51 protein-coding genes (2 of these 51 cut by a window edge) are annotated in these 57,671 nt (G+C 59.2%); 22 read left to right on the top strand and 29 right to left on the bottom strand.

The genetic code is table 11. From position 1 onward, the window contains the following. From CLM72_RS04770 to mreB, 6 genes are all read right to left on the bottom strand, one after another. On the bottom strand, positions 1-185 hold the beginning of the coding sequence (locus CLM72_RS04770) for a YhdP family protein (protein ID WP_105225780.1). Its footprint begins 3,631 nt before the window's first position; 185 of the gene's 3,816 nt are visible here — the first part of the coding sequence; its start codon is at positions 183-185; its stop codon lies off the left edge, out of view. Between the two features lie 78 nt (positions 186-263). After that, entirely contained in the window at positions 264-1,721 is a 1,458-nt protein-coding gene (gene rng, locus CLM72_RS04765; protein WP_003188562.1) for a ribonuclease G, read from the bottom strand. Positions 1,722-1,791: 70 nt separating this feature from the next. Further along, positions 1,792-2,388 carry a nucleoside triphosphate pyrophosphatase gene (locus tag CLM72_RS04760; RefSeq protein ID WP_054897022.1) on the bottom strand — a complete coding sequence of 199 codons (597 nt, stop codon included), beginning with the start codon at positions 2,386-2,388 and terminating at the stop codon, positions 1,792-1,794. A 51-nt stretch (positions 2,389-2,439) separates the two neighbouring features. Next, complete coding sequence (gene mreD / locus CLM72_RS04755; RefSeq protein WP_003188558.1) at positions 2,440-2,928, bottom strand: rod shape-determining protein MreD; 489 nt, start codon at positions 2,926-2,928, stop codon at positions 2,440-2,442. Beyond that, on the bottom strand, positions 2,928-3,995 hold the full coding sequence (mreC, locus tag CLM72_RS04750; RefSeq protein ID WP_105225779.1) for a rod shape-determining protein MreC: 1,068 nt from the start codon (positions 3,993-3,995) through the stop codon (positions 2,928-2,930). The genes mreD and mreC overlap by 1 nt, the downstream gene beginning before the upstream one ends. A 139-nt stretch (positions 3,996-4,134) precedes the next feature. Continuing rightward, positions 4,135-5,172: a rod shape-determining protein MreB gene (gene mreB, locus CLM72_RS04745; RefSeq protein ID WP_002555108.1), complete on the bottom strand. Its 1,038-nt coding sequence runs from the start codon at positions 5,170-5,172 to the stop codon at positions 4,135-4,137. Between the two features lie 210 nt (positions 5,173-5,382). On the opposite strand from mreB, the gene gatC reads away from it, so the two are divergent. From gatC to CLM72_RS04715, 6 genes are all read left to right on the top strand, one after another. Beyond that, a complete protein-coding gene (gene gatC, locus CLM72_RS04740) occupies positions 5,383-5,670 on the top strand; it encodes an Asp-tRNA(Asn)/Glu-tRNA(Gln) amidotransferase subunit GatC (RefSeq protein ID WP_003188556.1) in 288 nt (95 codons plus the stop codon). Between the two features lie 16 nt (positions 5,671-5,686). After that, positions 5,687-7,138, top strand: a complete 1,452-nt coding sequence (gatA, locus tag CLM72_RS04735) for an Asp-tRNA(Asn)/Glu-tRNA(Gln) amidotransferase subunit GatA (RefSeq protein WP_105225778.1) — start codon at positions 5,687-5,689, stop codon at positions 7,136-7,138. 10 nt (positions 7,139-7,148) lie between these two features. Then, entirely contained in the window at positions 7,149-8,594 is a 1,446-nt protein-coding gene (gene gatB, locus CLM72_RS04730) for an Asp-tRNA(Asn)/Glu-tRNA(Gln) amidotransferase subunit GatB (RefSeq protein ID WP_105225777.1), read from the top strand. A gap of 157 nt (positions 8,595-8,751) precedes the next feature. After that, positions 8,752-9,123, top strand: a complete 372-nt coding sequence (locus tag CLM72_RS04725; protein WP_054897024.1) for a septal ring lytic transglycosylase RlpA family protein — start codon at positions 8,752-8,754, stop codon at positions 9,121-9,123. A gap of 26 nt (positions 9,124-9,149) precedes the next feature. Beyond that, on the top strand, positions 9,150-10,229 hold the full coding sequence (locus tag CLM72_RS04720) for a calcium/sodium antiporter (protein ID WP_105225776.1): 1,080 nt from the start codon (positions 9,150-9,152) through the stop codon (positions 10,227-10,229). After that, entirely contained in the window at positions 10,226-10,609 is a 384-nt protein-coding gene (locus tag CLM72_RS04715; protein ID WP_105225775.1) for a carboxymuconolactone decarboxylase family protein, read from the top strand. Before CLM72_RS04720 ends, CLM72_RS04715 begins: the two co-directional genes overlap by 4 nt. Before the next feature lie 124 nt (positions 10,610-10,733). Here CLM72_RS04715 and CLM72_RS04710 read toward each other — a convergent pair whose 3' ends face one another. From CLM72_RS04710 to kdgD, 5 genes are all read right to left on the bottom strand, one after another. After that, positions 10,734-11,675 (bottom strand): AEC family transporter, encoded by a 942-nt coding sequence (locus CLM72_RS04710; RefSeq protein ID WP_034126295.1) that lies wholly within the window; start codon positions 11,673-11,675, stop codon positions 10,734-10,736. Positions 11,676-11,862: 187 nt separating this feature from the next. Beyond that, complete coding sequence (gene garD, locus CLM72_RS04705) at positions 11,863-13,416, bottom strand: galactarate dehydratase (RefSeq protein WP_105225774.1); 1,554 nt, start codon at positions 13,414-13,416, stop codon at positions 11,863-11,865. A gap of 10 nt (positions 13,417-13,426) precedes the next feature. Beyond that, on the bottom strand, positions 13,427-14,791 hold the full coding sequence (locus tag CLM72_RS04700) for an MFS transporter (RefSeq protein WP_014716915.1): 1,365 nt from the start codon (positions 14,789-14,791) through the stop codon (positions 13,427-13,429). Positions 14,792-14,975: 184 nt separating this feature from the next. Next, positions 14,976-16,421 (bottom strand): aldehyde dehydrogenase family protein, encoded by a 1,446-nt coding sequence (locus CLM72_RS04690; protein WP_047712588.1) that lies wholly within the window; start codon positions 16,419-16,421, stop codon positions 14,976-14,978. A gap of 54 nt (positions 16,422-16,475) precedes the next feature. Next, positions 16,476-17,387 carry a 5-dehydro-4-deoxyglucarate dehydratase gene (gene kdgD / locus CLM72_RS04685; RefSeq protein ID WP_003188537.1) on the bottom strand — a complete coding sequence of 304 codons (912 nt, stop codon included), beginning with the start codon at positions 17,385-17,387 and terminating at the stop codon, positions 16,476-16,478. Positions 17,388-17,620: 233 nt separating this feature from the next. On the opposite strand from kdgD, the gene CLM72_RS04680 reads away from it, so the two are divergent. Then, positions 17,621-18,778, top strand: a complete 1,158-nt coding sequence (locus CLM72_RS04680) for a phospholipase (protein ID WP_105225772.1) — start codon at positions 17,621-17,623, stop codon at positions 18,776-18,778. A gap of 138 nt (positions 18,779-18,916) precedes the next feature. Here the strand turns inward: CLM72_RS04680 and CLM72_RS04675 are convergent, their stop codons facing one another. The 8 genes from CLM72_RS04675 to rplM form a co-directional block, all read right to left on the bottom strand. After that, positions 18,917-19,666, bottom strand: coding sequence for a FadR/GntR family transcriptional regulator (locus CLM72_RS04675; RefSeq protein ID WP_034126291.1), 750 nt, complete (start codon positions 19,664-19,666; stop codon positions 18,917-18,919). A 159-nt stretch (positions 19,667-19,825) separates the two neighbouring features. Continuing rightward, positions 19,826-20,245: a ClpXP protease specificity-enhancing factor gene (locus tag CLM72_RS04670; protein WP_105225771.1), complete on the bottom strand. Its 420-nt coding sequence runs from the start codon at positions 20,243-20,245 to the stop codon at positions 19,826-19,828. Positions 20,246-20,262: 17 nt separating this feature from the next. Further along, the gene (locus CLM72_RS04665; RefSeq protein ID WP_003188529.1) at positions 20,263-20,880 is read right to left on the bottom strand and encodes a glutathione S-transferase N-terminal domain-containing protein; all 618 of its coding nucleotides are present in this window, start codon (positions 20,878-20,880) and stop codon (positions 20,263-20,265) included. 148 nt (positions 20,881-21,028) lie between these two features. After that, on the bottom strand, positions 21,029-21,808 hold the full coding sequence (locus CLM72_RS04660; RefSeq protein WP_014716911.1) for a cytochrome c1: 780 nt from the start codon (positions 21,806-21,808) through the stop codon (positions 21,029-21,031). Next, positions 21,808-23,019, bottom strand: coding sequence for a cytochrome bc complex cytochrome b subunit (locus CLM72_RS04655; protein ID WP_003188526.1), 1,212 nt, complete (start codon positions 23,017-23,019; stop codon positions 21,808-21,810). The genes CLM72_RS04660 and CLM72_RS04655 overlap by 1 nt, the downstream gene beginning before the upstream one ends. Beyond that, positions 23,019-23,612 carry a ubiquinol-cytochrome c reductase iron-sulfur subunit gene (gene petA / locus CLM72_RS04650; protein WP_003188524.1) on the bottom strand — a complete coding sequence of 198 codons (594 nt, stop codon included), beginning with the start codon at positions 23,610-23,612 and terminating at the stop codon, positions 23,019-23,021. The genes CLM72_RS04655 and petA overlap by 1 nt, the downstream gene beginning before the upstream one ends. A 266-nt stretch (positions 23,613-23,878) precedes the next feature. After that, a complete protein-coding gene (gene rpsI, locus CLM72_RS04645) occupies positions 23,879-24,271 on the bottom strand; it encodes a 30S ribosomal protein S9 (RefSeq protein WP_002555064.1) in 393 nt (130 codons plus the stop codon). A gap of 14 nt (positions 24,272-24,285) precedes the next feature. After that, positions 24,286-24,714, bottom strand: a complete 429-nt coding sequence (gene rplM, locus CLM72_RS04640) for a 50S ribosomal protein L13 (RefSeq protein WP_003188508.1) — start codon at positions 24,712-24,714, stop codon at positions 24,286-24,288. A gap of 250 nt (positions 24,715-24,964) precedes the next feature. On the opposite strand from rplM, the gene CLM72_RS04635 reads away from it, so the two are divergent. Beyond that, positions 24,965-26,005 (top strand): NADP(H)-dependent aldo-keto reductase, encoded by a 1,041-nt coding sequence (locus CLM72_RS04635; protein WP_105225770.1) that lies wholly within the window; start codon positions 24,965-24,967, stop codon positions 26,003-26,005. Positions 26,006-26,118: 113 nt separating this feature from the next. On the opposite strand, the gene CLM72_RS04630 is transcribed toward CLM72_RS04635, so the two are convergent. Beyond that, positions 26,119-27,255, bottom strand: coding sequence for an acyl-CoA dehydrogenase family protein (locus CLM72_RS04630; RefSeq protein ID WP_105225769.1), 1,137 nt, complete (start codon positions 27,253-27,255; stop codon positions 26,119-26,121). A 220-nt stretch (positions 27,256-27,475) separates the two neighbouring features. On the opposite strand from CLM72_RS04630, the gene CLM72_RS04625 reads away from it, so the two are divergent. After that, positions 27,476-28,396 (top strand): GlxA family transcriptional regulator, encoded by a 921-nt coding sequence (locus CLM72_RS04625; protein WP_177430947.1) that lies wholly within the window; start codon positions 27,476-27,478, stop codon positions 28,394-28,396. Between the two features lie 138 nt (positions 28,397-28,534). Here the strand turns inward: CLM72_RS04625 and zapE are convergent, their stop codons facing one another. The 3 genes from zapE to CLM72_RS04610 all read right to left on the bottom strand — a co-directional run bounded on the left by zapE (position 28,535) and on the right by CLM72_RS04610 (position 31,710). Further along, positions 28,535-29,629 carry a cell division protein ZapE gene (gene zapE, locus CLM72_RS04620; protein WP_003188500.1) on the bottom strand — a complete coding sequence of 365 codons (1,095 nt, stop codon included), beginning with the start codon at positions 29,627-29,629 and terminating at the stop codon, positions 28,535-28,537. A 79-nt stretch (positions 29,630-29,708) separates the two neighbouring features. Further along, on the bottom strand, positions 29,709-31,064 hold the full coding sequence (locus tag CLM72_RS04615) for a tryptophan--tRNA ligase (RefSeq protein ID WP_105225767.1): 1,356 nt from the start codon (positions 31,062-31,064) through the stop codon (positions 29,709-29,711). A gap of 16 nt (positions 31,065-31,080) precedes the next feature. Beyond that, positions 31,081-31,710, bottom strand: a complete 630-nt coding sequence (locus tag CLM72_RS04610; protein WP_073843252.1) for an alpha/beta hydrolase — start codon at positions 31,708-31,710, stop codon at positions 31,081-31,083. A gap of 146 nt (positions 31,711-31,856) precedes the next feature. Between CLM72_RS04610 and CLM72_RS04605 the strand changes: the two genes are divergently transcribed. Continuing rightward, positions 31,857-32,294, top strand: a complete 438-nt coding sequence (locus CLM72_RS04605) for a YhcB family protein (RefSeq protein ID WP_003171734.1) — start codon at positions 31,857-31,859, stop codon at positions 32,292-32,294. 196 nt (positions 32,295-32,490) lie between these two features. Here the strand turns inward: CLM72_RS04605 and CLM72_RS04595 are convergent, their stop codons facing one another. The 3 genes from CLM72_RS04595 to CLM72_RS04585 all read right to left on the bottom strand — a co-directional run bounded on the left by CLM72_RS04595 (position 32,491) and on the right by CLM72_RS04585 (position 36,130). After that, a complete protein-coding gene (locus CLM72_RS04595) occupies positions 32,491-34,215 on the bottom strand; it encodes an ABC transporter ATP-binding protein/permease (protein ID WP_105225765.1) in 1,725 nt (574 codons plus the stop codon). 99 nt (positions 34,216-34,314) lie between these two features. Continuing rightward, positions 34,315-34,875, bottom strand: coding sequence for a response regulator transcription factor (locus tag CLM72_RS04590; protein ID WP_003171731.1), 561 nt, complete (start codon positions 34,873-34,875; stop codon positions 34,315-34,317). After that, positions 34,868-36,130 carry an ATP-binding protein gene (locus tag CLM72_RS04585; protein ID WP_003188495.1) on the bottom strand — a complete coding sequence of 421 codons (1,263 nt, stop codon included), beginning with the start codon at positions 36,128-36,130 and terminating at the stop codon, positions 34,868-34,870. Before CLM72_RS04585 ends, CLM72_RS04590 begins: the two co-directional genes overlap by 8 nt. A gap of 214 nt (positions 36,131-36,344) precedes the next feature. Here CLM72_RS04585 and CLM72_RS04580 point away from each other — a divergent pair, with 214 nt between their 5' ends. The 12 genes from CLM72_RS04580 (at position 36,345) to CLM72_RS04525 (ending at position 55,859) form a co-directional block, all read left to right on the top strand. Continuing rightward, on the top strand, positions 36,345-38,792 hold the full coding sequence (locus CLM72_RS04580) for a dermonecrotic toxin domain-containing protein (RefSeq protein ID WP_146120429.1): 2,448 nt from the start codon (positions 36,345-36,347) through the stop codon (positions 38,790-38,792). A gap of 125 nt (positions 38,793-38,917) precedes the next feature. Next, positions 38,918-39,631 carry an SIMPL domain-containing protein gene (locus CLM72_RS04575; RefSeq protein ID WP_034126285.1) on the top strand — a complete coding sequence of 238 codons (714 nt, stop codon included), beginning with the start codon at positions 38,918-38,920 and terminating at the stop codon, positions 39,629-39,631. A 184-nt stretch (positions 39,632-39,815) separates the two neighbouring features. Continuing rightward, a complete protein-coding gene (locus CLM72_RS04570) occupies positions 39,816-43,160 on the top strand; it encodes a dermonecrotic toxin domain-containing protein (protein ID WP_105225763.1) in 3,345 nt (1,114 codons plus the stop codon). 97 nt (positions 43,161-43,257) lie between these two features. After that, a complete protein-coding gene (locus CLM72_RS04565; RefSeq protein WP_105225762.1) occupies positions 43,258-44,859 on the top strand; it encodes an ABC transporter substrate-binding protein in 1,602 nt (533 codons plus the stop codon). Between the two features lie 258 nt (positions 44,860-45,117). Beyond that, positions 45,118-46,746, top strand: a complete 1,629-nt coding sequence (locus CLM72_RS04560; RefSeq protein WP_034126282.1) for an ABC transporter substrate-binding protein — start codon at positions 45,118-45,120, stop codon at positions 46,744-46,746. 356 nt (positions 46,747-47,102) lie between these two features. Then, complete coding sequence (locus tag CLM72_RS04555; protein WP_371920470.1) at positions 47,103-48,656, top strand: ABC transporter substrate-binding protein; 1,554 nt, start codon at positions 47,103-47,105, stop codon at positions 48,654-48,656. 171 nt (positions 48,657-48,827) lie between these two features. Continuing rightward, the gene (locus tag CLM72_RS04550) at positions 48,828-50,222 is read left to right on the top strand and encodes an OprD family outer membrane porin (protein WP_089041380.1); all 1,395 of its coding nucleotides are present in this window, start codon (positions 48,828-48,830) and stop codon (positions 50,220-50,222) included. A gap of 80 nt (positions 50,223-50,302) precedes the next feature. Next, positions 50,303-51,901, top strand: a complete 1,599-nt coding sequence (locus CLM72_RS04545) for an ABC transporter substrate-binding protein (protein WP_105225761.1) — start codon at positions 50,303-50,305, stop codon at positions 51,899-51,901. A 75-nt stretch (positions 51,902-51,976) separates the two neighbouring features. Next, positions 51,977-52,987 (top strand): ABC transporter permease subunit, encoded by a 1,011-nt coding sequence (locus CLM72_RS04540; RefSeq protein WP_003171721.1) that lies wholly within the window; start codon positions 51,977-51,979, stop codon positions 52,985-52,987. A 10-nt stretch (positions 52,988-52,997) separates the two neighbouring features. Further along, complete coding sequence (locus CLM72_RS04535) at positions 52,998-53,909, top strand: ABC transporter permease subunit (RefSeq protein WP_003188486.1); 912 nt, start codon at positions 52,998-53,000, stop codon at positions 53,907-53,909. Between the two features lie 10 nt (positions 53,910-53,919). Further along, the gene (locus tag CLM72_RS04530) at positions 53,920-54,888 is read left to right on the top strand and encodes an ABC transporter ATP-binding protein (protein ID WP_105225760.1); all 969 of its coding nucleotides are present in this window, start codon (positions 53,920-53,922) and stop codon (positions 54,886-54,888) included. Continuing rightward, positions 54,888-55,859, top strand: a complete 972-nt coding sequence (locus tag CLM72_RS04525) for a peptide ABC transporter ATP-binding protein (protein ID WP_003188483.1) — start codon at positions 54,888-54,890, stop codon at positions 55,857-55,859. Before CLM72_RS04530 ends, CLM72_RS04525 begins: the two co-directional genes overlap by 1 nt. A gap of 141 nt (positions 55,860-56,000) precedes the next feature. Here CLM72_RS04525 and CLM72_RS04520 read toward each other — a convergent pair whose 3' ends face one another. From CLM72_RS04520 to CLM72_RS04510, 3 genes are all read right to left on the bottom strand, one after another. Continuing rightward, entirely contained in the window at positions 56,001-56,246 is a 246-nt protein-coding gene (locus CLM72_RS04520; RefSeq protein WP_105225759.1) for a hypothetical protein, read from the bottom strand. Between the two features lie 198 nt (positions 56,247-56,444). Next, on the bottom strand, positions 56,445-56,864 hold the full coding sequence (locus CLM72_RS04515) for a hypothetical protein (protein ID WP_105225758.1): 420 nt from the start codon (positions 56,862-56,864) through the stop codon (positions 56,445-56,447). Between the two features lie 276 nt (positions 56,865-57,140). Beyond that, on the bottom strand, positions 57,141-57,671 hold the 3' portion of the coding sequence (locus CLM72_RS04510) for a peptide chain release factor 3 (protein ID WP_034126275.1). Its footprint extends 1,053 nt past the window's final position; only the last 531 of its 1,584 coding nucleotides appear in the window; the start codon falls outside the window, past its right edge; its stop codon occupies positions 57,141-57,143.

The following is a 57,671-nucleotide window of genomic DNA, read 5'->3' as shown; positions in this document are numbered from 1 at the left end:
CCGATATGCAGCGGCGTATCCAGCGCAGCCTGGGCCTTGGCCTCGACTTCGGCGCGGTATTCGGCCACCAGCGGGGTGAGTTCGCGCCCCAGGCTCACGTACACCGCCGCCAATACCAGCAGCAACGCACACAGGCCCAGGCCCCAACGGGTCAAAGCGGCAAAAAAGCGTATCAGACGCTCCATGTCAGGCGACCCTCAAAAAACAGTTAGCGGACCGCAGATCAAGGTCTGCCGGTCTCGAAGAAAGTGCACAGTTGGGGATCAGAGCAACACCACGTCGTATTGTTCCTGGGAATACATGGTTTCGACCTGGAAGCGAATGGTGCGACCGATAAAACTTTCCAGTTCGGCGACGTTACCGGACTCTTCATCCAGCAGGCGATCCACCACCTTCTGATTGGCAAGCACTCTATAACCTTCGGCCTGATAGGCGCGTGCCTCGCGCAGGATCTCGCGGAAAATCTCGTAGCAAACCGTTTCCGGGGTCTTCAGCTTGCCGCGCCCCTGGCAACTGCTGCACGGCTCGCACAGTACCTGTTCCAGGCTTTCACGGGTGCGCTTGCGGGTCATCTGCACCAGGCCCAACTCGGTGATGCCGATGATGTTGGTCTTGGCGTGATCGCGCTCCAGTTGTTTTTCAAGCGTACGCAGCACCTGGCGCTGGTGCTCTTCATCTTCCATGTCGATGAAGTCGATGATGATGATGCCGCCCAGGTTACGCAGGCGCAGTTGACGAGCGATGGCCGTGGCCGCTTCGAGGTTGGTCTTGAAGATCGTCTCTTCAAGGTTGCGATGGCCCACGAAGGCACCGGTGTTGACGTCGATGGTGGTCATGGCTTCTGCCGGGTCCACCACCAGGTAGCCGCCGGACTTGAGTGGCACCTTGCGCTCCAGGGCTTTCTGGATTTCGTCTTCGACGCCATACAGGTCGAATATCGGCCGCTCGCCGGGGTAGTGTTCCAGGCGATCGGCGATTTCTGGCATCAACTCAGCGACAAATTGCGTGGTGCGCTGAAAGGTTTCCCGCGAGTCGATGCGAATTTTCTCGATCTTCGGGCTGACCAGATCGCGCAGCGTGCGCAGCGCCAGGCCAAGGTCTTCATAAATGACGCTGGGCGCGCCGATGGTCTTGATCTGCGCGTCGATCTGATCCCACAGGCGCCGCAGGTAGCGAATATCCATGAGGATCTCGTCAGCGCCAGCGCCTTCTGCGGCGGTGCGCAGGATAAACCCGCCCGCTTCCTTGATGCCCTCGGCGGCGACGCAGTCGCTGACCACCTTCTTCAGGCGCTCGCGCTCGGCTTCATCTTCAATCTTCAGGGAAATGCCCACATGGGCAGTGCGCGGCATGTACACCAGGTAGCGCGACGGAATCGACAACTGGGTGGTCAAGCGGGCGCCCTTGGAACCAATGGGGTCCTTGGTGACTTGCACCACCAGGCTCTGGCCCTCGTGCACCAGAGCGCTGATGCTTTCCACCGCAGGGCCCTCGCGCAGGGAAATTTCCGAGGCATGGATAAACGCTGCACGGTCCAGGCCGATGTCGACGAAGGCCGCCTGCATGCCCGGCAATACGCGCACCACCTTGCCTTTGTAGATATTGCCGACGATCCCGCGCTTCTGGGTGCGTTCGACATGCACTTCTTGCAGAACACCGTTCTCTACCACCGCCACGCGCGATTCCATCGGCGTGATATTGATCAGAATCTCTTCACTCATGGCTGGGTCTCGTTCAGGCGTTTTCACAATAGTGACCGGTCGCTTAAGGCTTGGCGCTGGAATATGGCGTTCAGCACACGGTAAGGTTTTGCCAACAGGGTATGCCGAATTGGGCGAGCAGTTGCGCGGTTTCGCAGACTGGCAGGCCAACCACGGCGGAATAGCTGCCATTAAGCCCGGCCACAAACACCGAACCCAGCCCTTGGATAGCATAGCCGCCGGCCTTGTCCTGCGGTTCGCCACTGTGCCAGTAGGTGGTAGCCTCCCGCACAGAAACCTCGCGGAAACGTACACGGCTGCTGACACATCGGGTTTCACATTGCTGGCCGTCGGTCAGGGCGATGGCGGTGAGTACTTCATGCTCGCGGCCGGAAAGAGCCATCAGCATGGCCAGTGCATCAGCCTGGTCCACCGGCTTGCCCAGGATCCGCCCGTCGACAATCACCGCCGTGTCGGCTCCCAATACGCAGGTGCCCGAGGTATGACCAAGCGCGACAAAACCTGCCGTCGCCTTGCCCCGCGCAAGGCGCTCGACATAGGCAACGGCAGGTTCGTCGTTCAGGGGAGTTTCATCAATAGCGGCGCTGACCAGGGTGAAGGGCACACCGATCTGGGCCAGCAGTTCACGTCGCCGCGGGGAGCCAGAGGCCAGATAAAGCGAATTCATTGCAGACTCTCCCTGTGGGGTTCGATAACCAGGCAGAGCCTCGCAATCCATTCAATTGATTTTATAGCGACGACGCAGCCCACGCAGGCCAAAACTGATCCAGGGCCATAACAAGGCGCTGACCAGCGCCGGCAAGACCAGCGCCAGGGTCGGCTGGCGGTTGCCGGTCAACGCGCTGAGCCACAGTTGCACTAACTGCGCCAGGCCGAAGATCACCAGGATCACCAAACACTGCTGCCACATCGGGAACATGCGCAAGCGCTGTTGCAACGACAGCACCAGGAAGGTAATCAGGGTCAGGATCAACGCGTTCTGGCCCAGCAAGGTGCCATACAGCACATCTTCGGCCAAGCCCAGGCACATGGCCGTGACCATGCCCACCTTGTGCGGCAGGTTCAATGACCAGAACGCCAGCAACAAGGCCAGCCAGAGCGGGCGCAGGATTTCCATGAACTGCGGCAGCGGCGAAACACTGAGCAGCAAGCCGATGGCGAAGGTCAGCCAGACGATCCAGCCATTGCGTGAATGAGTACCCGCCATTAGTCCCCCCTCTGCGGTGTGGTGGCCGGAGCGGCGGTTGGTTTAGCCGGGCGCTGCGCTGCAGGTTTGGCCGGTGTCGCCACAGGTGCTGCCGTTGCCGGTGCAGGTGACGTGGCTGGCGCGGGTGCAGGTGGGCCAACAAAAGCAGGTTTTGGCACCGTGGCCGGCACGATAGGCGCGGTGCCATTCTGCTGGTCCTCCGCTTCCTGGGCTTGGGCAGCGTCGTTAGCGCGCTCTTCCGGGGTGCGGTTGTCGCTGAACACCAGCAGCAGGTACCGGCTGCGGTTCAGCGCGGCAGTCGGTACCGCCCGAACGATAGCGAACGGCTGGCCGGAATCGTGGATCACCTCTTTGACCGTCGCCACCGGATAACCCGCCGGGAAGCGCTGGCCCAGGCCAGAGCTGACCAACAGGTCGCCTTCCTTGATGTCAGCGGTGTCCGCCACATGGCGCAGCTCCAGGCGTTCCGGGTTACCGGTGCCGCTGGCAATTGCGCGCAAGCCGTTACGGTTGACCTGTACCGGAATACTGTGGGTCGTATCCGTCAGCAACAGCACCCGCGAGGTGTAGGGCATCAACTCCACCACCTGGCCCATCAGGCCACGGGCATCGAGCACCGGCTGGCCAAGCACCACACCGTCGCGCTCACCCTTGTTGATGATGATGCGGTGGGTAAAGGGGTTGGGGTCCATGCCGATCAGCTCGGCCACTTCGACCTTTTCGTTGACCAGCGCGGAAGAATTGAGCAACTCGCGCAGCCGAACGTTCTGCTCGGTGAGGGCCGCCAGCTTTTGCATGCGCCCCTGCAACAGCAGGTTTTCAGTCTTGAGTTTTTCGTTCTCGGCGACCAGTTCGGTGCGGCTGCCAAATTGGCTGGACACGCCCTGGAAGAGACGTTGCGGCAGGTCGGTGATCCAGTAGGTCTGCATCAACACCAGCGACATCTGGCTGCGCACCGGCTTGAGCAGTGCAAAGCGGGCATCGACCACCATCAGCGCGACCGAAAGCACGGTCAGCACCAATAAGCGCACACCCAATGAGGGGCCTTTGGCGAAAAGCGGTTTAATAAGCCGCTCCTCCCAGGCAAATGTTCTCTTTATTCATACGGCATCAAACCGGCCTGGATGCAGATTGAAGAAGATAAACGCCAACAGGCAGCACTGCAAAGTGCTGCCTGCCGACGAAGCATGAACCATCCAGGCAATCTTATTCGCTGGAGAGCAGGTCCATGGTGTGTTTATCCATCATTTCCAGCGCACGACCACCGCCACGGGCAACGCAGGTCAGCGGGTCTTCGGCGACGATCACTGGCAGACCGGTTTCCTGGGCCAACAACTTGTCGAGGTCGCGCAGCAAGGCGCCACCACCGGTCAGTACCAGGCCACGCTCGGCAATATCGGAAGCCAGCTCCGGCGGCGATTGCTCCAGGGCACTTTTCACCGCCTGAACGATGGTGGCCAGGGACTCTTGCAGAGCCTCCAGCACTTCATTGGAGTTCAGGGTGAAGGCACGTGGAACGCCTTCGGCCAGGTTGCGACCGCGCACATCGACTTCGCGCACTTCACCGCCTGGGTAAGCGGTGCCGATTTCCTGCTTGATGCGCTCGGCGGTGGATTCGCCGATCAGGCTGCCGTAGTTACGACGCACATAAGTGATGATCGCTTCGTCGAAGCGGTCGCCGCCCACGCGCACGGATTCGGCATACACCACACCGTTCAGGGAAATCAGGGCGATTTCGGTAGTACCACCACCGATATCCACCACCATCGAACCGCGCGCTTCTTCCACCGGCAGGCCGGCACCGATCGCAGCCGCCATTGGCTCTTCGATCAGGAATACTTCACGGGCACCGGCGCCAAGGGCCGATTCACGGATGGCGCGACGCTCCACCTGGGTGGACTTGCACGGAACGCAGATCAGCACGCGAGGGCTGGGCTGCAGGAAACTGTTTTCGTGAACTTTGTTGATGAAGTACTGCAGCATCTTTTCGCAGACGCTGAAATCGGCGATCACGCCATCCTTCATCGGACGAATGGCAGCAATATTGCCTGGTGTACGGCCGAGCATGCGCTTGGCCTCGGTGCCAACGGCAACGACACTTTTCTGATTACCATGGGTCCGAATGGCCACAACCGATGGCTCATTCAGAACGATACCGCGCTCGCGCACGTAAATAAGGGTGTTGGCAGTGCCCAGGTCAATAGAGAGATCGCTGGAAAACATGCCACGCAGTTTCTTGAACATGGGGAAAGGACCCTAGGCAACGCGTGGGTAAAAAAGTGCGGCAAACTCTAACAACGACAGGGATTTTGGGCAAGGCGCCAATGTGCTAAATTGGCCGACTTTCTGTGCACCAACCCCCACAATCGCGGCCTTATGACCGTAGAAATGCGGTAGTGTTCCGACAATCTAACACACGGACGCCCTCCGTTCTGTTTTCCACTGGAGAATCCCATGGCGCTTGAACGCTCCGACGTGGAAAAAATCGCACATTTGGCCTCGCTTGGCCTTAATGATGCCGATCTTCCACAGACCACCGCAGCCCTGAACAGCATTCTCGGGCTGGTCGACCAAATGCAGGCCGTGAATACCGACGGCATCGAGCCCCTGGCTCACCCACTGGAAGCCAGCCAGCGCCTGCGCGCAGACGTCGTGACCGAACGCAATAATCGCGAGGCCTACCAGTCCATCGCGCCAGCGGTCGAAAACGGCCTGTACCTGGTTCCGAAAGTCATCGACTAAAGGGAAAGAGCCTTTCATGCATCACATGACTCTGGCCGAGATCGCCCGCGGTCTCGCCGACAAATCGTTTTCTTCCGAAGAGCTGACCCAGGCCTTGCTGGCGCGTATCGCCGCGCTCGATCCGAAGGTCAACAGCTTCATCAGCCTCACCGAGGAGCTGGCCCTGAGCCAGGCCAAGGCCGCCGACGCCCGTCGCGCCAACGGTGAGAACGGTGCGCTGCTCGGCGCACCGATCGCCCACAAGGACCTGTTCTGCACCCAGGGCATTCGCACCAGCTGCGGCTCGAAGATGCTCGACAACTTCAAGGCACCCTACGACGCCACTGTGGTCGCCAAGCTGGCCGCCGCCGGCGCCGTGACCCTTGGCAAGACCAACATGGACGAATTCGCCATGGGTTCGGCCAACGAGTCCAGCTACTACGGCGCGGTGAAAAACCCGTGGAACCTGGAACACGTCCCGGGTGGTTCGTCCGGTGGTTCGGCTGCGGCCGTGGCCGCACGCTTCCTGCCGGCCGCTACCGCCACCGATACCGGCGGTTCGATCCGCCAACCAGCCGCCTTCACCAACCTCACCGGCCTGAAGCCGACCTACGGTCGCGTTTCCCGTTGGGGCATGATCGCCTACGCCTCAAGTCTTGATCAGGGCGGCCCTCTGGCACGCACGGCTGAAGACTGCGCAATATTGTTACAAGGCATGGCAGGTTTCGATAAACAGGACTCCACCAGCATCGACGAGCCAGTGCCGGACTACAGCGCCAGCCTGAACACCTCGATCAAGGGCCTGCGCATCGGCGTGCCGAAGGAATACTTCAGCGCCGGCCTCGACCCGCGTATCGCCGAACGGGTGCAAAACAGCATCAAAGAGCTGGAAAAGCTTGGCGCCGTGATCAAGGAAATCAGCCTGCCGAACAACCAGCACGCGATTCCCGCCTACTACGTGATCGCGCCAGCGGAGGCCTCTTCCAACCTGTCGCGTTTCGACGGCGTGCGCTTCGGCTACCGCTGCGAGAACCCGAAAGACCTCACCGACCTGTACAAACGCTCCCGCGGTGAAGGCTTCGGCAGTGAAGTGCAGCGTCGGATCATGGTCGGGGCCTACGCCCTGTCGGCCGGCTACTACGACGCGTACTACCTCAAGGCGCAAAAAATCCGTCGCCTGATCAAGAACGACTTCATGGCCGCCTTTGAAGAAGTCGATGTGATCCTCGGCCCGACCGCGCCAAACCTGGCGTGGAAGATCGGCGCCAAGACCGGCGACCCGATCGCCGAATACCTGGAAGACCTCTACACCATCACCGCCAACCTCGCGGGCTTGCCGGGCTTGTCCATGCCCGCAGGTTTCGTCGATGGCCTGCCGGTGGGCGTGCAATTGCTCGCCCCATATTTCCAGGAAGGCCGCCTGCTCAATGTGGCGCACCAGTACCAGTTGAATACCGACTGGCACACCCGCACCCCTACCGGCTTCTGAGGAGAACACTATGCAATGGGAAGTTGTTATCGGGCTGGAGATTCATACCCAGCTCGCCACCCAATCGAAGATTTTCTCCGGTAGCGCCACCACGTTCGGCGCAGAACCCAATACCCAGGCCAGCCTGGTAGACCTGGGCATGCCCGGCGTTCTACCGGTGCTGAACCAGGAAGCGGTGCGCATGGCGGTGATGTTCGGCCTGGCGATTGACGCCGAAATCGGCCAGCACAACGTGTTTGCGCGCAAGAACTACTTCTACCCGGACCTGCCCAAGGGCTACCAGATCAGCCAGATGGAACTGCCGATTGTCGGCAAGGGCCACCTGGACATTCCCCTGGAAGACGGCACCATCAAGCGCGTCGGCGTCACCCGTGCACACCTGGAGGAAGACGCCGGCAAAAGTCTGCACGAAGAATTCCCGGGCGCTACCGGTATCGACCTGAACCGTGCCGGCACGCCGCTGCTGGAGATCGTGTCCGAGCCGGACATGCGCAGCGCCAAGGAAGCCGTGGCCTACGTCAAGACCATCCACGCGCTGGTGCGCTACCTGGGCATCTGCGACGGCAACATGGCCGAAGGCTCGCTGCGTTGCGACTGCAACGTGTCGATCCGCCCCAAGGGCCAGGTCGAGTTCGGCACCCGCTGCGAGATCAAGAACGTCAACTCGTTCCGCTTCATCGAGAAAGCGATCAACAGCGAAGTACGTCGCCAGATCGAGCTGATCGAAGACGGCGGCAAGGTGATCCAGCAAACGCGCCTGTACGACCCGAACAAAGACGAAACCCGCGCCATGCGCAGTAAAGAGGAAGCCAACGACTACCGTTACTTCCCCGACCCGGACCTGTTGCCGGTGGTGCTGGAGGATTCCTTCCTCAATGATATCCGCGCCACCCTGCCGGAACTGCCGCAGCAAAAACGCGAGCGCTTCCAGGAGCAGTTCGGCCTGTCGGTCTACGATGCCAGCGTCCTGGCCTCCAGCCGTGAACAAGCCAACTACTTCGAAAAAGTCGTGAGCATTGCCGGCGACGCCAAGCTGGCGGCCAACTGGGTGATGGTCGAGCTGGGCAGCCTGTTGAACAAACAGGGCCTGGAAATCGACGAAGCGCCGGTCACCGCCGAACAACTGGGTGGCATGCTGCTGCGCATCAAGGACAACACCATCTCCGGCAAAATTGCCAAGACCGTGTTCGAAGCGATGGCCGCCGGTGAAGGCAATGCCGACGAGATCATCGAGAAGCGTGGCCTCAAGCAAGTCACCGACAGCGGCGCGATCTCGGCCGTCCTCGATGAAATGCTCGCGGCCAATGCCGAACAGGTCGAGCAATACCGCGCCGCAGACGAAGCCAAGCGCGGCAAGATGTTCGGCTTCTTTGTCGGCCAGGCGATGAAAGCCTCCAAGGGCAAAGCCAACCCGCAACAGGTGAACGAACTGCTCAAAAGCAAGCTCGAAGGCTGATTGCGGTGAAATGGTTGGAGTGGAGTTTCACCTACACCCCGACCTTTTGTGGGAGCTGGCTTGCCTGCGATTCAGACACCTCGGTGTTTCAGTTACACCAAGCCGATGCTATCGCAGGCAAGCCAGCTCCCACATTTACATCTGGGACTTCCTGACAATGAAGCGTCTACTCGGCCTCCTGGCCCTGTCCTCCCTGCTGGCCGGTTGCGCCAGCGGCCTCATCGACCCCAACGGCTACGACGAAACCGGCACCGCGTCCTATTACGGCGCCAAGCACCATGGCAAGAAAACCGCCAGCGGTGAACCTTTCAACCAGAACGCCTTGACCGCCGCCCATCGGCGCCTGCCCTTCGGCACGCAGGTCAAGGTGACCAACCTCGACAACAACCGTTCTGTCGTGGTGCGTATCAATGATCGCGGCCCGCATACCCGTGGCCGCCTGATCGACCTTTCACGCAAGGCTGCCGAGCAACTGCGCATGCTGCGCAGCGGTACCGCCCGGGTACGCGTGCAAGCCCTGAACAACTGATCGAGGCAGCCTTGAGCATTTTCGGATTGAACGCCCTCTCACCCTGGAGCCTGCTCGAACTGGTGGGTGGCCTGATCTTGCTGATCATCGGCGCTGAAATCCTGGTACGCGCCGCGGTACGCCTGGCAGCGAGCCTCAAGGTGCGGCCATTGATCATCGGCTTGAGCATTGTCGCCTTCGGCAGCAGTGCGCCGCAGATGACCGTCAGCCTTCAGGCCACTCTGGCCGGCAACACGGATATCGCCGTGGGCAGTGTCATCGGCAGCAGTATCTTCAATATCCTCGTGACCCTGGGCTTGTCCGCACTGATCATTCCGTTGCGGGTCTCGCGGCAACTGGTGCGCGTGGATATCCCGGTGATGATCGTCGCCGGCCTGCTGGTATTTATCCTGGCGGCTAACGAAATGCTGACGCCCCTCGATGGCGCCGTGCTGCTGGTGGCGCTGGTGGCCTACCTTGGCGTATTGCATTACCAGACGCGTCATTCCCGCCGCCCGCGCACTCTGGACACCGTGGCGAAGGCGCCATGGCTGAGCAGTGTGCTGCTGATGCTCGGCGGTTTGCTGGTGCTGGTGCTGGCCGGGCATTTGTTGCTCGGCGCAGCGGTGGATGTAGCGGGCGATCTCGGATTGTCGGAGCGCGTCATCGGCCTCACGTTGATCGGCGTCGGCACCTCGCTGCCGTGCCTTGCCACGTCGCTGATCGCCGCGTTGCGTGGCGAACGGGAGATCGCGGTGGGCAACGTGATCGGCAGCAACCTGTTCAACCTGCTCGGCGTGCTGGGTTTTACCGCACTGGTGGCGCCGACGCCGCTGTCGGTCTCGCCCAACGCCCTGGACTTCGATTTACCGGTGATGCTCGGCGCCATCATCCTGTGCCTGCCGGTGTTCTATACCGGCTATCGGGTAACACGTATCGAAGGGCTGGTGCTGCTGGGGCTGTACCTGGCGTACGGTCTGCATGTCATGGCCTTCACCACTGGCATGCCGCTGGCCAACAAGCTTGAACAATTGATGCTGTATTACGTCCTGCCGGCGTTAGGGGCTCTGCTGTTGTTCACCTCACTGCGCGCCTGGCACCGCCAACACAAGAGGGAATCGCAATGACCGATCAGAAAAAAGCCGGGGTTGAAGTACGTCGCCAGGTCATGGGCGATGCGTTCGTCGACCGCGCCCTGGGGAATGCCACGGCGTTCACCCAGCCGCTGCAGGACTTCGTCAATGAGCACGCGTGGGGCAGCGTCTGGAACCGCGAAGGGTTACCGTTCAAGACCCGCAGCCTGATCACCCTCGCCGCCCTCACCGCCCTCAAGTGCCCGCAGGAACTCAAGGGCCATGTGCGCGGTGCGCTGAATAATGGCTGTACGGTGGAGGAGATTCGCGAAGCGCTGCTGCATTGCGCGGTGTATGCAGGGGTGCCGGCAGCGATTGATGCGTTTCGGGCGGCGCAGGAAGTGATTGAGGCGTATCAGGCCGATCAGCAGTGACTGTCCTGTAGCTATCGCAGGCAAGCCGGCCCCCACACTTGAGGGTATTCACACGTCCACATGTGGGAGCTGGCTTGTCGGGTCGCCGCATCGCTGCGATGGGGCCTCAAGCTGCCCGCCGATTTCAGATCCAACCACCCGCCTGCAACACAAAAATCCCGATATTCGTGGTCACCGCCGCCATCAGCGTGGTGATCACGATAATCGCGGCCGCCAGCTCATGATTACCCTGCGCCGCCCGGGCCATCACAAAGCTTGCGGCGGCGGTCGGCGCGCCGAAATACAGGAACAGAATCCCCAACTCCGGCCCTCGGAACCCCAGCAACCACGCGCCCAGGGTGGCGATCACCGGTAGCCAGATCATCTTCATCAGGCTGGCGCTCAACGCCATGTTGCCGCTCTTGCGCAGCGCGGCCATGGACAAGGTGCCACCGATGCAAATCAACGCCAGCGGAAGCGTGGTATCGGACAGGTACTGCAAGGATTTCTCAAGCCAACCGGGCACGCCGATCTGGAAGTAGGCGAACGGCGTAGCGACGATCACGCTGATAATCAGCGGGTTGGCCAATACGCTTTTGAAGATGCTCCACGGGTCGGACTTGATCACCGGGCTATAGACCGCCAGCACAATGGTCGACAGCGTGTTGTAAAAGAGGATCACCAGCGCGGCGAGGATCGCGCCCAGGGATATGCCGTAATCGCCGTACATACTGGCCGCCAGTGCCAGGCCGATGACCCCGTTATTGCCACGAAACGCGCCTTGGGCGTAGATGCCTCGGTCTTCGCGCTTGCAGCGAAAGATCGCCCAACCCCAGGCCACGGCAAAGCTCACCAGGGTGGCGACGCAGAAGTAGATGAGCAGGCCCGGCTTGAGCGCCGAGTGCAGGTCGGCATGCAGAATACCAAGGAACAGCAGCGCCGGCATGGCCACGTTGAACACCAGGGACGATGCGGTGTGGATAAAGTTGTCATTGATCCAGTTGATGCGCTTTAGAAACACGCCCAGGAACAGCATGGCAAACACCGGCGCGGTGATGGTGAGGGTGGTGAGGAAGATTGCCAGCATGCCGGGGAGAACCTTGGTGGGCGTCGTTAGTTGGCTAATGATAAGCCAGTACGAGCGGGTTCGTGTGGGCAACGCCATTCAAATGTGGGAGCTGGCTTGCCTGCGATGGCGATGTGTCAGCCGATGCACTCATAATTAATGCACCGCTATCGCAGGCAAGCCAGCTCCCACAGGTTAGCGCCTGGTCTCAGGTAATCGGCGCCGGGTTGAACAGCGTGATGTCGTTATGCAGCTTATGCCGCTCTGCCCAGGTCTGCTTCTTGCCGCTGGCCACATCCAGATAGAAGTGGAACAGCTCCCAACCCAGCTCCTCGATACTCGCCCGCCCCGTGGCAATGCGCCCGGCGTCGATATCGATCAGGTCCGGCCAACGCTGGGCCAGCTCGGTGCGGGTCGAAACCTTCACCACCGGCGCCATCGCCAGCCCATACGGCGTGCCGCGCCCGGTGGTGAACACGTGCAGGTTCATCCCCGCTGCCAGTTGCAAGGTGCCGCAGACAAAATCACTGGCCGGTGTGGCGCAGAAGATCAGGCCCTTTTCCTTGAAGCGCTCGCCAGGGCCAAGTACGCCGTTGATGGCACTGCTGCCGGATTTGACGATGGAGCCCAACGACTTCTCGACAATATTCGACAGCCCGCCCTTCTTGTTACCCGGCGTGGTATTGGCGCTGCGGTCTGCCTCGCCCTTGGCCAGGTAACGGTCATACCAGTCCATTTCCCGGACCAGCTCGCGGGCGACGTCCGGGTTCTGCGCGCGTGAGGTCAGCAGGTAAATCGCATCGCGCACTTCAGTCACTTCGGAAAACATCACCGTCGCGCCGGCGCGCAGTAACAGATCCGAGGCATACCCCAGCGCCGGGTTGGCGGTGATGCCGGAGAACGCATCGCTGCCGCCGCACTGCATGCCCAGGATCAACTCGGAGGCCGGCACGGTTTCGCGGCGGCGCTGGTTGAGTTTTTTCAAGCGCACGTCGGCCAGGGCCATGATCTGCTCGATCATTTCGGTAAAGCCATGGCTGGAATCCTGCAAGCGATACAGCCACGGCTCGCTCAGGTCCACGGAGCTGTCGTTGTCGTGCATCACCTGGCCGGCCTGGAGCTTTTCACAGCCCAGGCTGATCACCAAGGCTTCGCCGCCCAGGTTGGGGTTGCGCGCCAGGTTGCGCACGGTGCGGATGGGGATGTAGGCATCCGTCGCCGTAATCGCCACGCCGCAACCGTAGCTGTGGGTCAGCGCCACCACGTCATCGACATGCGGGTATTGAGGCAGCAACTCGTCCTTGATGCGCTTGACCGCATGGTCCAGCACGCCGGTAACGCATTGCACGGTGGTGGTAATGCCGAGGATGTTGCGCGTGCCCACGGTGCCGTCCGCATTGCGATAGCCCTCGAAGGTAAACCCCTCCAGGGGCGCCTGGGTTTCAGGCACCTCGGTGGACAGCGGCAAGCTGTCCAGCGGCGGTGCGGTGGGCATGCGCAACTGGTCCTCCTGCACCCAACTGCCGCGAGGAATCGGCGCCAGGGCATAACCGATGGTCTGGCCGTAGCGAATAATCTGGCCGCCCTCGGGGATGTCTTCCAGGGTCACCTTGTGGCTCTGCGGGATGAAATCCACGGTGACCAGGCCGTCGGGAAACTCGGTACCGGCGGGTACCCCTTGATCGTTCACCACGATCACCACATTGTCGCGCTCGTGCAAACGGATCGAGCGCGGCGAGTCAGCATGTTCAATCAACTGCATCACACGAACCTCAGGAATGCGCTTGAGAAAGGTTGGTCAACTCAGGACCCTTGGTAGGTGGCTCCTTGAGCACCACGCGCTTGATCGGGCCGACAATCACCAGGTAACTGAACACCGCCACCAGCGCGTTGGCGCCGACAAACACCAGGGCCCACTTGAACGAGCCGGTGGTGCTGATGATGTAGCCGATGACAATCGGCGTGGTGATCGACGCCAGGTTACCGAAGGTGTTGAACAAGCCGCCACTGAGCCCGGCGATCTGTTTCGGCGAGGTGTCGGAGACCACCGCCCACCCTAGTGCGCCAACGCCTTTGCCGAAGAAGGCCAACGCCATGAAGCCCACCACCATCCATTCGATGTCCACGTAATTGCACGCCACGATGCTGCTGGAAATCAGCAGGCCACCGATGATCGGCGCCTTGCGTGCGAAGGTCAGCGAATGACCCTTGCGCAGCAGGTAGTCGGAAATCACCCCGCCGAGCACCCCGCCGATAAAGCCACAGATCGCCGGTAACGAGGCAATGAAGCCGGCTTTGAGGATGGTCATGCCACGCTCCTGCACCAGGTACACCGGAAACCAGGTCAGGAAGAAGTAAGTGATGCCATTGATGCAGTACTGGCCCAGGTAGACGCCGAGCATCATACGGTTGGTCAGGAGCTGACGGATGTAATCCCACTTCGGCCCGTCGGTTTTTTTACCCTTGCCCTTGTCCTGATCCATATCGACCATCGCGCCATTGGCGGCGATGTGATTGAACTCGGCCTCGTTGATCATCGGATGTTGGCGCGGGCTGTGGATAACTTTCAGCCAGATCAGCGAGAAAACAATGCCGATCACACCCATCACGATAAACACGTGCTGCCAGCCGAAGCGATAGACGATCCAGCCCATCAACGGCGCGAACAACACCGTGGCGAAGTACTGGGCCGAGTTGAAGATCGCCGACGCAGTGCCGCGTTCCGCCGTAGGGAACCACGCCGCAACAATACGGGCATTTCCCGGAAACGAAGGCGCCTCGGCCAAGCCCACCATGAAGCGCAGCATGAACAGCGCGACCACCGCAGTGGAGACGCCAAACTCACCGACATAGCCTTGCAGCACGGTGAACAGCGACCAGGTGAAGATGCTCAGGGCATAGACTTTTTTCGAGCCGAAACGGTCGAGCAGCCAGCCACCGGGAATTTGCCCGGCCACGTAGGCCCAACCGAATGCAGAGAAGATATAACCGAGGGTGACCGCGTCGATACCGAGGTCTTTTTGCAGGCTGGAGCCGGCGATAGCGATGGTGGCCCGGTCGGCGTAGTTGATCGTGGTCACCAGGAACAGCATGAGCAGGATCAAATAGCGGACGTGGGTCGGCTTGGTCGCTTGCATGTAGAAGTACTCCCACTAATTATTTTTTTTGCGGGTAATCATTTTTTTTTGCCGTGGAAACCGCTCTATGTGGGCGCCGGGCTTGCCCGCGATGCAGGCACCTCGGTGTGTCAGCCAGACCGAGGTGATGCTATCGCAGGCAAGCCAGCTCCCACCTGGAGCCGGTGCCACGGGGTGCTGCGTGTTACGAACCGATGTAGCTGGTTTTCACCACGGTGTAGAACTCTTGCGCATAGCGACCTTGCTCACGCGAACCGTAGGATGAGCCCTTACGGCCACCAAATGGAACGTGGTAATCCACCCCCGCCGTCGGCAGGTTGACCATCACCATCCCGGCCTGGGAGTGGCGCTTGAAGTGGTTGGCATATTTGAGCGAGGTGGTGGCAATACCGGCCGACAAGCCAAACTCGGTGTCATTGGCCATGGCCAGCGCCGCCTCGTAGTCCGCCACGCGCACCACGTTGGCCACCGGGCCGAAGATCTCTTCACGGCTGATGCGCATGGCCGCTTCACTGTCGGCAAACAGTGTGGGCGCCAGGTAATAGCCTTCGGTGTCGCAGGTCACCAGGCCGCCCCCACTCACCAGCCGGGCACCTTCGCTCTGGCCGATGTCGATGTATTTCAGGTCCTGATCCAACTGAGCCTGGGATACCACCGGGCCAATGTCGGTGCCGCTATTCAAAGCGTGGCCCACCTTGATCGACTTCATGCGCTCGGCCATGGCGGCGACAAACTGGTCGTGGATACCCGCGGTGACAATCAAGCGGCTCGACGCGGTGCAACGCTGGCCGGTGGAGTAAAACGCACTCTGTACCGACAGCTCGACAGCCTGCTTGAGGTCGGCATCGTCGAGAATGATCTGCGGGTTTTTGCCCCCCATTTCCAACTGCACCTTGGCCTGGCGCGATACACAGCTGACGGCGATCTGACGCCCAACGCCCACAGACCCGGTGAAACTGATGCCATCGACTTTCGGGCTGTTGACCAATACGTCGCCAACCACACGGCCACTGCCCATCACCAGGTTGAACACACCGGCAGGGAAGCCGGCACGGGAGATGATTTCGGCCAAGGCCCAGGCGCAGCCCGGCACCAGTTCGGCAGGCTTGATCACCACGCAGTTGCCGTAGGCCAGGGCCGGGGCGATTTTCCACGCGGGGATGGCGATCGGGAAATTCCACGGGGTGATCAGGCCCACCACACCGAGGGCTTCGCGGGTCACTTCAACGTTGACGCCCGGGCGCACCGACGGCACGTAATCGCCCGACAGGCGCAAGCATTCACCGGCGAAGAATTTGAAGATATTGCCGGCACGGGTCACTTCGCCAATGGCTTCAGGCAGGGTCTTGCCCTCTTCGCGGGCCAGCAGGGTGCCGAGTTCTTCACGACGGGCGAGAATCTCGCTGCCGACTTTATCCAGCGCATCGTGACGCGCCTGGATACCGGAGGTGGACCACGCCGGGAACGCGGCGCGGGCAGCGTCGATGGCCGCGTTGACTTGGGCCACGTCCGCTTTGGCGTATTCGCCAATGGCGTCGGACACATCCGACGGGTTGATATTGGTGCAGTAGTCGGCGCCGGTTACCCATTCGCCATTGATGTAGTTCTCAAAACGCTTTGCCTGGGACACGAATCTTCTCCTGACGCAAAAGGCCGCTGATTGCTCAGCGGCCTTGTGGATAATTTATTGCGCGCCTTGCTTGTCGATCAGCGCGGCGAGGGCTTCGTACTCTTCCGGCAGCAGGTCGGTCAGTGGCGTGCGCACCGGGCCTGCGTCATAACCGACGATTTTCGCACCGGCCTTGACGATGCTCACCGCGTAACCGGCCTTGCGGTTACGGATATCCAGGTATGGCAGGAAGAAGTCGTCAATGATCTTGCCCACGGTGGCGTGATCTTCGCGAGCAATGGCGTGGTAGAAATCCATCGCAGTCTTGGGGATGAAGTTGAACACCGCCGAGGAGTACACCGGCACGCCCAGGGCCTTGTAGGCCGCGGCGTAAACCTCTGCGGTCGGCAAGCCACCGAGGTAGCTGAAACGGTCGCCCAGGCGACGGCGGATCGACACCATCAGCTCGATATCACCCAGGCCATCCTTATAGCCGATCAGGTTCGGGCAACGTTCGGCCAGACGCTCCAACAGCGGTGCGGTCAGGCGGCAGACGTTGCGGTTGTACACCACTACGCCGATCTTGACCGACTTGCACACGGCTTCAACGTGGGCGGCAACCCCGTCCTGGCTGGCTTCGGTGAGGTAGTGCGGCAGCAGCAACAAACCTTTGGCGCCGAGGCGTTCGGCCTCTTGGGCATACTCGATGGCCTGGCGGGTGGCACCGCCTACACCGGCCAGGATCGGCACGCTGGACGCACAGGTATCCACGGCGGTTTTCACCACCTGGGAATATTCGCTGGCCGCCAGGGAGAAAAACTCACCTGTGCCACCTGCGGCGAACAAGGCGCTGGCGCCATAAGGGGCCAGCCATTCCAGGCGCTTGATGTAACCCGCCTGGTGGAAATCACCCTGGGCGTTGAAATCGGTCACCGGGAAAGACAGCAGACCGTGGGAGAGGATGGACTTCAGTTCTTGTGGATTCATTATTCGAACACCCTGGGCGAAGACTTTCTAACGAAAGGTTGTTGTTGGTTTTGATGATGTCGTACGTCATCGTACAACTATAAATAGATTCGTCAACTGCAATTCATCCGGCGTAATCCTGCGAAGGCTTAAGACGCGGCTCTTGACGTAGGAAATTTCTCACCTATGATTCAGATAACTGTATGCATATACAGTTATCACGGAAGATTCCTACGACATAGCAAGGAGCTAACATGTCAGGTCTTGAACTTGCAGCACCCGAAAAAACACCACCTACCCTGCGCTTCGAAGGCGGTGAACACACCGCCATCGGCGATGACACCCTGCTTCGCTTCGTCAAGGACGCCCCGGCCATTCCTGCGCGCCAAGTCGAACTGCACCTGCCCAACGGGCTTGCGCTGACCTATGGCCAAGTGATCGCCCTGGGCGGCGACTTCTATGGCATCCCCGGCCAACCGATCAGCGATGGCAATTCTCCGGCCGAGCGCGTGCAACGCTTCACCGCGGCCTTCAATTCTCTTGCCGTGTTGCCTGCTTCACGGGAAGAAGCGCAAAAAATCCTGGCGGTGATGCAAAAGGAGATCAACGCCGTCAACCAGGCGATCAAGGACGGCAAGCAGCCTCATGAAGCCTATGACGCCCTGGGAGATACGTTGTCGGAGGAGTGGAACCGCATTACCGGTGGTGGCAGTGCTGTTTCGGCCCTCGTCCCGCTGGGCCGCTACCTGAAGCTGGCAGCGGACAACGCCGACCACTTCGGTGAATGGGCCTTGTCCGCCTACTTGGCCGGCCATACGGCAGCCTTGCAACAGGCAGTAGTGGCCCATCAGACCGGCACCGACCAGGCCCTGGAGTTGGCCTACGCCATGAACAGCTTTGCCGATCATTTTTTGACCGACCTGTTTTCCGCCGGCCACCTGCGGGTACCGCGCAAACAACTGGCAGCGGTGGTGACGCCTGGAGAACTCGGCTCCCTGATCAGCCGCTTTATGCACGATGAAGACAGTAAATTCGGGCTCAAGGTGCGCAATGCCATGGGCGCTCAGTGGCATGCCTACGGCGACAAGCGCTACTTCGACAGCATCGACGCCGACAATCGCGTGCAGGTCAAACGGGCGGTACAGGCCTCGGCAGATGAAATCTTCGAAACCTTCATCAGCGGTATCGCGCCCTCCCCGGCTGAGTTCAAGGCACCGCTGTATGTGCCCGACCTGAACGCCGCGCAAAACCCGGCGAATAACTTCTCGCCGCTGTTCAAGATGGAGGGGGACAAGGTGCTGCGGCGCAAGGACGTCAACGATTTGAACGACAAGCACTGGACCAATGATTGGTGGGGGTGGAGTACGTATTTACTGCTTAAAGACTACAAGCCAAACCAACCCGCCAGCTAAATAGACGCGGTACTCCAGATAACGGAGATCAAATGTGGGAGCTGGCTTGCCTGCGAATGCAGTTGTTCAGTGACAAGCTAAGTGACTGACACACTGCCATCGCAGGCAAGCCAGCTCCCACACGGGATATGAATGACCTCAGACCCGCTGCGCCTCTGCCTCTTCATGGGCATGACGCAGTCGTTCGCGACTATTGGTCAAATGCAAGCGCATCGCAGCCCGCGCCGCATCCGAATCCTGGCGGGCTATCGCCTCATAAATCTCTTCGTGTTCGCGGCTCAAACGGCTCATGTAGTGCTGTTGATCATCATGGGCCAGGCGCGCCGAATTCAGGCGGGTACGCGGAATGATGCTGGTGCCCAGGTGGGTCATGATGTCGGTGAAGTAGCGGTTGCCGGTAGACAGTGCAATTTCCAGATGGAAGGCAAAGTCTGACGCCACCGCATCGCCGGCGTGGGCGGCACTTTCATTCAAGGCATCGAGGGCCGCACGCATGGCCGCCAGTTGCTCATCGCTGCGACGCAGCGCCGCGAGGCCCGCAGACTCCACTTCCAGGCTGATACGCAGCTCCAGAATCGCCAGCACATCGCGCAAGGTCACCACGGTGGCCGGGTCTATGCGAAAACCGCTGGGGCTTGGCGTGTCCAGCACGAAGGTGCCGATACCGTGGCGAGTCTCGACCTGCCCCGCCGCTTGCAGGCGCGAGATGGCTTCACGCACCACCGTCCGGCTGACGCCATGGGCGTCCATGATCGCCGACTCGGTCGGCAGCTTGTCGCCGCGTTTGAGCTGGCCATCGCGGATCTGCTCGGACAACACCGTGACCAATTCCTGGGCAAGGCTGCGGCGCTTGCGGGGAAGACGTGGGGCGGCACTGGCGTTTTCCATGATGAACCATCTTTCTCGACGAACTAAAGACCGCATCATAGCCCATGGTGGTTGTACGATCACCGTTCTGGCGCGACTTTCATCCATATCCTTCACGCAAAAAAAATGCCCCGACCGACGTCGGGGCATTTTTCAGACGGGTGTGTAAGCGAAATCCGCCTACTTCACCACTTTCAAGCTTGGCCGACCGCTAGGGCGCGGCGGCTCGGTATCCGGTGGCGGTACATCATCGCCGTCTTCGCCTTCGATCGTTTCGTCATCCTCTAAAGGCGACTCCAGATCGAACACCATGCCCTGGCCATTTTCCCGGGCGTAGATCCCGAGGATGGCACCGATGGGCACGAACAGCGTATGGGGCACACCGCCGAAACGCCCTTCGAAGCTCACCGCTTCGTTGTCCATGTGCAGATGGCGCACGGCACTGGGCGATACGTTCAGCACAATCTGTCCGTCACTGGCAAAACCCTGGGGTACCTGAACCGCAGGAAATTCGGAATTGACCAGCATGTGCGGGGTGCAATCGTTGTCCACAATCCACTCATAGAGCGTGCGGACCAGGTAAGGTCGACTGGAGTTCATCAACGGCTCCTTAAGCCTTAGCGCATATCACGTTCGGCACCAGACAGACTCGCCTGGAAAGCCTCACGCGCAAACTGGCGCTCCATGTAATCAAGCAACGGCTTGGCCGGCCGTGGCAGTTCAATGCCCAGAATCGGCAAACGCCAGAGTATGGGTAATAGGCAGCAATCCACCAGGCTTTGTTCCTCACTGAGGAAAAAAGGTTTATCGGCGAACAACGGCGAAACGCCGGTGAGGCTCTCGCGCAATTCCTTGCGCGCCTGCACACGAGCGGCTTCTTTGGAACGCGAATCCAGGATCACATCCACCAACCCGCACCAGTCACGCTGGATCCGATGGATCAGCAGGCGGCTGTTGGCACGCGCCACCGGGTACACCGGCAGCAAAGGCGGATGAGGGTAACGCTCATCCAAGTATTCCATCACCACGGTCGACTCCCACAACGCCAGGTCACGATCGACCAGGGTGGGCAAGCTGCCGTAAGGGTTCACTTCGATCAGCTTCGGCGGCTGACGGCCCGCCTCCACACTGATGATCTCGGCGCTGACACCCTTCTCTGCGAGCACGATGCGTACTCGGTGGGAATAGTGGTCGGCGGGGTCGGAGTAACAGGCCAACCGGTTGGTCACGCCCATGGCGGTCCTCCTCGCTTGTTGAAATTATCGAAAGCTCAAAAACGAGCGCGCCCAGAAAGCATCCCTGTAACGTCCGGTTCAAACCGGCGCTACGTGCTCAGAGATGCCGCTGGGCGCGCAAGATTAACAGCAATTGCTTACGGTTGGATCAATGCACATCCTTCCAGTATTCACGCTTGAGCAAATAAGCGAATACAAAGAAGAAAGCCAGGTACAGCAAGACGTAGGTACCGATGCGCTGATGCTGCAGTTTGACCGGGTTGGCCGAGTAGGCCAGGAAGGTCACCAGGTTCTTGACCTTCTCGTCGAACTGCTCTTCGTTCAGCGTACCGGTCTTGGGCACGATGGTCAGTTGATCGCACGCTTCATGGGTCAGCGGCGTGCCGGTCAACGGATCATATTGCTTCTTGCCGTCTTCAACGACCTGAACCTGTTTGCATCCTACCACCTGGCGCCCCTGCAGGCCGACCAGAACGTTCGGCATGCCGACGTTCGGGAAGACTTTGTTGTTCACGCCGTAGGGGCGTGCAGGGTCTTCGTAGAAGGATTTGAGGTAACCGTAGAGCCAGTCGGTACCGCGTACACGAGCCACCAGGGTGAGGTCGGGCGGCGCAGCGCCGAACCAGGTCTTGGCGTCGGCCGGCTGCATGCCGATGTTCATGTGGTCGCCGATCTTGGCACCCGTGAACACCGCGTGGCTGAGCATCACTTCATGGGGGATTCCCAGGTCATCGGCAACGCGCTCGTACCGTTGGAACTTGGCGCTGTGGCACCCCATGCAGTAGTTGGTGAATGTACGCAGCCCATCCTGCATGGCGGCTTTGTCAGACACATCGATATCGACTTTTTCCAGCTGCGCACCATGTTCGGCAGCGAAGGACAGTAGCGGCAGCGCCGCAAGCACGAATGCAACGAGTAATTTTTTCATCAGCCAGTCACCCTTTCCGGAACCGGTTTGGTCTTCTCGAGCCGGGTATAGAACGGCATCAGAATAAAGTAGGCGAAGTACAGGAAGGTGCAGACCTGCGACAGCAACGTCCGCTCAGGGGTGGGCGCCAATACACCCAACACACCCAGGATCACGAACGAAATGCAGAACACCCACAGCCAGATCTTGCTCAGCCAGCCTTTGTAGCGCATTGACTTGACCGGGCTACGGTCGAGCCACGGCAGCACGAACAGCACCGCGATGGCCGCGCCCATGGCGATCACGCCCATGAGTTTGTCGGGGATCGCACGCAAGATCGCGTAGAACGGCGTGAAGTACCAGACCGGGGCAATGTGCTCAGGTGTCTTGAAGGCGTTGGCCTGTTCGAAGTTAGGCTTCTCCAGGAAATAACCACCCATCTCCGGGAAAAAGAACACGATCGAGCAGAACACAAACAGGAACACGACCACGCCGACAATGTCTTTCACGGTGTAGTACGGGTGAAACGGAATGCCATCCAGCGGGATGCCGTTTTCGTCCTTGTGCTTCTTGATGTCCACACCATCCGGGTTGTTGGAACCCACTTCGTGCAGCGCCAGGATATGCAATACCACCAGGCCCAGGATCACGATCGGCAAGGCCACCACGTGCAAGGCGAAGAAGCGGTTCAGCGTGATGCCGGAGATCAGGTAGTCACCACGAATCCACTGGGTCAGGTCGTTGCCGATCACCGGGATTGCGCCGAACAGCGAGATGATCACCTGGGCGCCCCAGTACGACATCTGGCCCCAAGGTAGCAGGTAGCCCATGAAGGCTTCGGCCATCAGCGCCAGATAGATCAACATGCCGAAGACCCAAACCAGCTCACGAGGCTTCTGGTACGAGCCGTAGAGCAGGCCGCGGAACATGTGCAGGTAGACGACGATAAAGAACGCCGACGCGCCGGTGGAGTGCAGCAGGCGCAGGATCGAGCCGTACTCGACGTCACGCATGATGTATTCGACAGAAGCAAACGCCTCTTCCGCCGACGGCGTGTAGCTCATCGTCAACCACACGCCGGTGACGATCTGGTTGACCAGCACCAACAGGGCCAGGGAGCCGAAGAAGTAGAAAAAGTTGAAGTTTTTCGGCGCGTAATATTTGCTGAGATGGTCTTCCCACATTTTAGTGGCGGGGAAGCGCGCATCCACCCAATCCATGAACTTGCTCATCACGCGTTCTCCTTGTCGAGGCCAATGACAATGATGTCGTCAGATTCGTAATTGTGAGGAGGAACCGGCAGGTTCAGGGGGGCGGGCTGGGATTTGTAGACGCGGCCCGCAAGGTCATAGTGGGAACCGTGGCACGGGCAGAAATAACCGCCGACCCAGTCTTTGCCCAAATCGACAGGCGCCACTTCCGGGCGGAAGGTAGGTGAGCAACCCAGATGGGTACAAAGACCAACCAGCAGCAGAATCTCTGGCTTGATCGAACGTGCTTCGTTCTTGGCGTAGGCGGGCTGGTCGGACTTTTCGGATGTCGGGTCAGACAGCTGGCCTTCGATCTTCTTCAGATTCCCCAGGATTTCCTCGGTACGACGAACAATGAAAACCGGCTGGCCGCGCCACTCAGCAATCATCTGCTGGCCTGGCTCGATCTTGCTGACATTCACCTTCACCGGTGCACCTGCGGCTTTCGCCTTGGCACTGGGAAACCATGACCCCACGAACGGGACCGCAGCCCCCACCGCTCCTGCAGCACCCACCACGGATGTGGCTGCTACCAAGAAGCGACGCCGGCCTGCATTCACGCCGTCATTGCTCATTCAGTCCTCTCCCATCAGCTTTTTGGCCTGTTAAATCAGGCGTCTACTAAGTGTTGAATCTTTACTTATAAAAATTTTGACGGATGGTAATGAAAAGCCCCACGTATGACAAGGGAATTGCCCGGAGCTCCGTCTCCAGGCCTTGTAGTATAGGGGGTCTACGGATGTGGCAAGTTGTCACGGCGAAAAATGTGCATAAATCGCAGGCAATAAAAAACGCCCAGCTCCGTGAGGAGGCTGGGCGTTTTTGTGGAACGTAAAGCGAATTAACGCTTCGAGTACTGCGGACGCTTACGCGCTTTACGCAGACCGACTTTCTTACGTTCAACTTCACGAGCATCGCGAGTCACGAAGCCAGCTTTGCGCAGAGCGCCACGCAGGGTTTCGTCGTACTGCATCAGAGCGCGAGTGATACCGTGGCGGATTGCGCCAGCTTGACCACTTACACCGCCACCGATAACGGTGACGTAGATGTCGAACTTTTCAACGGTCTCGGTCAATTCCAGCGGCTGACGAACTACCATGCGGGCAGTTTCGCGACCGAAGAAGTTGTCCAGGGAGCGGTTGTTGATCGAGATGTTACCAGTGCCCGGACGCAGGAAAACGCGTGCGGTTGCGGTTTTGCGACGGCCAGTGCCGTAATTTTGAGTCGCCGACATAATGAACTATTCCGTTAAAACTTCAGTTCTTGGGGCTGCTGAGCAGCATGAGGGTGTACAGCGCCCGCATAGACTTTCAGCTTGCGAAACATATCGCGACCCAGTGGGCCCTTAGGCAGCATGCCTTTGACCGCGATTTCGATCGGGGCTTCAGGCTTCTTGGCAATCAGGCCTTCGAAGTTGGAAGACTTGATACCGCCTGGGAAACCGGAGTGACGGTAGTACATTTTGTCGCTTGCTTTGTTGCCGGTTACACGAACCTGCTCAGCATTGATGATGACGATGTAGTCGCCGGTATCAACGTGCGGGGTGTATTCAGGCTTGTGCTTGCCACGCAGACGGCTGGCGACTTCAGTGGCCAGACGACCCAGGGTCTGACCAGCGGCGTCGACGACAAACCAGTCGCGCTGAACTGTTTCCGGTTTTGCAGTAAAAGTTGTCATTCTTTAATAGCCTCAGGGGCCGCCTGTAAATTTAGACGGCGGATCTTACTGAATAGTGCGTACTTTGACAAGGTCAAAGGCAGCCGGATACAGACGCTATCGGGGGCTCGGGTCGGCGCGTCCGTTCAACGGCAAGATTCTTCGGCAGGCGGCGCATCACTTCCACTGCAGAAAGAGGTGGGCAATTATGCAGATTGCGAAAAAAAATTCAACCTGCTTTTATGATTGTTTTCCCCCGAAGGAGTACCCGATGGATTACCGACAGCTGGGCCGCACCGATCTGAATGTCAGCGCGATCGCGTTGGGCACCATGACCTGGGGCGAGCAGAACAGCGAGGCAGAGGCCTTCGCGCAGATCGAACGGGCCAAGGCCGCGGGGATCAACTTCCTCGACACTGCAGAAATGTACCCGGTGCCGCCCAAGGCCGACACCTATGCCACCACCGAGCGCTACATCGGCAACTACTTCAAAAGCCGTGGCGACCGCGCCGACTGGATCCTTGCCAGCAAAATCGCCGGCCCCGGCAACACCATCGACTACATCCGCGATGGCCACCTGCGCCACAACCGCAAGCACATCGGCGCAGCCCTCGACGCCAGCCTCAAGCGCCTGCAGACCGACTGGATCGACCTCTACCAACTGCATTGGCCGGAGCGCAGCACCAACTTCTTCGGCCAGTTGAGCTACAAGCACAAGGACGAAGACGACCTCACGCCACTGGAGGAAACGCTCGAAGCCCTGGATGAACAGGTGAAGGCCGGCAAGATCCGCCACATTGGCCTGTCCAACGAAACGCCGTGGGGCACCATGAAGTTCCTCGCCCTGGCCGAAGCCCGCGGCTGGCCACGTGCAGTGTCGATCCAGAACCCCTACAACCTGCTCAACCGCAGCTTTGAAGTGGGCCTGGCGGAAGTTGCCATTCGTGAGCAGTGCGGCTTGCTGGCCTATTCGCCTTTGGCGTTCGGCATGCTCAGTGGCAAGTATGAAGACGGCGCACGTCCGGCCAAGGCGCGCCTGACCGAGTACAGCCGTTTCAGCCGCTACTTCAACCCGCAATCGGAAGCGGCGTGCAGCCGGTATGTGGCGTTGGCGCGCGAGCATGGCCTGGACCCGGCGCAGATGGCGCTGGCGTTTGTGACACAGCAGCCGTTTGTGACCAGCAATATCATTGGGGCCACATCACTGGAACAACTGGACAGCAACATCGCCAGTGCCGAACTGAAATTGTCGAAAGAGGTGCTGGATGGGATTGAGGCGATTCAGAAGGATCATCCGAATCCAGCGCCTTGATTGATCCTTAGACCGCTATCGCAGGCAAGCCAGCTCCCACATTTGAATGTATTCACAAATCGGAATGTGGGAGCTGGCTTGCCTGCGATGAGGCCATCAAGAACACCAGTACATCAAAGCGCCCGCGCAATGATCTCCTTCATGATCTCATTGGTCCCCGCATAAATGCGCTGCACCCGAGCATCCGCCCAGGCCCGGGCAATCGGGTATTCCCACATGAAGCCGTAGCCGCCATGCAACTGCACGCACTCATCGAGCACCTTGCACTGCAGGTCGGTGGCCCAGTACTTGGCCATCGCCGCCGTGGGCACGTCCAGCTTGCCTTCCAGATGCAAGGCCATGCACTGATCGACAAACACGCGGCCAATCTGAATCTCGGTGGCCATCTCCGCCAGCTTGAACCGGGTGTTCTGGAAATCGGCAATCGCCTTGCCGAACGCCTTGCGCTCTCGCGTGTACTCAAGGGTCCATTGCAACGCCGCTTCGGCTGAAGACAGCGCGCCAATCGCCACGGTCAGGCGTTCTTGCGGCAGTTCCTGCATCAGGTAGGCAAAGCCCATGCCCGCCTGGCCCAGCAGGTTTTCCTTGGGCACGCGCACATCCTGGAAGAACAGCTCCGAGGTGTCCTGCGCCTTCATGCCGACTTTCTCCAGGCGCTTGCCCTTGTCGAAGCCCGGCGTGTCGGCTTCCACCAGGAACAGACTGGTGCCCTTGGCGCCGGCCTTGGGGTCGGTCTTGGCGACGACAATCACCAGATCGGCCAGGTAGCCGTTGGTGATAAAGGTCTTGGAGCCGTTGATCACGTACTCATCACCCTCCAAAACCGCTGTGGTCTTGACGCCCTGCAGGTCGGAACCAGCGCCCGGCTCGGTCATGGCAATGGCCGTGACCATCTCCCCGGAGATCAACTTGGGCAGGTACTTGTGCTTCAGTGCTTCACTGCCGTAATGCAGGATGTAGGGCGCGACGATATCCGAGTGCAGGGAAAAGCCGATGCCGGTCAAACCCAGGCGGCTGACTTCTTCGATCACCACCGCGCTGTAGAGAAAATCCGCGCCCAGCCCGCCATATTCCTCCGGCAGGTGGGAACACAACATGCCCGCCTCCCCCGCCTGGTTCCACAGGTTACGGTCGATATAGCCCTGCTTTTCCCATTGCCCATGGAAGGGCACGGCGTGCTTTTCGAGGAAGGTGCGCACGCTCTCACGGAAGAGTTCGTGCTCCGAGCTGAACAAGGTTCTGGGGATCATGGGTCACCTGCGTGGATTGTCGGACAAGGACGAGCCCACAGAGCCTATGCCCCGAAGGCGTCACGGGACACTGGACACATGCGACAAAAAATAAGACGATCCAGCCGTCTGGTGACCACTTTCCCCTATAAGAATAAATGAAATTATGTCTAACCAAATCTCCACGCCGTTGCGGCGCGTCAGCATTTTGGCCATTGATCGGGTATTCGCTTCAACCCTCATGCAAGCCAAGGATTTCTTCCATCTCGCCAGCCTGCGCCATGGCAAACAGCAAGGCCTGGGCCTGACCCCAGGGTTCGAAACGCGCCTGGTCAGCCCCGACGGCCAGTCAGTGCGCAGCTTCAGCGATGTAATCATGCCGGTGGACGGCGGCCTCGAAGACGCCGACATTATTGTGCTGCCAGCTTTCTGGGACGACTTCGATGCCCTGTGCACCCGCTACCCGCAAGTGCTGCCGTGGCTGCGCGAGCAGCACGCCCGCGGCGCCGTACTCTGCGGCGAGGCCACCGGGGTGTTCTGGCTGGCCGAAGCCGGGCTGCTCGATGGCAAGGAGGCGACCACCTACTGGCGCTTCTTCAATGCCTTCAGCGAGCGCTTCCCCAAGGTGCAGCTCAATCAGGACAAGCACCTCACGGATGCCGATAACCTGTATTGCGCCGGCGGCACCACGTCGGCCTGCGACCTTTATATTTACCTGATCGAACGCTTCTGCGGCGCCAACATCGCCCAGGCGGTGGCCCGCGACATTCTCTATGAGGTGCAGCGCAACTATTCACCGGGGCGGATCGGGTTTGGCGGGCAGAAGCTGCATCAGGACGTGATCATCCTGCAGATCCAGCATTGGCTTGAAGAGCACTTCGCCGACAAATTCCGCTTTGAAGACGTCGCCCGGGAACACGGCATGAGCATCCGCAACTTCATGCGCCGCTTCCAGGCCGCGACCGGTGACAAGCCGCTGCATTACCTGCAACGCCTGCGCATCGAGACCGCCAAGGGCCTGCTCTCGGGCAGCCGCAAGAGCATCAAGACCATCAGCTACGAGGTGGGTTACGACGATGCGAGTTTCTTTGCGCGGTTGTTCAGGCAGCACACGGAGTTGTCGCCCAACCAGTACAGGCAGCAGTTCCAGCAGGCCGCCTGATCTCAGGCAGACATAAAGCATTGTGGGAGCTGGCTTGCCTGCGATGACGGTGTATCAGCCAGCCTATAGCTGACTGATACACCCCCATCGCAGGCAAGCCCGGCTCCCACATTAGATCTCCATTGAGCCGGAGATTGATTAAGGCTTGTGGCCGCGCGACAGGAACTCGTGGGACTGCATTTCCAGCAGGCGGCTTAGGGTGCGCTGGAATTCGAAATTCAAGCGGCCGCCGGTATAGAGGTCCTTGAGTTCGACTTCCGCCGAGATGATCAGCTTGACGTTACGGTCGTAGAACTCATCGACCATGTTGATGAACCGTCGGGCGATATCGTCGGTGGTCACGCCCATCTGTTCCACACCACTCAAGATCACGGCGTGGAAGATCTTGCCCAGCTCGATGTAATCGTTCTGGCTGCGTGGCCCATCGCACAGTTGGCGGAACTCGAACCAGGCCACATCATCGCAGGTGCGCAGTGCGATGATTTCGCGGTTCTCGATCATCAGCTTGTCGTTTTCCACCGCCTGGGTGCATTCCGGCGTCAGGGCACGGAAGCTTTTCTTCAGGCTTTCGTGTGCTGCTTCGTTGAGCGGGAAGTGGAACAGCTCGGCTTGCTCCAGATGACGCAAGCGGTAGTCGACGCCGCTGTCGACGTTGACGATATCGGTGTTCTGCTTGATCAGCGCAATGGCCGGCAGGAAGCGCGCACGTTGCAGGCCGTCCTTGTACAGGCCATCGGGCACGATGTTCGACGTGGCCACCAGGGTCACACCGTTCTTGAACAGTTCTTCCATCAGCGTGCCAAGGATCATGGCGTCGGTGATGTCAGAGACGAAGAATTCATCGAAGCAGATCACCCGGGCCTCTTGGGAGAAACGCTTGGCGATGATGGTCAGCGGGTTTTTCTCGCCCGGCAGGGTCTTCATCTCTTCGTGCACGCGCTTCATGAAGCGGTGGAAGTGCGTACGCACCTTTTCCTTGAACGGCAGTGCTTCAAAGAAGGTGTCTACCAGGTAAGTCTTGCCCCGGCCCACGCCGCCCCAGAAATACAGGCCCTTGACCGGCGTGTGGTCTTTCTTGCCAAACAGCTTGCTGAACATCCCTGGCTTGCTTTGCGACGCGGCCACGAGGTCCTCGTACAGGCGCTGCAAATGACGCACGGCATTTTCCTGGGCCGCGTCGTGGAAGAACTCGGGGCGTTTCAGATCAGCTTGATATCGTTCTAGGGGCGTCATAATTTCGTTAGCAAGGCAACAAAAACGGGCCGACACTGTAACGACGGCCCTGGATAATGGCAATCAACCCTTGGTCGGGTTAATCCTCGATTGGGGTCAACGCAGCGCGCAAAGCGGCGATGGCGGCATCGCGAGATGAAATCTCTTCGAAGAAAGGCCCATCTGCGATGCAGTAGCCTTCCAGCCAGACGCTGAAGGTGGTTCCTTCTTCGCGAATATCCAGTGCCTTACCCGACTGAAGATCTTTAGTTGCAGCGCCTGCCAACTTACCATCAGAAAATTTGCGCGAAACCAGAAGCTGTTCACCGTTAGGCGCCAGCAGGCGGAAGCGGAAGCTGCCATCGTCTTCGCGGAAGCTCACAAACCGTGCAGCCTTCGCTGCTTTTTTCTTGGTGGCGACCGGCGCCGCCGTCTGGTTGACGAACGAACGCAGGCCCACCGCTTCACGCAGCTCGGCCAGGAACGGTGCCGCCACAGCGCGGGCCTTCTTGGCGCCGACCTGCAGCAGGTCCTCCATGTCCGATGGGCGCGCCATCAGTTGATGGTAACGCTCGCGCGCTTCGCCGAGCTGGCCGTCGAGCAGTTGGAACAGACGGTTCTTGGCCTCGCCCCAGCCCAGGCCTTCTAGCAGCTCACCACGGAATTGGGCTTCCTGGGCCTTGCTCGCGAACGCCTGGTACAGGGTGAACAGGTGCGAATTGTCCGGGTCCTTGGCTTCGCCTGGCGCGCGGGAGTCGGTGACGATCCGCGAGATCGCGTCCTTCATGTCCTTGGCGCTGGTGAACAATGGGATGGTGTTGTCGTAGCTCTTGGACATCTTGCGGCCATCCAGGCCCGGCAAGGTGGCCACGCTTTCTTCGATCAGTGCCTCGGGCATGGTGAAGAATTCTTTACCGTTGCCGAACAGGTGGTTGAAGCGCTGGCCGATGTCGCGGGCCATTTCCACGTGCTGGATCTGGTCGCGGCCCACCGGCACCTTGTGCGCGTTGAATATCAGGATGTCCGCTGCCATCAGCACCGGGTAGCTGTACAGGCCCATGCTGATGCCCGCATCCGGGTCTTCACCGTTTTCCACGTTCTTGTCCACCGAGGCCTTGTAGGCATGGGCGCGGTTGAGCAGGCCCTTGGCGGCAACGCAGGTCAGCAGCCAGGTCAGCTCGGGGATTTCCTGGATGTCCGACTGGCGGTAGAAGGTCACCCGGTTCACATCCAGGCCACCGGCCAGCCAGGTCGCGGCGATTTCCATACGCGAGCGCTGGATGCGCTGCGGGTCATCGCATTTGATCAGGGCGTGGTAGTCGGCCAGGAAGTAGAAGGAATCGGCATTCGCGTCTTCGCTGGCGAGGATCGCCGGGCGAATCGCACCGGCGTAGTTGCCCAGGTGCGGCGTGCCGGTGGTGGTGATGCCGGTGAGGATACGGGTACGGGTCGTCATGGGTGATCGCTTGTCATCAATTCGAAAGGCGTGGCAGCACCAGATCCTTGAGATCGGTCAGCTTGCCGTGAAAAAAGTGTCCGCATTCTGCCACTTTCAGCAACTCATGGGGGCGTTTGAGGGCGGCGGACCAGTCGTAGACCAGCTGCGGGTCAACCACTTCGTCGCTTTCCGGTTGGATCAGGGTCAACGGGCAGCCCAGCGGTAACGCGTCGGTATCGCGCAGGCGCATCACCGCAGCGGCGATCATGAACAGGTGTGCGAGCTTTTCACCTTTGGCTTCCAGGCGGCCGCCGAGGCTGGCGGCCACATACCCACCGAAAGAAAAACCCAGCAAGGTGATTGGCAGGTCCGGGTGCTTTTCCCGCAGCCAGGTGGCGGCCGCTTCAGCATCGTCGACCTCACCGGTGGCCATATCGTGAGTACCGGCACTGGCACCCACGCCACGGTAATTGAAGCGCAAAGTAATCAAACCCGCATCGCGGGCAGTGCGTTGCAGGGTCGAGACGACTTTATTGAGCATGGTCCCCCCCTGCACCGGGTTAGGGTGGCAAACCAGCGCCAGGCCACGTGGTTCGGGGTGATCCAGGTACAAGGCTTCCAATTGGCCCACCGGGCCATCGATCAAAACGGGGGTTTCACGCATGAGCAAGGATGAACTCCGTGACCTCTCAAGGGGTCGACTCGTCTAGCTAAAAGTCTGTGCATGGCATCATTGCGAGCTTAATCGCGGTATACAGCGCAGGTTTGAGCCGTTAACGTAAAGCAAAGCCGTTTATAGAGGAAGGACTCGTGGAACACTCGCTCTTAGTTTGGTTGTTGCCGACTCTTGCCCTGGTTGCCGGTGTCGCCATTGGTTTCCTGGTTGCCCGCCTGCTGCCGAATGCCGCGCCTAACCGCACGCAGCGTCAGTTGGATGACATTCAGGAACGTTTTGACAGTTATCAGAACGAGGTTGTTACCCACTTCAACAGCACCGCGACCCTGGTCAAGAAGCTCACCCAGAGCTACCAGGAAGTACAGGATCACCTCGCCGATGGCGCTAACCGCCTGGCCCTCGACGACATCACCCGCCAGCGCCTGCTGGCCGCGCTGCATTCCGATGCCCCGCAAACCCCACGGGAACGCCTGACCCCGCCTCGGGAAAACCAGGAGCCACCACGGGACTACGCGCCAAAGACGCCGAACGCTCCAGGCATGTTGGATGAGCATTACGGCTTGAAGAAGTAAGTCATCTTCGAGCAATAAAAAAGCCCGGCTGATCGATGATCAGCCGGGCTTTTTGTTGGGTGCCTGAACCATCAGACAACACCATGCCCCTGTGGGAGCTGGCTTGCCTGCGATAGCGGTGTACCCGTTGACACACCTGCCTCAGGCACTCCGCCATCGCGGGCAAGCCCGGCTCCCACATTGAGCGAGCAGGCGCTCAAGTGAGTTGTTGTTCCTGCAACCGCCCACCGTCAATGCGCACATACCGTCCATGGAAACGCTTGAGGCTGCTGCGGTGGCCGACGCTGACGATGCTCAGCCCCGGTAACTCATCGATCAACGCCTGGTACAAGGTTGCTTCGTCTTCTTCATCCATGGCCGAGGTTGCCTCATCCATGTACAGCCATCGCGGTGCAAACAACAACGCGCGGGCAAAGGCCAGGCGCTGTTGCTCGCCGGGCGAGAGCATGCGTTGCCAGTGGTTGGCTTCATCCAGGCGGCTGACCAGATGGGGCAGGCGACAGGTTTCCAGCACCTGTGCATAACGTTCTGGTGAATAGACACTGTCGTCCTGTGGATAACTCAACACGGCCTTGAGTGTACCAATCGGCAGGTAAGGCTTTTGCGGCAGGAACAGGTAGCGCGTCGCCGGCAAGCGAATGCTGCCATGACCGGCGGGCCACAGATGCCCCATCGCCCGCAGCAAAGTGCTCTTGCCGCTGCCGGAACGCCCGCTGAGCATGACGCGCTGACCAGGCTCCACGGTCATGTCGGCGTCGGTGAGCAAATGGCGGCCGTCGGCCAGGTCCATGCCCAGGTCGTTGATTACCAGGCGCTCGCCTTCAGGGCGCACGTCGATCGCCGGCGTGCGTTGCTCGTTGTCGCTCATGGCCTGCTGGAAACTCAGCAGACGGTCGCTGGTGGCGCGCCATGTCGCCAGCTCCGAATAGGCGTTGATAAACCAGCTGAAGTTCTCTTGTACGTTGCCGAACGCCGAGTTGATTTGCATCAGCTCGCCCAGCTCGATCTTGCCAGTGAAGTAGCGCGGCGCGGCGACGATAAAGGGGAAGATGATCGCGATCTGGCTGTAGCCAGCGGTGAAAAAGGTCAGGCGCTTGGACACTTTCATGATGTCCCAGAAGTTCTGCCAGACCTTGCCGAAGCGCGAACTCAGGCGTTGCCTTTCATTCGGCTCGCCGTTGTACAGGGCAATACTTTCGGCATTCTCACGCACCCGCACCATGGAAAAACGCAGGTCCGCTTCGAAGCGTTGCTGTTGGTTGCTCAGGCCGATCAAGCGCCGGCCGATCAAGTGCGTCAGCCAACTGCCCACAGCGGCGTACAGCAGCGCACACCAGAACATGTAACCGGGGATGGTGACGCCGAACACTTCGATGCTACCCGAGACGCCCCACAGGATGATCGAGAATGACACCAGGCTGACCACGTTACGCAGCAACCCAAGGCCCAGGCTCAAGGTACCGGACGTGAAGTTGTTAAGGTCTTCGGAAATCCGCTGGTCCGGGTTATCGGTGTAGCCGCCCTGCTCCAGCTGGTAATAATTCTTGTGGGCCAGCCAACGGCTGAAGTGTTTTTCGGTGAGCCAGGCGCGCCAACGGATCGTCAGCATCTGGGTCAGGTAAAGGCGGTACACCGCGCCGAGTATCGCCACCGCCGCGATCCCGCCGAAATAGCCGATCAGTTGCCAGAAGGCCGCGGTGTCTTTCTTCTCCAGGGCGTTGTAGAAGTCTTTGTACCAGTGGTTGATCCACACGGAGATCGCCACGCTGAACAGCGACAGGCCAATCACTGCGGCCAGCAGCAGCCAGGCCCTGCCCTTCTCTTCACTGCGCCAATAGGGTGTGATCATCGCCCAGGTTCGGCGGAAGAATTGCCCACGCACCGCGTCGTTGACCGCGCGATATTCAGCGTTCTGATTCATCGTTCAGGCTCGGTAGGAAAAAGTCACAGGCGTTTGAACCGATCATAGGTGATCGGTTCGTGCGTCCGTGCAGCCTGAAGTGAGTTGTTCAGTCGCCGTTCAGCGTCGTACCGGGCGCTTCTGCAACTTGCGTTGCAGCGTGCGGCGGTGCATGCCCAGGGCGCGGGCGGTGGCGGAGATGTTGCCTTCGTGTTCGGTCAACACGCGCTGGATGTGTTCCCACTGCAGGCGGTCCACCGACATCGGATTTTCCGGCACCAGGGTGTCGAGGTCGGCATGCTCGGACAGCAAGGCGGCCAGCACGTCGTCGGCATCCGCGGGTTTGCACAGGTAGTTGCAGGCGCCGCGCTTGATCGCCTCGACGGCGGTGGCGATGCTGGAGTAACCGGTGAGGATCACCACGCGCATTTCCGGATCGAGTTCCAGCAGCTTGGGCAGCAGCACCAGGCCCGAGTCGCCGTCCATTTTAAGGTCGAGGGCGGCGTAGTCCGGCAGGTCGGCCTGGGCGATGGTCAGGCCTTCTTCGGCAGAACCTGCGGTGCTGACGCGAAAACCGCGCCGGCTCATGGCGCGCGCCATCACGCGGGTAAAGGTCGCGTCGTCATCTACCAGCAACAGGTGCGGCAGTTCTTCGCCTTCGACTTGGATCTCGTCACTCATCGATATCTCCTCGTGCGACACGGGGCAGGCGCAGCTCGGTGAGCGTGCCACCTTCCTCATGACTATAGAGCTTCACTGAGCCGCCCGCGCGGGTCACGCTAGCCTTGCTCAAAAACAGGCCCAGGCCGAAGCCTTTGCCCTTGGTGGTAAAGAAGGGTTTGCCGATTTGCTCGGCAATGGCCAGCGGCACGCCCGCGCCGTGGTCACGAATGCTGATGGTGACGTTTTCCGCGTCCCAGTCCAACTGCACCCCGAGGCCTTCAGGGCAGGCGTCGGCTGCATTGTTCAGCAAGTTGAGCAGCGCCTGGGTCAGGTCCGGCGGTGGCGCCATGCGCGGTACGCTGCCTTGGCCCAACAGGTTGAAACGGTAACTGGCTTCGGGACGCATCAGGTGCCAGCGGTTGAGTGCCTCATCGAGCCACTGGGTGACGTCTTGCATTTCGACCGCCAGACGACGATTGGCTTCGGCGGCGCGCACCAGTTGCTGCAGCGTCAGCTTGCACTGCTTGACCTGTTCCTGCAGCACACTCAAATCATCTTGCAGGGCCGGGTCGTGATGGTCCTGGGTCATTTCCTTGAGCAGCACGCTCATGGTCGCCAGCGGCGTGCCCAACTCATGGGCGGCGCCAGCGGCCTGGGTGGCAACGGCCAGCAGTTGCTGGTCACGCAGGCCCTCTTCACGGCGAATGGCGCGCAGTTCTTCCTGGCGGCGCAATTCTTCGGCCATGCGCGCGGCAAAGAAGGTAATGACTGCCGCAGACAAGGCAAAGCTCAACCACATCCCGTAGATCTGCAGGTTTTCCCGGGCGATGGGGAATGTCTGCAAGGGGTAGAACTGCGCCAACAGCAGGGTGTACAGCGTCAGCGCAATGCCCGACAGCACCACCGAATAGCGCCACGGCAGGGTGACGGCAGCGATGGTCAAAGGCACCAGGTAGTAGGAGACGAAGGGGTTGGTAGAACCACCGGAGAAGTACAGCAACACGCTGTGGATAAACAGGTCGCAGGCCAGTTGCAGGGCGTATTCCAGCTCGGTCACAGGCCAAGTGGTGCGCAGTCGAATGGCGGTGAACACACACAATACGGTGGAGAAGCCCAGGGTCACGGCCAATTGCAGCCAGGGCAGCGGCAGCAGGTCGAACCAATAGGCAAGCCCGACGGAACCGGCCTGTGCGGCCAATACCAGGGTGCGAATGAACGTCAGGCGCCAAAGGTTCTGGCGGGTGGCGGAAGTCAGTTTTACGGCGGCGAGCATGAGCTCTCCTGATGAGCGCTGCAGGTATATCGCACCGAGTATAACCAAGACACGAGGACGGCAGGGCTTATGCGGCAAACCGCCACAGCGCGGCCTTCTCCTGCCCACATAATTTGGCGCATTACTTACAGGAACCAAGGTGAGCATCGGACCACCCAGAGGCCTACCGCCCACCGATGGGCATCATCATGCCTCGCCACTCAGGAACGCTTTCATGCAGATGAATAACGCACTCCCCACTCAAAGGCCCTACACCGCTGAACCGCCATCAGGTGCCACTCTTAGCCGCCAGCGACGTGCGATAGACCAGAGCCCAAACAACGAGCAATACCTCGTGGAAAGCGTGCGCAGGGATTTATCCAATAACGGTGGTGACGGTTACGAACTCGTCAGCGTGAACCACGATCCCGGCAAGACGGTGGGAGCCCATGACAAAACAATTGTACCCGTGGATGTGGGGATCAATATCGACAGCGCCAGCAATGCCGAGAACCTGGCCTTGGCCTTCAAGTCGGTAACGCAAGATGCCGCGCAGACGGTCAAGCAACTGTTCAAAGACAAGTGGAACCTGGACATCGACCCTGACAGAACGTATCTGACGACTTTCAATTACAACACTACCGGCAAGCCGCCCTACCCGGCCAAGCTGGTCGAACAGATTACGCTGACGGACGCCCTGGTAAAAAACAGCCAGACCACGCCCGAAGGAAGAGGGGCGCTGGTTCCTCATTATGTCGGCGGCCCAGCAGTGAGGCTGGTCGATCACCTGCCCCATATTGCACCAGGCGTATTCGACTTCGCCGACCGATTCAACCCCAATCGCGAGTCGGCCCACATTACCCACACCTACCAAGGCATTTATACCGCCTCCACGCCCGGCACCCCGCAGGTCTATGCGCCTTCAACCCAGCTGTCCGTGTCGCCAAAGGACTTCAAGGAGCAAGTCTGGGCCACCGACTTCCAGCGCCCCTACATCGAGTTCCTTAACGACTTCTGGGACAAGCACGACCGTCAATACCCTATTGTGGCCAAGGCGGCACTCGTCAAAGCTGCACACTCGCAACATCAGGAGGGCAGCCTGACGCAGGAAGACAAACAACTGGTCCTGCGCGCAGCGGGGCTGCCTGGCAACACCCTGGCCTGGGCCGATACGCTGTTCAACGACCTCACACGCCCGACGCGGCCCGATCCTGGACTAGACGTAGGCCTGTTGAGCGTAGGGCAATACAAATCCACCGACCTGATGGTGATCACCGACAAAAACACCCGCCAGGGTGCCGATGGCAAACCGATCAACCGCACACTGCTGGTCATCCCGGGCAACTCTTCGCCAATCCACGCTTTTGACAGCGTAGAGCAAATGAAGCAGTGGTTGGCGAGCCAGGCCGCAGACCCGGAAAAACTCAAGGCACTGGAAGGACACTTCACCTTCAAGGACTTGAACAGCGGCCCGTTCAAAAGCGGCGTGCGTGAAATGCTCAAAGGGATGGCCGTGTGGCCCAAATATGCGCACCACCGTACCTGGCCTCCTGCAACGACCTTGAGCCTCCAGCGCTTCAACGCCACCGGGCGTTCAAATACCGGCCCTGATATCGACGCCACCGCCGATGTCTTTCAACAGATCGGCCAACGCCAATACGATCGGTCGTTCGACGACGCCAAGTCGCAGATCACCTCCGATGCCGACGTCACCAAAGCCAATATCCTGTCTGGCCTCAGCAAGGCAGCCATGATCGCGATGCTCTTTGCCCCGGTGGCCATCGCCGTGCCCGAAGTGGCTTTGGCGTTGGATGGGCTGTACATCGCCTCGGGTATCACCGAAGCAGGCATTGGCGCCGACGATTTGGCCAAGGGCAAACCCGGCGGCGTCGGTCATTTGATTTTTGGCGTGCTCAATGCCGCGCTGCCTGTAGCCACACGCGTGCTGTCCCAGGCCGGTACAGTGGTGGAAGAAGGGGCCTCGGCCAGTTCGCAACGCCCCGTTGAGCAGCCAGTGACTGATGCCCATCCGGGCAAGCCCTCGGTCGACCTTAACGTCGACAATAACTTTGCCTCCTTACTCCCCGAATCGGAACCTGTGGCGCCGGTCTCCGAAACACTGTCGACGGACGGTAAGTTGGTCACCCTCACGGGCACCAAGGATAACCTGGTCAAAGTCGAAGACAACCTGCACATTTTCACCGACATGAATAAAAATGGTCTGGAGCATCGCCTCAACATCATTGGCCACGGCGATGGCACCCATATTTATTACAAAGGCGGCAAACACACCCCGCAGGGGTTGTACAACACGCTCAAGCGCAATGGCATCTTCCCGGAGAGCTATGACAATATTCGCATTCTGAGCTGTTACTCCGGGGCGCAGGGCGAGAACTCCTTCGCCGCTCAATTTCAGCGACTCACCGGACGCCCAGTGAAAGGCTATGTAGGTGAACTGACTGCCAGATACTCCCCTGAAGAGATCCTGGGAGATAACCAGACAATCTACGAAAGTGGCAAACCCCCTGTAACCTTCGATCATCCCAGTCCCGACGATGGCGTTTCGGGTAAAGAATTCAAGCCGGTGAAGACCAACCCGTATTCGATTTTCGATCACCCGTTCAAATGGTGGAATTTCAGCTACAAGCCTGTAACGTTTACTCCAAAAGGGGCCACCCTGTAACAGGGTCCTCGCGTGGCGTGAGGGTAGCGCACGCCACGCTGAAATTTATTTGTATTGGGTAAACCCGACGAACCCCAAGGCTACGTCTACAGTCTTACCGAACACGAATATCCCCAGGAGCTTCCATGTCTCGTTTCACTCGCAGTGCAGTTGTTCTCACCCTCAGCGCCAGCGCCCTGGCCAGCCTGCCGGCCATGGCCGCCGATGCACTGAATTACAACCAGATCTCCCTGCGCGCCGAAGTCAGCCAGGAAGTGGCCCGCGACAAGATGATCGTCACCCTTTACACCGAATCGCAAAACGCCGACCCGGCCAAGCTCGCGGCCGAAATCACCACCACCCTGAACCAGGCGCTGGGCCAGGCTCGCGAAGTCAAAGGCGTGACCTTGCGCCAGGGCAGCCGCAACAGCTACCCGATCTACGACAGCAAGAACCAGAAGATCACTGGCTGGCGCGAACGTGCAGAACTGCGTATGGAAAGCGCGGACTTCCCGGCACTGTCCAAACTTACCGGCGAGCTGCTCAACACTCTGAAGATGGACAGCATGGACTTCGCCATCGCCGATGCCACGCGCAAGGCCAGCGAAGATGCGCTGCTCAAAGATGCCGTGGCTGCATTCAAGGCGCGTGCGCAACTGGCTACCGATGCACTCGGTGGCAAGGGCTACAAGATCGTCAACCTGAACTTCAACACCAATGGCTACCCGATGCCCTACGCCCGCAATGGCGGCATGATGATGAAAGCCGCCATGGCCGATTCAGCACCGACGCCTGAAGTGGAAGCCGGCACCAGCCAGGTCAACATGAGCGCCGACGGCGTGATCGAAGTTTTACAGTAACTTTTTTAGACAGGACAACGGCGCAACCCCACGGGGCTTGCGCCTTTTTTTTGCGCGTTTGCGCCACGTCATATCCAGCAGTACATCTCGCAGGAATCAAGTGCCCGGCCTCTACGACTCATTACTGCCATAGCTACCAGGGAGGGATGTGCTGGCAATTATTCATACAATGAGAGCCGAATTTATGTCCCTGTCACTCAACTCAACCCACAGGTTATCGCTGCCACTCGTAGTCGCCAAACCGACGTCGGCCATTCAAGCGCAGGCGACACCGCCCACTGCAAAAACCGCCCAACCCGACGAAACAGCACTGCTCAAGGCCTATCTCGAGGCCGCACAACGTAAGGTGTTACACGGCAATGCCGGGCTTATAACCGTGCCGCCCCAGAGCACTCTGGGCCAGTGGCTTGGGCTGTATCGCATGCATTTGGAAAACGCCGTGGTACAAGGCTGGCTGCAGGAACAACACTTCGCCCCGGACACCTTGCTTTCAATCAACCCGTCTACAGGTACCTTGTCCGCCAAGGTCGAGGGCAAAACTAAAACCTTCCATCTCTCGGATTCATCAGGCTGGGGACAAATTTCAGGACCATTGCTGGACGCCGCAAAAGTTATCGCCCCTGGAAATAACGGTGATTTACGTGTGAGGCTGGGCAAGGACTCCATCAAGGTCAGCGCAAAAGTGGTGGCCAACTTTGAAGGTGTGCCCCTTCCCCAAAAGCTGTCACAGGCTCGAACACAAATAAGGCACCTGGAACACAAAGACACCTTCGATCCTATCCCCGCCGATGACCGCCTGCGCCCTGCCAGCAGCCGCTCGCCACAGGCGCTGCAAGTGCAAAAACACAACGCCGCCAACTACTACAGCACCGCACCACAAGCCTTGGCTTACAAGCGCCTGGCCGTTGACGTCGCCGACAACCTGCCCAATACGCGGGCAGAGGCCAAAAAGTGGGCGGATGACCTGCTGCTCAAACTCACGGGCAAACCTATCGACTCCGACACCGTGTACTTGAACCGTTTCAAAGGTGGCGAAAGCGCAGACACGGCGACCGGCTGGGAACACACCTTTCAAGAACCCTGGTCTTCGCTGCGCTTGCCCGACGCCTTGCTGAAGAACTTCTCCGAGCACGACTGGGTGCCCGGCAACCTGGACCTGGAAGCGGGGCTGTATACCCAGCCTGCTGGGCAAAGCGAAAAAGGCGGCTACGGCAAACACAATCAAATCGACCTCAAGCCCTCCCAAGTGATGCATGAAAGCTGGAAAACCGACTTTCAGACCCAAATGACCCAGAAGATCGACCATTTCTGGAGCACGCATAACGACGAGTATGAGACGACGATCAAAGGTGAATTCATCTTCCAGGCCCGCAAGCAATTGAAAAGCGCCGAGAGCAGACCCCCTCTTGAACGTTCCTTGCAAGCGCCCGAGCACCAGTTCACCCGTGACGACTACCGTTTGGTGATGGGTGCTGTGTCCAACCTTACGCTCGATGAAAACGCCCCGATCACCGTGGAACAACTCAAGGCCAAAGCACCGGCAAACGGCAACGTTCAAGCGCATGCCCTGAGCCTCCACGGGGTTACGTCCAGCGATATAGTGAGATTCAGCGCTGCGGACGGTGGCCGGCAAGTGCTCTATATACCGGGCGCCGAACCCGCATTCTTGCGCTTTGATTCTATTGAGAAGCTGGATCAGTGGCTGCTCGAGCAAGCCAAGGACCCTGCAAAACGCGAAGCACTGGCGGCTCACTTCCCGATGATCTATCGCCAGGACCAGACCAAGAGCTTTGCTGAACGCGCGGCAAAAGTACTGATGCCCATTCTGTGGTTCACCCATGTAGGCGAAAAGAAGGATGGCCTGGACACCCTCTTGGCGAAAATGGCCAGTGGTGAGTTGAAGGGGTCAGCGATTGACCGCAGCCACGCTGCCATTAAAGACGACGTTTTTTCCACATTGGCGACGGCCGCCACAGAGCGGATGAACAGTGACGCCGATGTGGTCATCAAGTCCAACAGCGAGGAGATTCGCGATACCTGGCTGAACGACATCACCGTAGCCGCCGGCCTGCTGGTCAAACTCGCGCCCATCGCCGCGCCCGTAGCCGCCGCAGCGGTGGCGGCCGGGTTGACCGAGGTGGCGCTAGGGGCAGAAAAAACCTCGTCTGGCGACACCGTGACAGAGCGGGATGAGGGCGCCTCCAAAGCGTTCGATGGCTTACTCAATACAGTGTTTTCCTACGGTGCCAGTGCTGTGCCGGAAGACCCTTTTACACTGCCCGCAGAAAGAGAACTACCGAGCCTTAAGCCCCAGCCCCTCCCCAGGGCAAACGCTCGCGAACCACAACCTGGGCCGTCCACAGGCACCCCTGTGGTTATCGACTCCATTAACGCCCCACTCCCCAGATCCCGTTCACTCATTCCAATGGCGCAATATGCCGTCCCGGAGGGTGAACAACTGATAAAGAACGCGCCTCGCGACGCGTTGGGTGTTTATCGAGTAACCGACAGCCAGGGAGCGTTGCGCCAGTTCGTGCGCCTTACCGATGAGACGGGGGCGAGCAAGGTATTTGAGATATCGGGGCGTTACCGGACCGGCGATGCATTTGCCAGAGTCATCAACCACGATAACGGCGCGGGGCTGATGGTCATCACACCCGGGCGTAATGGAGAGTGGGCCCGGGCACCGGGCGATGGCGGGATAAAATGGCCGTGGCCGTGGCAACGTCCTGAGTCCCCGACACCCAGTAACGATTTAAAAACGCCTGCACATGTATCGGATAATTTTATTGAGTTAGACGGCACCAAAATGAAAGGCGCTGACCTATTCGACAAGTATTTCAACGTTGCAGAGCAAGCGAACTATAAATATGGCGTCACTTTCAGGGAAAATAACGGTATTTTAGAAAATCGTCCTGTCTTTTCCTGGACAGCAGACAGCGCGGATTTCACCGTACTTGCATCGGAAACAGCCTCCCCCTCCTCGTTTGGTAGCAGCAATTACTCCGAATACTTTATCAAAGACATCGACCGGGACCCTTACACAATAAGACGCCCTGGCCTGGAGAACGTTGAGATCAACGTACCCCGGCAGCTAGCAGGAATGACCATCCCAGATAACTTAGGAGGGGCAATTCGTGAGGGTCTGGTAAGGGACGGGATCGATACATTTGAGCGCACCGTGCCCAATCCTGACATGCGAGCGGCAATTTCAGAGGTTGCTCATCAAGGATCTTCCGCTCCTGCGTGGTTTGAATTGCAACCTCCGCGAGTGAAAGACGGCTATAGCAGCAGCGTTAGCAACCGGCAGTACTTCATCGACTACAACCCTCTAAAAAATGAGACCGAGGTCACAATAGTCACCCAATGGCACCTGAAATATGATGTTAGAGGTGAGTCCACCCTCGTCGATGACGTGAACATAACAGCCACTCGGACTTTCACCCTTCGTGAAAGTAATGAAATAGACGGCCCGCCCGTTACAATCGATAAATCGGCCCCCACCCGTATAGAAGTATCCCCCGCATAAAGGTATCCCCTACCTAAGCCAGTTGAACGGCGGTAACCTCGGTGACCGCCGTTTTTGTTTGGGCTGCTTTAAGATGCCCGCCGCCTCAGGGGTCTCCATGGAAAAAATCGCCGTCAAGCCACTGCTCCTCGCCGCAAGCCTTCTGGCCTTTATACCAATGACCCAGGCCGCCACCACCCTGGTCTACTGCTCCGAAGCCAGCCCCGCCGGCTTCGACCCCAGCCAGTACACCAGCGGCACCGATTTCGATGCGTCCGCCGAAACCGTGTTCAACCGCCTGACCCAGTTCAAGCGCGGCGGTACCGAAGTCGAACCTGGCCTGGCCACCAGCTGGGATGTTTCCAAGGATGGCCTGACCTACACCTTTCACCTGCGTGAAGGCGTCAAGTTCCATACCACCGACTTCTTCACCCCGACCCGCGACTTCAACGCCGATGACGTGCTGTTCACTTTTAATCGCCTGCTCGATGCCGACAGCCCGTTTCGCAAGGCCTACCCCTCAGAGTCGCCCTACTTCACCGACATGGGCTTGAACACCACGATCAAGAACGTCGAAAAACTCGACGAGTACAGCGTGCGGTTCAACCTGAACACGGTCGATGCTTCGTTCGTGCAAAACCTGGCCATGAGCTTCGCCTCTGTGCAATCGGCCGAATACGCCACCCAGTTGTTGAAACAAGACAAGGCGGAGCAGATCAACCAGCAACCGGTCGGCACCGGGCCGTTTGTGTTCAAGCGCTACCAGAAAGACTCGCAGATCCGTTATGTGGCCAATAAACAGTATTGGAAACCCGAGGATGTGAAGCTCGATAACCTGGTGTTCGCCATCACCCCGGACGCCGCCGCGCGCCTGCAGAAACTCAAGGCGGGCGAATGCCAGGTCAGCGGTTACCCGCGCCCCGCCGATATCGAGGTGATGAAGCAAGACCCCAACCTGCGCGTACTGCAACAAGCGGGCTTCAACCTGGGTTTCCTGGCCTATAACGTGACTCACCCGCCGCTGGATCAACTCAAGGTTCGCCAGGCACTGGACATGGCCATCGACAAGCCCGCAATCATCAAGGCCGTGTACCAGGGCGCCGGGCAATTGGCGCAGAACGCACTGCCTCCCGCGCAGTGGTCTTATGACCCGAAAATCCAGGACGCCCCCTACGACCCGACCAAGGCAAGGTTGCTACTAAAAGAAGCAGGGGTTGCACCAGGTACCACCATCAACCTGTGGGCAATGACCGTACAACGCGCCTCAAACCCGAATGCGCGGATGTCTGCACAAATGATTCAACAGGATTGGGCCAAGGTAGGCATCAAGGCCAACATCGTCAGCTATGAGTGGGGCGAATACATCAAGCGCGCCAAAAATGGCGAACACGATGCAATGATTTATGGCTGGACCGGCGACAACGGCGACCCCGATAACTGGCTGGGCGTGCTCTACAGTTGTGCTGCGGTCAAAGGCAGCAACTACGCCAAATGGTGTAACCCGGCCTATGACAAGCTGGTGCAGCAAGCCAAGGTCAGCAGCGACCGCGAGCAGCGCATCAAGTGGTATCAGCAGGCACAGAAAATCCTTAAGGAACAAGTACCTATAACGCCTATTGCGAACTCGACGGTTTTCCAGCCTATGCGCAAGCAAGTGCGTGACTTCAAGATCAGCCCGTTTGGGCTAACGCCGTTCTACGGTGTGGGTCTAGATAAGTAACAGCCGCGCCCCAACCGAGTGCGCTAGACGCCTCGGCTGGGCTTTTTTGGTGCGCCATTTGCACCGAAAAAACCCTCCAAACAGGCACTTTTGTGTCGAAACTTTCATAATTGCGACATTCCTGTACGTTCGTACCACAGTTTTCCCTTTGCAACCGCTCTGCATCTTGCATTGGGTATGGCGCCTGCATAAGTATCCGCAGGCCGACTCACGAGGTCGCCCTCACCACCAAAAATGACAACAAATCATGAGGCCAACATGCTTAAACACGCAGTCCTTCCGTTATTAGTGAGCGCTGGCCTTATGGCCGCAGCCCCCGTAGCCCTTGCGGCAACTAACCTGGTGTTCTGCTCCGAAGGGAGCCCGGCCGGTTTTGATCCAGGCCAGTACACCACCGGAACAGACTTCGATGCCTCGGCCGAAACCATGTTCAACCGCCTGAGCCAGTTCGAACGTGGCGGCACCGCCGTCGTTCCTGGCCTGGCCACTAGCTGGGACGTGTCCCCGGATGGCCTGACGTACACCTTCCACCTTCGCGAAGGCGTCAAGTTCCATACCACCCCGTACTTCAAGCCAACTCGTGAATTTTCGGCTGACGACGTACTGTTCACCTTCAACCGGATGATCAATAAAGACGATCCATTCCGTAAGGCCTACCCCACCGAGTTCCCGTACTTCACGGACATGGGGATGGACACCAACATCAAGAACATCGAGAAAATCGATGACCACACCGTCAAGTTCACCCTTGGCACCGTGGACGCCGCGTTCATCCAGAACCTGGCCATGAGCTTCGCCTCGATCCAGTCCGCCGAATACGCTGCGCAGTTGTTGAAGGAAGGCAAGCCTGCCGACATCAACCAGAAGCCGGTCGGCACTGGCCCGTTCGTGTTCAAGAGCTACCAGAAAGACTCGAACATTCGCTACACCGGCAACAAGGACTACTGGAAACCTGAAGACGTGAAGATCGATAACCTGATCTTCGCTATCACCACCGACCCGTCGGTGCGTATCCAGAAGCTCAAGAAAAACGAATGCCAGATCACCCTGTTCCCACGTCCGGCCGACCTCAAGGCGCTGGGTGAGGACAAGGACCTGAAACTGCCGCACCAGGCCGGTTTCAACCTGGGCTACATCGCCTATAACGTCATGCCAGTACTCAAGGGCCAGACCGCCGCAAACCCGCTGGCTGACCTGCGCGTCCGTGAAGCCCTGGACATGTCGGTGAACAAGCAGCAGATCATCGACTCCGTGTACCAGGGTGCCGGCCAACTGGCAGTCAACGCCATGCCGCCGACCCAGTGGTCCTATGACACCACCATCAAGGATGCCAAGTACGATCCTGCCAAGGCCAAGGAATTGCTCAAGGCCGCTGGCGTCAAGGAAGGCACCGAGATCACCCTGTGGGCCATGCCGGTCCAGCGCCCCTACAACCCCAACGCCAAATTGATGGCCGAGATGCTGCAGAACGACTGGAAACAGATCGGCCTGAAGGTCAACATCGTCAGCTACGAGTGGGGCGAGTACATCAAGCGCTCCAAAGGCGGCGAGAACCAGGCCATGATCATTGGCTGGAGCGGCGACAATGGTGACCCGGACAACTGGCTGAACGTGCTGTTCGGCTGCGACTCGTTGTCGGGCAACAACTTCTCCAAATGGTGCGACAAGAAATTCGACGGCATCGTTAAAGAAGCCAAGGCCACTTCGGATGTCGCCAAACGCACCGAGCTGTATAAGCAGGCGCAACATATCCTCAAAGATGCAGTCCCGATGACACCTATCGCGCACTCGACGGTGTATCAACCCATGCGTAATACCGTGCAGGACTTCAAGATCAGCCCGTTTGGCTTGAACTCCTTCTACGGCGTTAGCGTCAGCGGCAAGTAAGGATCAATAACGGCGACGTTTCCTAACGTCGCCGTTATTCCATCCGCCTGGACCTTAGGAAACAGACTACGTTTGCAAGCGTTGCCGTCTTACAGCAATGAACTGCGACCCGTGCCTCCGTTGCCTACAAGGTCAGTCAGAATTGACGCATTTACTGCAAGGTCAGCGCCCCATAAGGTCGTAGGACAGCAGAGGCATCACTCTGGGAAGGGCACTTGCTGTGTGTGGGATCAGTGATGTCTGCCTGGCTGTAAGCCAGCAGGAAGGCTCGCTGTTGATAACTACAAACAAGGACCGGGATCGTCATGCGCCATACCACCGTTGTATCCGCTCTGTTTGCCACCAGCCTGCTGGCCATGGCCACCATGGGCCAAGCCGCCGAGAAAAAGAGCCTGGTGTTCTGCTCCGAAGGCAGCCCGGCAGGGTTTGACACTGCGCAATACACCACCGCTACCGACAACGATGCGGCGGAGCCTTTGTATAACCGTTTGGTGGAGTTCGAAAAAGGCGCGACCGACGTCGTCCCTGGGCTGGCAACCAAGTGGGACATTTCCCCGGATGGCCTGACCTACACCTTCCACCTGCGTGAAGGGGTGAAGTTCCACAGCAACAAGGAATTCAAGCCGACACGGGACTTCAACGCCGACGACGTGCTGTTCACCTTCAACCGCATGCTTGACCCCGAGCACCCGTTCCGCAAGGCCTACCCCACCGAGTTTCCGTACTTCAACGGGATGAGCCTGAACAAGAACATCGCCAAGGTCGAGAAAACCGACCCGTACACCGTGGTGATGACGCTGAACACGGTCGACGCCGCGTTCGTGCAGAACATCGCCATGAGCTTTGCCGCGATCCTTTCGGCGGAATACGCCGAGCAGTTGCTCAAGCAAGGCCGGCCCAGCGACATCAACCAGAAACCGATCGGGACTGGCCCGTTCGTGTTCCAGCGCTACCAGAAAGACTCGCAGATCCGCTACGTGGGCAACAAGCAGTACTGGGACCCGAGCCGCGTCAAGCTGGACCAACTGATCTTCGCCATCAACACCGACGCCTCGGTACGCGTACAGAAGCTCAAGGCCGGCGAATGCCAGGTGACCTTGCATCCACGCCCTGCCGATGTCGAGGCCCTCAAGGCCGACCCGAACCTGCAACTGCTGACCAAGCCGGGCTTTAACCTGGGCTATATCTCCTACAACGTGCGCCACAAGCCATTCGATCAGCTTGAAGTACGCCAGGCGCTGGACATGGCGGTGAACAAGCAGAGCATCCTCAATGCTGTGTACCAGGGCGCCGGGCAACTGGCGGTCAACGCCATGCCGCCGACGCAGTGGTCCTACGACGACAGCATCAAGGACGCCGCCTACGACCCGGAAAAAGCCAAGCAGTTGCTCAAGGCCGCCGGGGTCAAGGAAGGCACCGAGATCACCTTGTGGGCCATGCCAGTGCAACGCCCGTACAACCCCAACGCCAAGCTGATGGCGGAAATGCTGCAGAACGACTGGGCCAAGATCGGCCTCAAGGTCAAGATCGTCAGCTATGAATGGGGCGAGTACATCAAGCGCACCAAGAACGGTGAGCACGATGTCAGCCTGATCGGTTGGACCGGCGACAACGGTGACCCGGACAACTGGCTCGGCACCCTCTACAGCTGCGACGCCATCGGCGGGAACAACTACTCCATGTGGTGCGACCCGGCGTACGACAAGCTGATCAAGCAAGCCAAGGTCGTGACCGACCGCGAACAAAGGACTGTTCTGTACAAACAGGCGCAGCAACTGCTCAAGCAGCAGGTGCCGATCACGCCCATCGCCCACTCGACGGTCAACCAGCCGTTAAGCGCCAAAGTCGAAGGCTTCAAGGTAAGCCCTTTCGGCCGCAACGTGTTCTCGGGCGTCAGCATCAACCCATAAGAAAATAACCGGATGGCGGGGAGCGAAATACGCTTCCCGGCAAACGTGCAGGCTTTTGTTGGGAAATTTCCTACGCCAAACGTTTGCAATAGCTTGAACGAGTTCCACACCCAATAGCCGGATCACCCAAAAAGACCGGCATTAAAAAAGAGAACCAAAGGAGCTTCACCCATGAAACTGAGCAGCAAAGCGCTTCTGGCCTTGGCCATCAGCAGCATCACGGCCACCGCCTACGCTGAAACGCAAAGCCAGGACTTCGTTCCTACAACCCTGGCCGGCACCAGCGCCCAAAGCGAGGCCAAAGGCTTTATCGAAGATTTCAGCCTGGGCGGCACCACGCGTAACTGGTACTCCCATGAAAGCAAATACCGTGGGGGCACCTTCTCGTACCAGAAGCACGGCCAGACCCTGACCGATCGCAACCGTACCAACTGGGTGCAGGGCACCATCCTCAACGCCAGCTCGGGTTTCACCCAGGGCACCGTAGGGGTCAAGACTGAAGTGGCGGTGTACAACGCCCTGGTGCTGGATCGCAGCAAGCGTGATATCAAAGGCGGCTCCAACCGTACCCTGGCCGACTCCAACGGTGACGCCGTAGACCAGTGGAGCAAACTGGGCTTGGCCAACGTGCAATTCCGTGTGTCCAACACCACACTGACCGCCGGTCGCCAGAACTTCAGCAGCGGCATCGTCGACACCATCGGCAACCGTGCTCTGCCTTCGAGCTTCCAGGGTGTGAGCTTTAACAGCGAAGAGTTCAGCAACCTGTCGTTCCAGGGCGGCGTGTTCGACCGCGTTTCGCCACGTAGCGAGCAGAGCCTGTCGAAATTCCGTAGCGAATACGGCAATGGCGCAGAAACCGACAAAGTGTCGACCCTGGGTGTGAACTACCAGCCGCTGAAAAGCCTGAAAACCAGCTTCTTCGCCGCCAACGTGAAGGACTTCTGGAACCAGTACTACTTCGGCGCCACCCACGAGCTGGGCGACGCGCAGCAGTTGGGCCTGACCACCGGCTTCAACTACTACAAGACTGTCGATGAAGGCAAAAAAGAGATGGGGGAAATCGACAACGATACCTTCTCCCTCTCCCTGGGCCTGACTCACCAGGCACACAGCCTGACCTTCGGCTACCAGCAAGTGAACGGTAACGAGTACTTCGACTACCTGCACGAAACCAACGGTATCTACCTGGCCAACTCCCTGACGTCTGACTTCAACGGCCCGAACGAGAAATCCTTCCAGATCGCCTATGCCATCAACATGGCTGAATACGGCGTACCCGGCCTGAAGTTCAACGCTTACTCGGCGCGCGGCTGGGACATCGACGGTACCCACTACACCGGCAACAATGGCCGGGCCAAGTTTGCTTATGACGGCATCCAGTCCCAGGACGGCGAGAAGCACCAGGAATACGGTGTAGGCGCCTCTTACGCGCTGCAGAGCGGCCCGCTCAAAGCCACCACCGTGCGCGCAACCTATGTTGAGCACCGTGGCAGCGAGTTCCAGTCCGACGGCAGCATCAAAGAGTTCCGTCTGGTTACCACCATCCCGTTCAACATCCTTTAATTAGCGCCAGGCAGGCGGCGAGCTCAGGACGAGCCCGCCGCCTACGCTTTTCTGGCTCCATCGATTGCAGAGGGCTCTGAATGAAAATGCTCCCACTACAAGCCGCCATGGCCGCTGCGCTGTTGAGCGTGGCGATCGGCGTTTCGGCCAAACCGCTGGTGGTCTGCACCGAAGCCAGCCCGGAAGGTTTCGACCCGGTCCTGTACACCACTGCTGTGACTGCTGACGCCGCCGCTGAAACCATGTTCAACCGCCTGGTGGACTTCAAGCCCGGCACCACTGAAGTGGTCCCTGCCCTGGCCAAAGACCTGCCGGAAATCAGCGCCGATGGCCTGACCTACACCTTCCACCTGCGTGACGACATCAAGTTCCACACCACCGACTATTTCAAACCCACGCGCAACCTGAATGCCGATGATGTGCTTTGGAGCTTCCAGCGCCAGCTGGACCCGAATCACCCGTGGCATAACAAGTCCAACGTGGGCTACCCGTACTTCGAAAGCATGGGCTTCAAGGAACTGCTCAAGAGCGTAGAGAAAACCGACGATCACACGGTTGTCTTTACCCTGACTCGTCCTGAAGCTCCCTTCCTGGCTGACCTGGCCATGGCGTTTTCCTCGATTCACTCCGCCGAATATGCCGACCAATTGCTCAAGTCCGGCAAGACCGATGATCTGAACGCCAAGCCAATCGGCACCGGGCCGTTCATCTTCAACCGCTACGCAAAAGACGCCCAGGTGCGTTTCAAGGCCAACCCGGAGTACTTCCGTGGCAAGCCGCCGGCCGACCCGCTTATTCTGGCAATCACCACCGATAGCAATGTGCGCCTGCAAAAGCTCAAGGCCAACGAATGCCAGATCGCGCTGTATCCCAAGCCCGATGACGTACCCAGCGCCAAGGCTGATCCCAACCTGAAAGTGGCGGAACTGGCGGCGATGACCACCAGCTACACCGCCATGAATACCACCCACAAGTACATGAGCGATGCGCGGGTACGTCACGCGATCAATATTGCCTTCGATAAGAAGGGCTACAACGAATCGCTGTACGGCAAAGGCAACGCCGTCGATGCCACCGGGCCGTACCCGCCGACCCTGCTGGGTTTCAGCGACAAGCTGAAAAACCCGGAGCGTGACCTGGACAAGGCCCGCGCCCTGCTCAAGGAAGCCGGCGTGCCGGAAGGCACCGAATTCACCCTGTTCACCCGCAACGGCGGCGGCCCGACCAACCCTAACCCGATGCTCGGCGCCCAGCGCATGCAAGCGGATCTGGCCCAGATCGGCCTGAAGGTCAATATCAAGGTCATGGAATGGGGCGAAATGCTCAAGCGCGCCAAAGCTGGCGAGCACGACATGGTTTCTGCCGGTTGGGCCGGGGATAACGGCGACCCGGATAACTTCCTCACCCCTAACCTGAGTTGCGATGCAGCGAAAAACGGCGAAAACTACGCCCGCTGGTGTAACAAAGAGTTTCAAGACTTGATCGACAAGGCCCGCGCCGACGCTGAACCCGCCGAGCGCGCTGCACTCTATGAACAAGCTTTGGCCGTTTTCGAGAAGGACCAACCGTGGATTCCCATGGCCTACCCGAAAATGTTTACCGCCATGCGCAAGAACGTCGAGGGTTATACCCAAAGCCCTCTGACCACCAATAACTTCGCCACCACCCAGGTGAAGTAATAAGAAAAACGCTCGGCACCGTCGACATTGACGGTGCCGGACCTGCCTAACCGGCTGATTGAGGTACACACCAAGATGTTTAGTTTTATTGCCCGCCGACTGGGGTTATTGATCCCCACGTTCTTCGGCATCACGTTGCTGACCTTTGCGTTGATTCGCATGATTCCAGGCGACCCCGTAGAAGTCATGATGGGCGAGCGACGGGTTGACCCCGAAATGCACGCACAGGCAATGGAGCGCCTTGGCCTTAACAAGCCGCTGTATGCGCAATACCTGGACTATGTCGGCAAGCTCGCCCAGGGCGACCTTGGCGAATCGCTGCGCACCCGCACCAGCGTGTGGACCGAGTTCACCGCCCTTTTCCCCGCGACCCTGGAGCTGTCCATGGCCGCGCTGTTGTTCGCCGGTATCCTGGGCCTGTTGGCCGGGGTGATCGCGGCACTCAAGCGAGGATCCCTGTTCGACCATGGGGTGATGGGCATCTCCCTGGCGGGGTATTCGATGCCAATCTTCTGGTGGGGCCTGATCCTGATCATGTTCTTCTCGGTAAGCCTGGGCTGGACCCCGGTATCCGGACGTATCGACCTGCTCTATGACATCGAGCCGCGCACCGGCTTCATGCTGATCGACACCCTGCTGGCCGACGAGCCGGACGCTTTCTGGGATGCGTTGCACCACCTGATCCTGCCCGCCATCGTGCTCGGCACCATCCCGCTGGCGGTGATCGCGCGCATGACCCGTTCGTCGATGCTCGAAGTGCTGCGTGAGGACTACATCCGTACCGCCAAGGCCAAGGGCCTGTCGCCGGCGCGCGTGGTGTTCGTGCACGGCCTGCGTAACGCACTGATCCCGGTGCTCACCGTGGTCGGCCTGCAGGTCGGCACGCTGCTGGCCGGTGCGGTACTGACCGAAACCATCTTCTCGTGGCCCGGCATCGGCAAATGGCTGATCGAAGCCATTGGCGCGCGGGACTACCCGGTGGTGCAAAACGGCATTCTGCTGATCGCCTGCCTGGTGATCCTGGTGAACTTCGTGGTGGATATCCTCTACGGCTTCGCCAACCCACGCATCCGTCACCAGCGCTGAGATCATGACCATGACCACACCTACTCAAGTGTCAGCAGTCGATCAGAGCCTGCTGTACCCGTCCCCGTACAAAGAATTCTGGCAAGCCTTCTCCAAGAACAAAGGCGCGGTCGCCGGCCTGCTGTTCATGTTGCTGATCGTGTTCTGCGCGATCTTCGCCCCGTGGGTTGCACCGCATAACCCCAGCGAGCAATACCGCGACTTCCTGCTCACCCCGCCGGCGTGGCTGGAAGGTGGGCAGATGCAGTTCCTGCTGGGCACCGACGAACTGGGCCGTGACTTGCTCTCGCGCCTGATCCAGGGCTCGCGTCTATCGTTGCTGATCGGTTTGTCGTCGGTGGTGATGTCGCTGATCCCGGGTATCCTGCTGGGTCTGTTCGCCGGGTTCTTCCCGCGCTTGCTGGGCCCCACCATCATGCGCCTGATGGACATCATGCTGGCCCTGCCATCGCTGCTGCTGGCCGTGGCGATTGTCGCCATCCTCGGCCCTGGCCTGATCAACACCGTGATCGCCATCGCCATCGTGTCGTTGCCATCCTATGTGCGCCTGACCCGCGCCGCCGTGATGGGCGAACTGAACCGCGACTACGTGACTGCCGCCCGCCTCGCTGGCGCCGGCCTGCCACGCCTGATGTTCATCACCGTGCTGCCTAACTGCATGGCACCGCTGATCGTACAAGCGACCTTGAGCTTTTCCTCGGCGATTCTCGATGCCGCGGCCCTGGGCTTCCTCGGCCTTGGCGTACAACCGCCAACCCCTGAGTGGGGCACCATGCTGGCTTCGGCCCGAGACTACATCGAACGCGCCTGGTGGGTCGTGAGCCTGCCTGGCTTGACCATTTTGCTCAGCGTGCTGGCAATCAACTTGATGGGTGACGGCCTGCGCGATGCGCTGGACCCGAAACTCAAGAACGCCGCCTGAGGAGATTCCCATGTCACTGTTAGAAATCAAGAATCTCAACGTGCGTTTCGGCGACAAGACCGCCGTGCCGGTGGTCGATGGCCTCGACATTTCCGTCGACAAAGGCGAAGTCCTGGCGATCGTTGGCGAGTCGGGTTCGGGTAAATCCGTGACCATGATGGCGCTGATGGGCCTGATCGAGCATCCCGGCATCGTCACTGCCGATGCCCTGAGTTTCGACGGCAAGGACATGCTCAAGTTGAGCAACCGCCAGCGCCGTCAGATCGTCGGCAAAGACCTGGCGATGGTGTTCCAGGACCCGATGACCGCGTTGAACCCCAGCTACACCGTGGGTTTCCAGATCGAAGAAGTGCTGCGCCTGCACCTGAAAATGTCCGGCAAACAAGCACGCAAACGCGCCATCGAGCTGCTGGAAAAGGTCGAGATCCCAGGCGCTGCCAGCCGTATGGATGCCTACCCGCATCAATTGTCCGGTGGTATGAGCCAACGCGTGGCAATCGCCATGGCGATTGCCGGCGAGCCCAAACTGCTGATTGCCGATGAACCGACCACTGCGCTGGACGTGACCATCCAGGCGCAGATCATGGAACTGCTGCTGGCCCTGCAAAAAGAGCAGAACATGGGCCTGGTGCTGATCACTCACGACCTCGCGGTGGTTGCCGAAACCGCCCAGCGCGTGTGCGTGATGTACGCAGGCCAGGCGGTGGAAGTCGGCCAGGTGCCGCAGCTGTTCGACATTCCGGCACACCCTTACAGCGAAGCGTTGCTCAAGGCCATTCCCGAGCACAGCCTCGGTGCTACGCGCCTGGCCACGTTGCCGGGCATCGTGCCCGGCCGCTACGACCGTCCGCAGGGTTGCCTGCTGTCGCCGCGCTGCCCCTACGTGCAGGACTCCTGTCGCGCCCAGCGGCCGGGCCTTGATCCGAAAAGCAACAGCCTTGCCCGCTGCTTCTACCCGCTGAACCAGGAGGTGGCGTAATGGCCGTCGTACTTACCGCCCGCGACCTCACCCGTCACTACGAAGTGTCCCGTGGCCTGTTCAAGGGTCATGCCACCGTGCGTGCCCTTAATGGTGTGTCTTTTGAGCTGGAAGCCGGCAAAACCCTCGCCGTGGTAGGCGAGTCGGGCTGTGGCAAATCCACCCTGGCCCGCGCCCTGACGCTGATTGAAGAGCCCTCGTCGGGCTCGTTGAAAATCGCCGGGCAAGAAGTGGCCGGCGCCGACAAGGCCCAGCGCAAGCAATTGCGCAAAGACGTGCAGATGGTGTTCCAGAGCCCCTATGCCTCGCTGAACCCACGCCAGAAAGTCGGTGATCAACTGGCCGAACCGCTGCTGATCAACACCAACCTGTCCGCCGCCGAACGCCGCGAGAAAGTGCAGGCGATGATGAAGCAAGTGGGCCTGCGCCCTGAGCATTATCAGCGCTACCCGCACATGTTCTCCGGCGGCCAGCGCCAGCGCATCGCGTTGGCCCGCGCCATGATGCTGCAACCCAAAGTGCTGGTGGCGGATGAACCGACCTCGGCACTGGACGTGTCGATCCAGGCGCAGGTGCTCAACCTGTTCATGGATTTGCAGCAGGAATTCAACACCGCCTACGTGTTCATTTCCCACAACCTGGCGGTGGTGCAGCACGTGGCTGACGATGTGATGGTGATGTACCTCGGCCGCCCGGTTGAGGTGGGCCCCAAGGAAGACATCTACGCACGCCCGCTGCACCCTTACACCCAGGCGCTGCTGTCGGCCACGCCGACCATTCACCCGGACCCGAGCAAGCCGAAGATCAAGATCGTCGGCGAACTGCCCAACCCACTGAACCCGCCGCCTGGCTGCGCGTTCCACAAGCGTTGCCCGTATGCGACGGCGCGGTGCAGCAGTGAAGAGCCGCTGTTGCGTCCTTTGGATAACCGGCAGGTGGCTTGCCACTACGCGGAGCAATTCGTGGCCTGACCGCCCTTGTGGCGAGGGAGGATGCTCCCTCGCCATGCACGTGCGGTTTCCAAAGCAGGTAATACAGCGTCCTACTGCCCTTCCCGTCAGGTTGCGCATCAGCCTGGCGGGCGGGGCTTCTTTTCGGGTTGGCGCCGCGTCTCAGGTTTCGCCGTCATCAAAGGTCTCACTGTCCTCCCCTTCGTTGATGGGGTTTTCCGGATACCTGACATCCGTGGGCTGGGGCTGCGGTTTCCAGCTGCCGGAGTTGACCTCGTTGGCCTTTTTCTTGGTGACAGGGCCGGTGTCTTTCCATTGGGGCGTGCCATCGCCGGCCAGTGCCGGCAGCGTTGTCAGCCCTGGGCCTGCCAGTAGCATCAGACAAATAACGTATCGAACATTTCGCACGGTGGTCTCCTTCGCAGGCAATGTGTGAAAACTAGACCCGATGCAGGGTTCTCGCCAATTCCCAGCCTTTATAGAGACAAAAAGGGCGAAGCCATGACAGCTTCGCCCTTATCTCAACCGCTAAGATCATGATGATGCTCACCTCCCATTATCACCTGATTGCCCAATGCTGGAGCCAGGCGAGAGAACCTTTCGAGACTATAATGCAGTAACGTTTTGCTTCAATATAAAGAACCCTTCGACGCGTCTCATCGAGCCGTGAACATCCACATTGAGATCAAACTTAAAAAATCCGGCTTTCTTTGAAGGATTTATCATTCCAGTAACAAAACCGGACGTCACTTCAGTACTGCTCCCTGCCAAAAGACTCTGCACATGGAATCCCTGACCGACAGGCGTATTGATGCCCCAAAAATCATACGAGTCGAATACAAACATAAAGCCCGTTTCACGAATACCGCTTTGAGTGTCCCGACCTTTAAAAGTCGGTGGAATCGGTTGCGGCCCCTCTTCAAGATATACGTATTTATACTGCGGGATTACCAGCCCCCCGCCTTCAAAACGATATTCAAAATGCCCAATAGCATTCTGTATCTGCTCTTCCTCATGACTGACCATGATCCAATCTCCATGCGAGGTAACCTGATATAAAGATCTGTACCTTCAAATTAAAAACCAAAACCAAAACATGCTATTGAACTTCTACGTATAAGCATTGACGATAGGCCTTACGACCTCCTCGCCTATCTAACGGCTGAGCGCTATAAAAATCTACTGTCAAACTTCACAGTTGACTTTAGCCGTCTACGCAGTCAAAAAAACCCTAAAGATAAAATCTTTAGGGTTTTTAGTTAGCTTTTCAAGATGTTAGCTTTTCAAGATGAGAAGCCTAAATCAATGGTGCTCACGAGTAGCGCGGAACTTCACATCCGGCCAACGCTCTTCCATCAGCGCCAGGTTGACCCGGGTCGGCGCCAGGTAGGTCAGGTGACCACCGCCGTCGATCGCCAGGTTTTCCACGGCCTTGTTGGAGAACTCTTCCAACTTCTTCTTATCGCTGCAATCAATCCAGCGCGCCGAATACACCGTGATCGGCTCGTAGGAGCACTCCACCTTGTATTCCTCTTTCAAGCGGCTGGCGACCACGTCGAACTGCAGCACACCCACGGCGCCGAGGATGATGTCGTTGCTGCGCTCGGGGAAGAACACCTGGGTGGCGCCCTCTTCGGCCAATTGCTGCAAGCCCTGGCGCAGTTGCTTGGATTTGAGCGGGTCACGCAGGCGCACGCGGCGGAACAGTTCCGGGGCGAAATGCGGGATACCGGTGAAGCCCAGCGCCTCGCCTTCGGTGAAGGTGTCGCCGATCTGGATGGTGCCGTGGTTATGCAAACCGATGATGTCGCCGGCGTAGGCCTCTTCAAGCTG

Source organism: Pseudomonas sp. MYb193 (assembly GCF_002966775.1).
In the GTDB taxonomy this organism is placed as follows: Bacteria; Pseudomonadota; Gammaproteobacteria; order Pseudomonadales; family Pseudomonadaceae; genus Aquipseudomonas; species Aquipseudomonas paracarnis.
Note: the sequence above shows the minus strand (reverse complement) of the source record. Positions and strands in the feature narration are given on the sequence as shown.

Coding starts and splice junctions, on each gene's coding strand:
- CLM72_RS04515 (WP_105225758.1), bottom strand. CDS start 56,864: ATGGTCAGTCATGAGGAAGAGCAGATACAGAATGCTATTGGGCATTTT.
- CLM72_RS04525 (WP_003188483.1), top strand. CDS start 54,888: ATGGCCGTCGTACTTACCGCCCGCGACCTCACCCGTCACTACGAAGTG.
- CLM72_RS04700 (WP_014716915.1), bottom strand. CDS start 14,791: ATGCAAGCGACCAAGCCGACCCACGTCCGCTATTTGATCCTGCTCATG.
- CLM72_RS04550 (WP_089041380.1), top strand. CDS start 48,828: ATGAAACTGAGCAGCAAAGCGCTTCTGGCCTTGGCCATCAGCAGCATC.
- CLM72_RS04545 (WP_105225761.1), top strand. CDS start 50,303: ATGAAAATGCTCCCACTACAAGCCGCCATGGCCGCTGCGCTGTTGAGC.
- CLM72_RS04660 (WP_014716911.1), bottom strand. CDS start 21,808: ATGAAAAAATTACTCGTTGCATTCGTGCTTGCGGCGCTGCCGCTACTG.
- CLM72_RS04610 (WP_073843252.1), bottom strand. CDS start 31,710: ATGCGTGAAACCCCCGTTTTGATCGATGGCCCGGTGGGCCAATTGGAA.
- CLM72_RS04575 (WP_034126285.1), top strand. CDS start 38,918: ATGTCTCGTTTCACTCGCAGTGCAGTTGTTCTCACCCTCAGCGCCAGC.
- CLM72_RS04670 (WP_105225771.1), bottom strand. CDS start 20,245: ATGAACTCCAGTCGACCTTACCTGGTCCGCACGCTCTATGAGTGGATT.
- mreB (WP_002555108.1), bottom strand. CDS start 5,172: ATGTTCAAGAAACTGCGTGGCATGTTTTCCAGCGATCTCTCTATTGAC.
- kdgD (WP_003188537.1), bottom strand. CDS start 17,387: ATGAATCCACAAGAACTGAAGTCCATCCTCTCCCACGGTCTGCTGTCT.
- petA (WP_003188524.1), bottom strand. CDS start 23,612: ATGAGCAATGACGGCGTGAATGCAGGCCGGCGTCGCTTCTTGGTAGCA.
- rng (WP_003188562.1), bottom strand. CDS start 1,721: ATGAGTGAAGAGATTCTGATCAATATCACGCCGATGGAATCGCGCGTG.
- CLM72_RS04590 (WP_003171731.1), bottom strand. CDS start 34,875: ATGAGTGACGAGATCCAAGTCGAAGGCGAAGAACTGCCGCACCTGTTG.
- CLM72_RS04675 (WP_034126291.1), bottom strand. CDS start 19,666: ATGGAAAACGCCAGTGCCGCCCCACGTCTTCCCCGCAAGCGCCGCAGC.
- CLM72_RS04615 (WP_105225767.1), bottom strand. CDS start 31,064: ATGACGACCCGTACCCGTATCCTCACCGGCATCACCACCACCGGCACG.
- gatC (WP_003188556.1), top strand. CDS start 5,383: ATGGCGCTTGAACGCTCCGACGTGGAAAAAATCGCACATTTGGCCTCG.
- CLM72_RS04725 (WP_054897024.1), top strand. CDS start 8,752: ATGAAGCGTCTACTCGGCCTCCTGGCCCTGTCCTCCCTGCTGGCCGGT.
- CLM72_RS04710 (WP_034126295.1), bottom strand. CDS start 11,675: ATGCTGGCAATCTTCCTCACCACCCTCACCATCACCGCGCCGGTGTTT.
- rpsI (WP_002555064.1), bottom strand. CDS start 24,271: ATGTCGGCGACTCAAAATTACGGCACTGGCCGTCGCAAAACCGCAACC.
- CLM72_RS04585 (WP_003188495.1), bottom strand. CDS start 36,130: ATGCTCGCCGCCGTAAAACTGACTTCCGCCACCCGCCAGAACCTTTGG.
- CLM72_RS04715 (WP_105225775.1), top strand. CDS start 10,226: ATGACCGATCAGAAAAAAGCCGGGGTTGAAGTACGTCGCCAGGTCATG.
- CLM72_RS04635 (WP_105225770.1), top strand. CDS start 24,965: ATGGATTACCGACAGCTGGGCCGCACCGATCTGAATGTCAGCGCGATC.
- CLM72_RS04625 (WP_177430947.1), top strand. CDS start 27,476: ATGCAAGCCAAGGATTTCTTCCATCTCGCCAGCCTGCGCCATGGCAAA.
- garD (WP_105225774.1), bottom strand. CDS start 13,416: ATGCAGTTGATTGAACATGCTGACTCGCCGCGCTCGATCCGTTTGCAC.
- CLM72_RS04570 (WP_105225763.1), top strand. CDS start 39,816: ATGTCCCTGTCACTCAACTCAACCCACAGGTTATCGCTGCCACTCGTA.
- CLM72_RS04630 (WP_105225769.1), bottom strand. CDS start 27,255: ATGATCCCCAGAACCTTGTTCAGCTCGGAGCACGAACTCTTCCGTGAG.
- mreD (WP_003188558.1), bottom strand. CDS start 2,928: ATGGCGGGTACTCATTCACGCAATGGCTGGATCGTCTGGCTGACCTTC.
- gatB (WP_105225777.1), top strand. CDS start 7,149: ATGCAATGGGAAGTTGTTATCGGGCTGGAGATTCATACCCAGCTCGCC.
- zapE (WP_003188500.1), bottom strand. CDS start 29,629: ATGACGCCCCTAGAACGATATCAAGCTGATCTGAAACGCCCCGAGTTC.
- CLM72_RS04560 (WP_034126282.1), top strand. CDS start 45,118: ATGCTTAAACACGCAGTCCTTCCGTTATTAGTGAGCGCTGGCCTTATG.
- CLM72_RS04530 (WP_105225760.1), top strand. CDS start 53,920: ATGTCACTGTTAGAAATCAAGAATCTCAACGTGCGTTTCGGCGACAAG.
- CLM72_RS04535 (WP_003188486.1), top strand. CDS start 52,998: ATGACCACACCTACTCAAGTGTCAGCAGTCGATCAGAGCCTGCTGTAC.
- CLM72_RS04655 (WP_003188526.1), bottom strand. CDS start 23,019: ATGAGCAAGTTCATGGATTGGGTGGATGCGCGCTTCCCCGCCACTAAA.
- CLM72_RS04565 (WP_105225762.1), top strand. CDS start 43,258: ATGGAAAAAATCGCCGTCAAGCCACTGCTCCTCGCCGCAAGCCTTCTG.
- CLM72_RS04555 (WP_371920470.1), top strand. CDS start 47,103: ATGGCCACCATGGGCCAAGCCGCCGAGAAAAAGAGCCTGGTGTTCTGC.
- rplM (WP_003188508.1), bottom strand. CDS start 24,714: ATGACAACTTTTACTGCAAAACCGGAAACAGTTCAGCGCGACTGGTTT.
- CLM72_RS04760 (WP_054897022.1), bottom strand. CDS start 2,388: ATGAATTCGCTTTATCTGGCCTCTGGCTCCCCGCGGCGACGTGAACTG.
- CLM72_RS04665 (WP_003188529.1), bottom strand. CDS start 20,880: ATGGGCGTGACCAACCGGTTGGCCTGTTACTCCGACCCCGCCGACCAC.
- CLM72_RS04540 (WP_003171721.1), top strand. CDS start 51,977: ATGTTTAGTTTTATTGCCCGCCGACTGGGGTTATTGATCCCCACGTTC.
- CLM72_RS04680 (WP_105225772.1), top strand. CDS start 17,621: ATGTCAGGTCTTGAACTTGCAGCACCCGAAAAAACACCACCTACCCTG.
- gatA (WP_105225778.1), top strand. CDS start 5,687: ATGCATCACATGACTCTGGCCGAGATCGCCCGCGGTCTCGCCGACAAA.
- CLM72_RS04580 (WP_146120429.1), top strand. CDS start 36,345: ATGCAGATGAATAACGCACTCCCCACTCAAAGGCCCTACACCGCTGAA.
- CLM72_RS04595 (WP_105225765.1), bottom strand. CDS start 34,215: ATGAATCAGAACGCTGAATATCGCGCGGTCAACGACGCGGTGCGTGGG.